This is a genomic window from Streptomyces sp. GbtcB6 (assembly GCF_019091475.1).
Taxonomy (GTDB): Bacteria; Actinomycetota; Actinomycetes; order Streptomycetales; family Streptomycetaceae; genus Streptomyces; species Streptomyces hyaluromycini.
The window spans coordinates 1-57333 of the sequence record NZ_JAGXJL010000012.1 but is presented as its reverse complement, the minus strand read 5'-3'; the positions used below and the strand labels follow the sequence as shown (position 1 = coordinate 57333).

Below are 57333 nucleotides of genomic sequence, written 5' to 3'. Positions count from 1 at the left end.
GATCTGGTGCTCGACCTGAGTCCCGTCTCCTTCATCGACTGCTCGGGGCTCAGCCTCCTGTGCCGGGTCCGCAACCGGGTCCGGTCACGCATCGGCAGACTGCGCCTGGTCGCGCCGGACAGCGGGTTCCTGCGCCTGCTTCGCCGCACGGGCCTGAGCGGCGCCTTCGAGCTGTATCCCGGCCTCCCCGAGGCGCTCACCGGCAAGGACTTACCGGATCCCGCATCCGCCGCGGTCGCCTGACTCTCCCCATGAGGGCCGAACGGCCCATGCGATTGGCTGAGTTGGCTCCCGAGCAGCCCCACTGTGGTTCCTGATCGGCCCATGCCCCGGCGCTCGGCCCGCTGACACCTTCGGGAGTGTCACCACGACCAGGAGGAGGTGCGGACCGATGCGCAGGACCAGGCGTGTGAAGAAGCTGCTGTGGCGGTGGCGGAGCAACCCGTTGCGACGCCGCGACGACATCGTCGAGGCCTGGATTGTCCTGGCCGTATGGACCCTCGTCCTGGCGGGAGGCATCGTCGCCGGACTGGTGACCGCCAGGGCCGCGGACCATGTCTTCGCGCGGCAGCGGGCGGAACGGGAGTCCGTGCGGGCCGTGCTTCTCGTCGACATCCCGAAGAGTGTCTCCGGATTCGGCACGGGGAGCGAGCGCGCACCGGGCACGGTGAGCTGGACCGCACCCGACGGCTCCACGCGCACGGGTCGGACTCTCGTGGACACCGGCAGCAAGGCCGGTTCCAAGATTGTGGTCTGGCTGGACCAGCAGGGCCGTCTGACCACCGAGCCGCCGAGCGCCGGGGCGGCCGCCGTCGAGGCGGGGGTTCTGGGAACGGCGGCCGGCTGTGCGCTGGCCGGACTGGTCTTCGGGGCCGGAGCGGTCGCCCGGTGGCGGCTGGAGCAGCGGCGGCTCGACCTGTGGGATCGCGAGTGGAACACCGTCGGACCTCGCTGGGGTCACAAGACCGGCTGAGATCGGGCACCCCCTCGAACCCACACCCACCCGGAAGGCGAACGGCGATGGACCCCGTGATCCTTGCCCGCACCGGCACATCGGCACCCACCCGGGCCGCGACCGACTGGGCAGCCGACGAGGCCCAACTGCGAGGTGTGGTGCTGCGTGTGCCGCACGACCCGTTGCGGGTGCCCGGCACGCCGTCGGTGATCGTCTGCGGTGTGAGCCGGGAGGAAGACGCCCCGTCGGAGTCCGGCTCCCCATGGGCCATGCTCGTCGGCGCCGCCCACTGCCCTGTCGTACTCGTCCCCGACCGTCTCGCCACCTCCCGTCACCGGTCGGGAGTCACCCTCGGTGTCGACGCCCGCACCCCCTCCGACGCATCCCCCGGCTTCGCCTTCCAGAGCGCCCGCCTCCGAAGTGTGCGCCTGCGCGCCGTGCACGCCTGGGCGCTGCCCGCGCGCGCTGCCGACCGGCCCTTCGGCGTGCCCGAGAGTGATCGCGCGGCCTGGGAGGACCACGAGGCGGGACACGTTCACGCTGGTAGCAGGACCCGTGAGGTCTCCTTCGAGGTCCTGACACCCCGGAGCTGTGAGGAGAACACCATGACGAGCAGCCCGCACCAGGTAGGCGACGTGATGACGCGTGCCGTCGTCGCGGTGGGCCGCGAGGCCCTGTTCAAGGACATCGTCGAACGCATGGACGGGGGGCGGATCAGTGCCCTGCCTGTGCTGGAGGGTGACGGACGGGTGGTCGGTGTCGTCTCCGAGGCCGATCTGCTCCCGAAGGAGGAGTTCCGGGACAGCGATCCGGACCGGTTCGTCCAGCGGCAGCGCCTCGACGACCTGGCGAAGGCCGGCGCAGTGTGCGCGGCGGAACTCATGAGCGCTCCGGCCGTCACCGTCCACGCCGACGCCACGCTGCCGGAAGCCGCGCGGATCATGGCGCTGCGGCATGTGAAACGGCTGCCCGTCGTCAACGCCGTAGGCGTGCTGGAAGGGGTGGTCAGCCGGGGCGATCTGCTCAAGGTGTTTCTCCGCTCCGACAACGACCTCGCCGACGAGATCCGCCGCGAGGTCGTCGACCCCCTCTTCCCGGCCCCGGTCGAGCCGGTGCACATCATGGTCGTCGAGGGCATTGCGACCCTGACCGGAAAGGTCACCGACGGCACCCGCATTCCGCTCGCGGTGCGTCTGGTGCGAGGCGTCGAGGGCGTGGTGGGCGTGGACTGCCGCCTCACCGCGATGGACGGGTGACAGTGACCGCGGCGGGGAACACCCGCGCCGACTGACCCACGCGCCTCGGTGATGACGCCATCCCCGGCTCGCGGGCCCGGGCTGCCGGATCAACCGTGGGCCACGACGGCGACGGGCGCACCGATGTGATGCAGGGCGGCATGGGTGACATGACCGATGTGCGCGCCGAGGGAACCGGTGCGGATGCGTCGGCCGACGACCACCAGAGAAGCATCACGGGCGGCGTCGACGAGAACCTGCGCGGCGCTGCCGCAGCGGCTCGACTCGATGACGTCGGCGCTCGGGAACTTCTGCCGCCAGGGACGCAGCGCGTCGGCCAGAGCGGCACTGTGCTTGCGTTCGAGGTCGTTCTGGAGTTCCGCATCGCCTGGGAAGCGGTAGAGGGATGTGGTCGGCTCGGGCCAGGCGTGCACCACCCGCAGCGGTGTTTCCCTGCGGGCCGCGGCGTCGAAGGCGAACTCCAGCAGGGTGTCGTCCGGGTGATCGACGTCGAGGCCGAGCACGACGGGCCGGAACGGCGTGGCCGCAGACGGCACGCCCGCCGGGTCCATCCTGTGCTCGTCCGCGGCCTGCTCACCCTCACGTACCAGCACCACGGGCCGTTCCGCGCGGGCCACGACGGCCAGACTCACCGAGCCGACCATGAACCCGCCGATGCCGCCGAAGCCCCGCGAGCCCAGCACGAGCAGGTCGGCGAGGCCCGCCGCCTCGCACAGGACGTCGGCGACGGTGCCTGTCAGCTGTTCGGTGAACACCTCAAGACCGGGGTGCCGGAGACGAATGCCTTCCGCGGACTCGCGCGGCATCTGCTCGGTCCAGTGCTGGTGGGTCTCGGGACCCACCAGTGGAGCCTGCGCCACGGGCACGGGGGTGGGCTCCCCGACATGCACGATCTTCAGCGGCAGGCCACGCAGTTGCGCGTCGCGAGCCGCCCACTCGGCGGCGGCGCGGCTCTCGGGCGACCCGTCGAGACCGACGGTGACGTTTCGCAACATGATCTCCACCTCCGGGGGGCGTTCGTTTCCAGCGTGACGACGCGTTCCTGGGCCGGTAGGGGCCGTACGTCCCTCCACTGGACCGACCGGCCCACCCGCAGAGCCGAACGGCCGGGCCGCGGGCCGAGGGGCCCCCTGTCACGCCCTTGACCACAGACTCATGCTGGAAGCAGAAGGACTTCGCACTGCTGCCGCTCCCCGGCATGGTGAGCGCCGGCGCGGTGACCGCGGGAGACCTGATGTCCTCACCCGCGATCGCCGTCCGGGCGGGCGCCACCCTGGCCGAGGGAGTGGTGGGTGTGGAGTGCGACCTGACCCGGGACGCGGGCCCCCACCAGGGGTGACGCGTCGGCACGGGGGTGATCACGACCAAACCGCCGAACCGCCGGCGCGATGCCCGCGAGCGGTTCGTGAAGACATTCCTCAGGCGTTGAATCCCGGCTGGTGACCGAGCGCCGCACGGCGTCCGTCCATCAGGGATCACCGGGCCCGGCACAGGGACCAATGGCCCCTGGTACGTCGGCCGCACCACGGCCTGCAATGGAAACGGCGGTGACACTCCCCCGGCACCGCCGCAGGGAGGAGATGAGGGCGATGTCCGCTCCCACACCAGCGACACAGACCGATCGGGCCGCGACGAACGCGGGCGCTTCGAAGCACGCCCACGTCGGCGACACGATCGTCGTACGCGGCACCACGGCTGGAATGGTCGCACGGGACGGCGGGGTCACCGGACTCCACCAGCCGGACGGCAACCCGCCCTACGACGTGCGACGGACCGGCAGCGGACGGGTGACCGTCCACTTCTCCGGGCCGGAATCCTGCATCGGGCACCAGGCGTCTGACGTCCGCGGACCTCGCGCCCGACGCCCCGGAAACCGGTGGTCGTCATGACCCGGCCCGGTGATCCTCGGCCGATCGTGGTGGGTGTCGACCCCGATCCCACCCACCGGATGGCTCTGACCTGGGCAGCCGACGAGGCCGCCCGGCGTCGGCTGCCGCTGCGCCCGGTGCTGGCCGAGGGCGTGCCGACACGCGGCTACGGAAGGGGGCAGATCCCGCCTTCCTGGGAGGAGTGGAACGAGGCGCTGCACAAAGCGGGCCGACGGACGCTGGACGAGGTCGCGGAGTTCGTCGCGGCGCAACACCCAGGGCTCCAGGTGGACCCGCGGCTTGCGGAGGGCGATCCGGTGTGGGTACTGCGCGAGCAGAGCCGTGACGCCACGGCCGTCGTGCTGGGCTCACAGCACCTGAGCCGGACCCAGGAGGTGTTCGGCTCTGCCTCGGTCGCCGTGCCCCTCATGGCACACGCCCGCTGTCCCGTGGTCGTCGTGCCCGAACCGGAGCACATCACCCAGGACCCGGCGTACTACGTCGTCGGTGTCGACGGCAGCCCGCACTCCGCGGCCGCGGTGGACCTGGCGTTCGAGGAAGCCGCGCTGCGCGGTGCCGGCCTGCGGGTCGTCTGCGTCTGGGAGCCGGGCCCGCTGAGGATCTTCGACGAGTACGAACCGCAGCAGGAGGCCCGGCGGCTGCTCTCCGAGATCGTGGCCGGTCGCGGCGCCCGCTACCCGCAGGTGGACCTGCGCCACGAACTGGTCGCCGGACACCCCGTAGAGGTACTCACCGACGCCTCGGCCCACGCGCTGGGCCTGGTGGTGGGCACCCGGGGCCGCGGCGGATTCACCGGCATGCTGCTCGGGTCCGTCAGCCAGGGGGTGCTGCACCACGCGCGATGCCCCGTCATCGCCGTGCCGTCCGGGCCCGCGTGAGCCCCACGGCGGAAGCGAAGGGAAGTCACCATGACCGCAGTACCCGTCGACGTGCACACCGTGACGACGTTCGTGGCGGACGCCACCGCCGCGCCCTCTCAGCACAACGCCCAGCCGTGGAGGTTCCGTTACCTCCGCGACATCGGTGTCCTGCGCCTGTACGCCGACCCGGAGCACGCCCTGCCGCACACCGACCCGGAGCACCGGGGTCTGCACATGAGCTGCGGAGCCGCACTGCTCAACCTGCGGGTGGCCGCCGCCGCGGCGGCGCTGGCGCCGGTCGTCCGGCTGCTCCCGGATCCGGACTGTCCGGATCTGCTCGCCGAGGTGCATCTGTGCGGCAGCGGGCCGCCGGACACCACGCTGGCACTACTGCACCCGGCGGTCGGCTGCCGCCACTCAAGCCGTCACCCGTTCCGTGACGAGGAGATCCCGGCGGCGGTACGCGAGCACCTGTGCGAGGCGGCCCGCGCCGAAGGTGCGCAGCTGGAGTTTCCCGGTGCCTGGCACGTGGGGTCGATCCTGGAGCTGGTGCGGGAGGCCGAGGACTGGGAGGCGCTGGACACCGGGATACGCGGCGAGACCGTGCGGTGGACGCACACCGAACCGCCGGGTGCCGATGGACCGTCCGAGGGCATCCCCGCCGAGGCGTTCGGCCCGGCACCTCACGGTGGCAACGCCCCCGTGCGCGACTTCGCCGCCGGACGCCCGATGCCGGGCCGTCCCCGGGCGTCGTTCGAGAAGAACCCGAACATCGTGCTGCTCGGAACCGCCCACGACGGCCCCGCGGACTGGCTGCGTGCCGGGCAGGCCTTGGAGCGGGTCCTGCTGCGGGCCACCGTGGACGGGCTGGTCGCCTCCGTGACCTCCCAGCCGCTCGAATGGCCGGACCTCAGGTGGGCGGCCCGCGACCCTCTCTCCGCCATGGGCCATGTGCAGATGGTGCTCCGGCTCGGCTACGGCCCCGGAGGCCACCCGAGCCCACGCCGGCCGGTGGACGACGTGCTGGACATCGTGTGAGACCGGCAACCGCGTCCCGGCCGGAGCCCCCGCACCACGACCCACGACCCACGACAAGGAGCATCCCCATGAAGGTGTCCGAGGCGATGACCACGCCTCCCGTGCACGTCGACCCCGGCGTCTCCCTGAAGGAGGTGAGCCGGTGGATGGCCGAGCGGGCCGTGGGCTCCGTCCTCGTCATGAAGGACGAGGAGCTGCGCGGCATCGTGACCGACCGCGACCTCGCACTGCGTGGCCTCGGCGGCGGCCTGCCGCCCGACACACCGGTGGATGCGGTGATGTCGACCGAGGTCGTCACCGTCGACGCCGACGACGATCTCCAGGCGGCGTACCTCACCTTCCGCCGTACCGGCGTGCGTCGGCTGCCGGTCCGCGACCGGGGCCGGGTGGTCGGGGTGCTGACGACCGACGACCTGTTCCTGGACGTCTTCGGACGGCTGGCCGATCTGCTCGGAACCGTCGCATGGAGCGTGCTCCAGGAACCGCCCGGACCACCCTCCGCCTGCGGCGGTCCGAATGAAGCCTGAACCGGGCCGGTCGGGAACGACCGCGCTGCACGAGGACGGCCCGCCGAACGACGCCGAACTCCCGGGAACCGGACCGTCACCGGTCGGCGGGCCGGAACCGTCCGCCCTCTCCGTCCACCGAACGGGAGATCCACGCGGCCTTCCAGTGAGCGGGGCCCTGCCCGTCGCTGCTCTCAGAAGCACCGCCGGCCTGGCGGAGGACGCACGCGGCCTGGGGCCGTTCGCACCTCCGGCAGGGACCTTCGGCCCTGTGAACGGAGTCCCGCGCCGTTCGATGGTGAAGACGTAACAGCCCCTGAGCGACAACCCGGGGTGAGGAGAAAAGTGATGCACACGGCACAGTGGAAGGTGGATCTCCACCTCTTCGAGGAAGACGACGGAACGACCAAGGCTCACGTGGTGCTCAAGACCGGCACCACGTCACTCACCGCCCACGGATCCGCGCACTGCCATCCGGAGGACAGCAACGTGCCGGAGATCGGCGACGAGCTGGCGGCAGGCCGGGCCATGAACGACCTGGCCCAGCAGCTTCTGAGCATCGCCCAGCGGGACATCCAGGGCGTAGGGACGGACCGGCAGGGCAGCCCTCAGACGACTGGCCGACCCCTCTGATCTGATCTGAAGCAATCCGAACGCCACCGCCGACATCACCGACGGCACGCAGGTGTGCCGCGACGCGGCGGCGGTGCCCGCCCCGCGCTGTGCGGTGTCCCGCGTGGCAGGGTGGATACAGCACCACTCTGAGGAGAGGGCGGCGACCATGCGAGCTCACCTCGGCGACCAACTCGTCATCGAAAGCCCGGCCACGGGCGCCACCAGGCGCGACGGGGAGATCATCGGCCTCCACCACGAGGACGGCACACCCCCCTACGACGTGCGCTGGTCGGATTCGGGCGAGATCACGCTGGTCTTTCCCGGACCCGACGCGCACATCCAGCATCTCCGGCCCGGACCGCCCGGTTCCCCACACGAATCACCGGGGACAACGGGCGAGGGGGAGAACCGGTCCGCGCCTCCGCCATCGGGCGGGGCCGCCAGTCCCGGAGACTTCGGCGGGTGGGTAGCCGCGGAACGGCGACGGCGGGGCCTCAGCCGGGAAGTGACGGCCGCTCGGGCCCGTATGGCCCCCGAATACCTCGCCCGTCTGGAGCAGTGCCCCACGGCCCCGGCCCTGGGGACAGTGGTCAGGCTGGCAGACGCACTGGGCACCAGCGTCAGCGCGCTGTACGACGCCGGCGTCGACCTCCCGCCCGGCCAGGGACACGCCCTGCTCCACCCACGGCTGCGCGACCTCGCCCCAGAGGAATGCAGGGCCCTGCTCTCCACACACGGGGTCGGACGCGTCACGGTCTCGACGCCGGACGGTCACCCGGCAGTCGTCCCGGTCAACTACGACGTCATCGACGGCGCCATCGTCTTCCGGACCGCGCCGGAGTCCGTCACCGCGTCGGTGGTGGACGAGGAGGTCGCCTTCGAGGTCGACCGCGTGGACGAGGCGCTGAGCGTGGGCTGGAGCGTACTCGCCGTCGGGCGGGCGAGCATCGTGACGGAACCCGGGGCGGTACGCAGGCTCGTTCAGTACGCCCACGCCACACCATGGGCGGGCGGCGAGCGCGCGATGTGGGTGTCGATCCGGCCCAGAAGTCTCACTGGCCGCCGCATCGAACCGGCGGATCAGTAGCCGAGGACCGCGGAGTTCACGTCGTCGGCGTCATTGCGCCGCCCACACTCGCACTGCCGGAGCGGGCCGCGCCAGGATGACCTGGTGAGGCCCGCTCGTGATGGTCAGCCTTTCAACTCCCCGGCGATCCCGGACGCCCACGCCTCCACGGCCTCGAAGTCCCGGAAGTCCCCGCCGTTCCCGGAGCGCACGATCCTCCGGGCCAGCCAGCCGTCCGCGTCGTCGGCCAGGCAGCCACCGAAGGTGGCGTGGCCCCGTGCGTGCAGGTCCTGCATCGCGCGGCGCACCCCGCGCACGGGCGGGATGTCCCGCTCGGATGCGGAGGTGTCGAGCGGGCCGCTGCTGAAGAACCACACGGGCAGCCGGGCGAGGTCGGCGCGGTGCCGGCGGACGAATGTCCGGGCGTCCTTGTGCCAGCGGCCGGCGTACAGTCCGCCGCCGACCACGACCGCGTCGTACCGGTCCACGAAGGGCACGGACGCAGCCCGCATCGTCTCGACGGTCAGCCCCTTCTCGCGCAGGGCGTCGGCGATCGACTCGGCGATGTGCGCCGTCGATCCGTTCTTGGTGCCGTAGGTGACCAACACGGTGCCGGTCATTGGATGGCCCTCCTCTCAGAGTCCGCGCAGCCAGTCGTCGGCTGCGCCGTGCAGCGCCTGCTCCTCGCGGATGCGGGCGTCGTCCTGGCGGTAGGTCAGTTTGTCGACCACGTCGACCACGCCGTCTGTCCGGCGGGTCATGGAGACGGCGATCTCGGTCTCGGCCTTGCGTTCCATGTGGCCGGTGAGCGTGACGACCCCCTCCGCCACAGCCACCTCGACGCTGTGAGGCGGCATCCACAGGGCCCGTACGAGGACTTCCTCGATCACCTCGTCGCGGATCTCGTCGTCGGGGCGCAGGAACACCTGGAGCAGGTCGCGGCGCGTGACGATGCCGACCAACCGATCCTCCTCGTCGAGGACCGGGAGCCGCTCCACGTGGCGTCCGGCCATGGTCCGGGCCGCCTCGACGATGGTGTCCTCGGCGTGCACGGTGACCGGCGGGTCCGACATCAGCTCTCCGGCCGTACGGGCCTGTGCCTTGGCCGCCTGCTTCCTGGCGCCGCGCGTCAGTTGGCTGAGCGGTGTGCGGTGCTTTTCGCCATAGGGGCCGGGAGCGGCGGCCTGGCGCACCATCAGGTCGGTCTCGGAGACGACCCCGATGACCTTGTCGTCGTCATCGATCACCGGCAGGCCGCTGATCCGGTGGTCGGCGAGGAGTCGCGCGACCTCCTTGAAGGGCGTGCTGTAGGCGGCGTGGACGACGTCGGTGGTCATCACGGAGCCCACCTTGTTGTGCCTCATCTCGGTCTCTCCCTCAGCCCTCAGCGGAGCCGGCGCAGATAGGGGTCCTGGGGCCGGCGCGGCAGCAGTCGTACCCGTGCGTCGAGCACGGTGACGCCGCCCGGAGTGGCCAGGACGGGGTTGAAGTCGGCCTCGGCAAGCTGCGGCAGGTCCGCCGCCAGGCGGGACAGTCGCAGGAGCAGTTGCTCCAGGGCTTCGAGGTCGACGGGTCCGTTGCCGCGGGTGCCGAAGAGCAGGGGCGCGCAGCGCGGGGACGTGATCAGGTCGTGCACGTCGTGGTCGGTGAGCGGCGCGAGCCTGGCGGCGTGGTCGGCGAGTATCTCGGTGGCCGTACCGCCGAGTCCGAACAGCACCAGTGGGCCGAACACCTCGTCCTGGACGACACCGGCGAAGAGCTCGGTGCCGCGCCGGGCCAGCGACTGGACGACCACGCCGGTCATCAGGTTGCCGAAGCGCGTCTCCAGGTCCCGGAAGGCGGCGCGGACCTGCGGCTCGCCGCGCAGGTCGAGGTGGACCGCCCGCTCCTCGCTCTTGTGGACGAGGCCCGGCCAGTGGGCCTTCATGACCACCCGGCCGTCGGCGCCCTGCAGTCGTTCGGCGGCGCGGACGGCGTCGTCCTCGGTCTCGGCCCAGGCCCAGGGGATCTGCGGGATGCCGTAGCAGGCGAGCAGGTCGGCGCAGGTACGCGGGTCGAGCCAGCCGCCGTCCGGGTGTGCGGCCAGGTGGGCGTCGGCGATGTCGTGAGCCCGCTCGGTGTCGACGTCGTCGAGTGCCGGTACGGTACCGGCCGGCCGGGCCAGCCAGGCCGCACGGTCAGCCGCGTGAGCCAAGGCACGTGCCGCTGCCTGCGGTTCGGCGTAGGCCGGGATGGTGCCGCCCTCGTCGGCGGCGGGCAGCAGCTTCACGGGCAGGTCCTGCTCCAGGCGTACCGCGAGGACCGGCTTGGACCTGCGACCGGGCGCCCCGGTGAGGGCCTTCACCAGGTCGTCGCCGGTCGCGGTGGCGAGGGCCGTCGGGACCAGGGCCACCAGGACGGCATCGACGCCTGGATACTCCATGAGCGCATCGACGCAGTCCGTCAGCTGTTCCTCGGTCACGGCGGCGGTGGCGTCGACCGGGTTGCCGATGGCCGCTCCGTCGGGCAGCACGGCGAGCAGTTCGTCGATCATCGTCGGAGTGAACGGCGGCAGGGCGAGCCCCGCCTCGGCGCAGGCGTCGGCGGCCAGTACTCCGGCGCCGCCGGCGTTGGTGACGATGGCGACGCGGTTGCCTGCCGGCAGCGTCTGGGAGTGCAGCAGGGCGGCCGCTTCGAGGAGTTCGCCGACCGAGCTGGTGGCGGTGATGCCGGCCTGGGTGAACAGGGCCCGGCGGGTCATGGTGGGGGTGGCCGCGGCCGCGGTGTGCGAGGCGGCGGCCCGGCGACCGGCCGCGGACCGGCCGGCGTCCACGGTCAGCACCGGCATCCGGCGGGCGACCCGGCGGGCGGTACGGGAGAACGCGCGCGGGTTGCCGAAGGACTCCAGGTGCAGCAGGGCGAGGTCGGTACGGCCGTCGCTCTCCCACCACTGGAGCATGTCGTTGCCGCTGACGTCGTACTTGTCGCCGAGCGAGACGAAGGAGGACACGCCGATGCCGAGCCGGGACAGGCCGTCGAGCAGGGCGATGCCGATGCCTCCGGACTGGACGGCGACGCCGGCGCTGCCGGGGCTGGGGTGGCCGTCGGCGAAGGTGGCGTCGAGCCGAAGACCGGGCTCCGTGTGGGAGATGCCGAGGCAGTTGGGGCCGACCATGCGCATCCCGTAGGTGCGGCATGCGGTGCGAAGTGCCTGCGCCTGGTCCGGGTCGAGGCCCGAGGTGACGACCAGGAGGGCGCGGACGCCGGCCTTGCCGCATTCCTCGGCGGTCGCCGGGACCGCCGCCGCGGGCACCGCCACGACCACCAGGTCAGGGGTCCTGGGCAGGGCGCTGACGGACGGGTAGCACGGCACACCGAGGACCGAGGTCACGCTGGGGTTCACGGCGAAGAGACGGCGGGTGTAGCCGCCGGTGTGGATGTGGTGGAGGATCGCCCGGCCGACCGAGCCCGGTTTGCGTCCGGCGCCGACCACGGCGACCGCCTCCGGGCACAGCAGCGGCCGCAGGCTCGCCACGTCGGCGGCGCGGCCCCGGGATTCGACGGCCGAGAGGTAGGCGTCGTCCTCGTCGAGGTGGATGGTGCAGCGCGTCTCGGGGCCCTCGAAGCGGCGGGACGTACGCAGGCCGAGGTCGGCGAAGAGCCGCAGCACCTCGCGGTTCTCGCTCAGCGCGTCTGCTGTGAAGGTGGTGATGCCGTCGGCGCGGGCCGCGGAGACCAGGTGCTCGATGAGGAGGGTGCCGACGCCCCGGTGGTGCAGTCCGTCGGCGACGGCGATGGAGATCTCCGCGGCGTCCTTCTCCCCGCCGGTGTCGTACTCGGCGAGGCCGAGCACCCGGCCCCGTGTCTCGGCCAGCAGCGCCCGGTAACCGGGGCGGGGCGGGGCACACGCCCGGTCGGCGGCCATGCCGGCCGAGCGCCGGCTCACCGAGAAGAACCTCAGGCGGAGGTTCTCCGAGGACATCTCGTCGTAGAACCCCTTCAGCCGGTCGTGGTCGCCGGGGGTCGCGGGCCGGATGCACACGGTGGTGCCGTCCGCGAGCAGCGCGTGGGCGGGGGATCGTTCGAGCAGGTCGTCGGTCATCGCGGGTCTCCTCCATACCGGTTGACACTTCGAGCATCCAGCGCGGCGGGGCCCGGTCCCATGGGCTGTCCGGGGCGTACCGGGGGCCGGTCGGCCCAACGTTCTCCGCCGGTCGTCCCGGGTCCCGGGCATGCGGAAGGGGCCGGTGATCGGCGGCACCGGCCCCTTCCAGACCGTGGTCAGTCGTCGGCGACCAGGGCCGTGAGGTCCAGGAGCCGGTTGGTGTAGCCCCACTCGTTGTCGTACCAGCCGAAGACCTTGGCCAGGGTGCCGTTGGCCTGGGTCAGGGCCGGGTCGAAGACGCAGGAGGAGGGGTCGCCGATGACGTCACGGGAGACGATCGGGGCCTTCGACACCCGCAGGATGCCGTTGAGCCGCCCTCGGCCGCCGCCTCGAACGCGGCGTTGATGTCGTCCGGGCTCGCTTCACGTCCGAGCACCACCGCGAGGTCGGTGAGCGAACCGTCCTCCACCGGTACACGGACCGCGATGCCGTCCAGCGCCCCGGCCAGTTCCGGCACCACCAGGCCCACCGCGCGGGCGGCGCCGGTGCTGGTCGGGATGATGCTGAGGGCGGCGGAGCGGGCTCGGCGCAGGTCCTTGTGCGGGCTGTCGAGCAGGGACTGGTCGTTGGTGTAGCCGTGGATGGTGGTCATCACGCCGCGTTCGATACCGAAGGCCTCGTCGAGGACCTTCACCATCGGGGCGACGCAGTTGGTGGTGCAGGAGGCGGCGGAGATGATCCGATGCTGGTGCCGGTCGTAGTTCTGGTCGTTGACGCCCATGACGATGGTGGCGTCGACGCCCTTGCCGGGCGCGGACAGCAGGACCGTGTGGGCGCCGGCCTTCAGGTGCAGGGCGGCGGAGTCCCGCTCGCGGAAGCGGCCGGTGGACTCGATGACGATCCCGGCGCCGTAGTCCAGCCAGTTCAGGGCGCCCGGGTCGCGTTCGGCGGTGACGGCGATACGGCGCCCGTCGACGGTTATCGAGCTGTCGTCGTGGACGACGTCCCGCCCGATGTGCCCGAACGTCGAGTCGTACTCCAGGAGATGGGCGAGCGTCGCGGGCGAGGTGATGTCGTTGATCGCGACGACCTCGACGTCCTGGGTGCCCGCTTCGGCGCGGTCGAGTGCCGCGCGCAGGTAGGTACGGCCGATCCGGCCGAAGCCGTTGATGCCGACGCGTACGGTCATGATGACGAACTCCTTTCTGGGGTTGGGGTGTTCAGCCGTTCCAGGTCCAGTCGGCGACCTCGGGCAGGTCGGTGCCGTGGGCGCGGATCCAGGCCTGGTGGCGGGTACGCGCGTCGGCCATCTGCTGACGTACGGCGGCGCCGCGGACGGCGAGGCCCGGGACGCGGTCGATGACATCCATGACCAGGCGGTAGCGGTCCAGGTCGTTGCGGACGACCATGTCGAACGGGGTGGTCGTGGTCCCCGACTCCTTGTAGCCCCGCACGTGCAGGTTCTGGTGGCCGGTGCGGCGGTAGGCCAGGCGGTGAACCAGCCAGGGGTAGCCGTGGTAGGCGAAGATCACCGGCTTGTCGGTGGTGAACAGACCGTCGTACTCGGCGTCGCTCATCCCGTGCGGGTGTTCCTCCTTCGGGAGCAGCCTCGTCATGTCGACGACGTTGACCACCCGCACGGCCAGCTGCGGCAGGTGCCGGCGCAGCAGCTGGGCGGCGGCCAGGATCTCCTGGGTGGGCACGTCACCGGCGCAGGCGAGCACGACGTCGGGTTCGTGGGAGCCGTTCTCGGTGCCCGCCCACTCCCAGATCCCGGCGCCGCGCGCACAGTGCACGCGGGCCTGGTCCATGGAGAGCCAGTCGAAGCAGGGCTGCTTGCCCGCCACGATCACATTCACGTAGTCACGGCTGCGCAGGACGTGATCGGCCACCGACAGCAGGGTGTTGGCATCCGGCGGCAGATACACCCGGACGACCTCCGGGCTCTTGTTCAGCACATGGTCGACGAAGCCGGGATCCTGGTGCGAGAAGCCGTTGTGGTCCTGCCGCCACACATGCGAGGTCAGCAGGTAGTTGAGCGACGGGATGGGCGCCCGCCAGGCCAGCTCCCTGGACGTCTTCAGCCACTTGATGTGCTGGTTGACCATGGAGTCGACGATGTGCACGAACGCCTCGTAGCAGGAGAACAGCCCGTGCCGGCCGGTCAGGAGATAGCCCTCCAGCCAGCCCTGGCAGAGGTGTTCGGAGAGGATCTCCATCACCCGGCCGTGGTGTTCGAGGTGCTCGTCGACCGGGAGCCGCTCCGCCTGCCAGGCCTTGCCGCTCACCTCGAAGACGGCCTGGAGCCGGTTGGAGGCGGTCTCGTCGGGTCCGACCAGCCGGAAGTCCCGGCGCAGCCGCGTGTCCTTCATGATCCGGGCCAGGAAGTCGCCCAGGACCCGGGTGGGTTCGTGCAGGGTGGTGCCCGGTTTGTCGACGGGGACGGCGAACTCGTCGAGATCGGCCAGGGGCAGGTCGCGGACGAGCAGGCCACCATTGGCGTGCGGGCTCGCGCCCAGCCGCAGGTCACCGTCGGGGACGCAGGCGAGCACGTCGGCGACCGGCCTCCCGTCCGGGCCGAAGAGCTCCTCGGGCCGGTAGGACCGCAGCCACCCCTCAAGCTGCCTCAGGTGCTCGGGGTTTTCCCGGACCCCAGCGAGTGGCACCTGGTGGGCCCGCCAGGTGCCCTCGACGGGCACGCCGTCCACCTCGGCCGGACCGGTCCACCCCTTGGGCGTGCGCAGCACGATCATCGGCCAGTGCACGCGCTCGGTGACACCCTCCTCGCGCGCCGAGCGCTGCATGACGGCGATCCGGTCCAGAGCGTCGTCCATCGCCGCCGCCATGGCCCGGTGGACCTCGCGCGGATCGTCGCCCGTGACATGGATCGGATCGTGGCCATATCCGCGCAGCAGCGAGTCGAGTTCAGCCTCGGGCAGACGGGAGAGCACGGTCGGGTTGGCGATCTTGTAGCCGTTGAGGTGGAGAATCGGCAGGACCGCGCCATCGTGCATCGGGTCCAGGAACTTGTTGGAGTGCCAGGACGCGGCCAGCGGCCCGGTCTCCGCCTCACCGTCCCCGATCACACAGGCCACCAGCAGATCCGGGTTGTCGAAGGCCGCGCCGTAGGCGTGCGCGAGGGAGTAGCCCAGCTCGCCGCCCTCATGGATCGAGCCCGGGGTCTCCGGGGCCACATGACTCGGCACACCACCGGGGAAGGAGAACTGCTTGAAAAGCCGGCCCATCCCCTCCCCATCTCGCGACACGTCGGGATAGGTCTCGCTGTAGCTGCCCTCCAGCCAGGAGTTGGCCAGCACGGACGGACCCCCGTGACCCGGCCCCCACACGCACAACGCGTCCAGGCCACGCGCCCTGATCACCCGGTTCAGGTGGGTGTACACCAGGTTCAGACCCGGCGAGGTACCCCAGTGGCCCAGCAGCCGGGGCTTGATGTGCTCAGGACGCAGCGGCTCGGTCAGCAGCGGGTTGGACATCAGGTAGATCTGACCCGCCGCGAGGTAGTTGGCGGCACGCCAGTGCGCGTCCAGGGTGCGCAGTTCCGCATCGGAGAGCACGGTGGCGTCCTGGTGTTCGACCTTGGACATGAGATGGCTCCGTGAGTCGGTCGTCGGGCGGTGGGCAGGCCAGGTTGGTGAAGCCGCGGGAGTGGGTGCCGGCAACGGGGCAACATCTGGTCGTGGTCTTCGAGGGGCGGGACGCCGCCGGCAAAGGCGGCACGATCAAACGGAGGACCTCAGCTAGCCGCGGAGCGGCCGGTCACCGCACTCACGTCCGTTCGGGTACGACGGCGACCGGGCACGCGGCGTGGTGCAGGACTCCGTGGGCCACCCGGCCGAGCTGGAGCCCGAGGTGCCCGGTGTTGCGCCGGGCCCCGACCACCAGCAGGTCGGCGGTGTGGGAGGCGGCCAGCAGCACTTGACGGGCGGGGCCTTCGACGGTCTGACGGTGCACGCGGACCTTCTCCGGTACCTCGCTCAGTGCCTCCTCCAGGGTGTCGGAGGCCTGCTGCTCGTGCAGCCGGGCGGGTTCCCCGGACAGGAGCGCGTGATCGGTGGTCTCACGCGCGGGGGCCCGCCAGGCCCGTACGGCGTCGACCTCGGCGCCCCGCAGTTCGGCCTCCCGCAGGGCGAAGGCCACGGCCTCCTTGCCGCCGACGCCGAGCACGATCCGGCCGTCGCTCCCGGTGCGGACCTGGTTGTCGTGGCTGCCGCGGAGCACGATCACCGGGCAGTGGGCCTGCGCGGCGACGGTCAGGCCGACCGAGCCGAGCAGCATCTCGACGAAACCGCTGCGTCCCCGGGAGCCCAGCACCAGCGCAGCAGCCTCGCGGCTCTCGTGCACCAGCGCGTACTCCGGCTCCTCCGGCAGGATGTCGGTGGTGACCTTCAGGCCGGGCTGCCTGCGGTGGGCCCGCTGAGCGGCGATGTCGACCACGTCCTCGGCCATCAGCTCGTCGGACGGCTTGGTGAGGTCGTCGGCGAGGGATTCGCCCTCGTACCGCTCCCACAGCGAGGCGTACACCAGCCGGAGCGGCGCCCCGCGCAGGGCGGCCTCGTCGGCCGCCCAGTCGACGGCCCGCAGGCTGGACTCGGAGCCGTCGACCCCGACCACGACGGGCAGGTCCACGGTGTTCACCGCCCCGCGCCCATGTCGAAGACGATCCGGGCCTTGACCTGGCCGCGCAGTACGTCCTCGATCGACTCGTTGACGGTGCCCAGCGGACGGGTCTCGTAGACGACCTTGGTCCGGCCGGCCGCGTGCAGCTGGAACACCTCGGCGAGGTCCTGCCGGGTGCCGACGATCGAGCCGATCACGCTCGTGCCGTTCAGCACGGTGTCGAAGATCGGGACGCGGACCGTGCCGTGTGCGGGCAGTGCCACCATCACCAGTTTGCCGCCGCGCCGCAGGCCGGAGTTGACGGCCTCGAAGGCGGCGTCGTTCACGGCGAGCGCGATCGCGGCGTGCGCGCCGCCGTGCTGCTTGAGCACGGCGCCGACGTCGTCCTTGCGAGCGTCGATGACGAGGTCGGCGCCGAGTTCGGCGGCGAGTTCGAGCTTGTCGTCGGTGACGTCGATCGCGGCCACCTGGGCGCCGGCGATCTTCGCGTACTGGAGGGCCAGATGGCCGAGTCCGCCGACGCCGGAGATCGCCACGAGCTGGGTGGGCCGTACGCCGGCGACCTTGAGCGCCTTGTACGTGGTGACGCCGGCGCAGGTCAGCGGGGCGGCGTCGAAGGGGGTGACGCCCTGTGGGACCGGCTGGGCGAAGTCGGCCCAGGCCAGCATCTTCTCGGCGTACCCGCCGTCGCAGCCGTAGCCGGTGTTGACCTGCCGCTCGCACAGGGTCTCCCAGCCGGACAGGCAGTGCTCGCACCGCCCGCAGGCCTTGCCCAGCCAGGGCACGGCGACCCGCTGCCCCACGCTCAGGTGGGTGACGCCCTCACCGAGCTTCTCGACGAGTCCGACGCCCTCGTGTCCGGGCACGAACGGCGGGTTCGGCTTGACCGGCCAGTCGCCGTGCGCTGCATGGATGTCGGTGTGGCACAGCCCGGAGGCCTCGACACGGACGCGGACCTGGCCGGGGCCGGGCTCGGGGTCAGGGCGCTCCTCGATGACCAGGGGCTCACCGAAGGCTCGTACGACCGCTGCCTTCATGATCTGTTCTCTCCTCGGGGTGGGTCAGCCGTGGGCTACGACGGCGACGGGGGCGGTGGAGTGGTGCAGGACGGCGTGGGTGACATGGCCGATGTGGGCGCCCAGGGCACCGTGGCGGATCTGCCGGCCGACGACGACCAGCGAGGCCTCCCGGGACGCCTCGACGAGCTGCTCGGCGGCGCTGCCGTAGCGGGACTCCTCTGTGGTCTTCACGTCCGGGTACTTCTGCCGCCAGGGGCTCAGCACCTCGGCGAGGGCCTGGGACTGTTCCAGGGCCAGTGCCTCGTACAGGGGCGGGTTCACGGGCATCCCGTACGCGTAGTACGGGGGCGGGAACCAGGCGTGCACGACCCGCAGCGAGGTGGCGCGGCGCAGGGCGGCGTCGAAGGCGAACTCGATCAGCGTCTCGTCCGGGTGGTCGGTGTCGAGGCCGAGGACGACGGGGCGGAAGGCCGTGGCGGCGGACGGAATGCCCGCCGGGTCGGTCTCGTGCTCGTCGGCGGCCTGTTCCCCCGCCCGCACCAGCACCACGGGGCGCTCGGCGTGGGCCACGACGCTCAGGCCGACGGAGCCGACCAGGAAGCCGCCGACACCGCCGAGGGCCCGGGAGCCGAGGACGAGGAGGGAGGCCGTCTTCGACGCCTCGGCGAGAACCTCGCCGGGGTTGCCGGACAGCTGCTCGCCGACCACCTCGATACCGGGGTGACGCAGCCGCAGTCCCTCCGCGGATTCCCGCGGGATCCGCTCGGTCCAGTGCTGATGGGTCTCGGGTCCGAGCAGCGGAGCCTGCGCGATGGGGTCGGGGACAGGTTCCCAGACGTGGACGATCTTCAACGGGAGACCGCGCAACTCCGCCTCGCGGGCAGCCCATTCGGCGGCTGCCCGACTCTCGGCCGAGCCGTCGAGACCTGCGGTGACCGTACGGAGCATGGTCTTCACCTCCTGCGCCAAGGACCCCTGGGGGGATCCGGTTCCAGCGTCGTGTTCAGGGGGTCCGGCGGGCAGGGGCCACAAGTCCCGGACAGGGGCCGTTCGGCCCCGGGCCCGGGCGGCGGGACCGACCGCGGTCCCACCGCCCGGCGGGCGTTCAGCGCAGCCACCCGTTGGTGCGGACGAAGGGCAGCCGGGCCCACAGCCGCCCCAGGCCGAGGGTGTCGCCGGCGGCCGCGACGGCCAGGGCGATCAGGACCACGGCGTAGATGAGGTGGTAGTCGGCGAACGGGTTGGTGGACATGCTCACGGAGCCGTCCGAGAGGTGCTTGGCGGGCGGCCATTCGGCCATCCACATCAGCGCCATCATCGCGGTGCCCGCGACGGCGGCCAGGCGCAACGCGACGCCGGCGGTCAGGGCCAGGCCGACGCCGAGGAGGCCGAGCATGAACAGCCAGTCGGCCCAGGTGTCCCCGGCCCAGGAGTGGAAGGTGGACTCCAGCGGGCCGGCGGCGACGGAGCTGAGGAAGCCCTTGGTCGGCGAGCCGCCGTCGATCCAGCCCTTGCCGGAGGGGGTGGCGTAGCCGAGGCCGAAGGTCTTGTCGAGGAAGGCCCACAGGAAGAGGAACCCGGTGAGCAGCCGCAGGGAGGCGAGGACGTAGGCCGGTGCGGTGTGCGTGTCGGTCACCGTCGCCACCGCGGACTCGGAGCCGGAGGCGGTCCGGGGCCGGCGGAAGGACGGCAGGTGGAATCCGGAGCTACGGTGAGGGTGCTCGTGCACGGCCATGGTGGTGATCCCTTCGGGGAGAAGTGGGGCTGTGCGTTCGGTGTCTGACGCCACTCACTCTTGTCGCACGGGGCGTTGGCCACCCGATGCCGAAGGTCTGTGCCCGCAGGGCTGAACGGCCCTGTTTGCAGGGGCCTTTGGGGGGCGCGCCGCCGCAACGAAAAGCGCCACCAACACGCCTTTGCGCCGTTTATGGCACTTTGAAGCCGAGCATCATCGGGAGACCACGCGCAAGAAAGGTAATGAAATGTCATCATCTGCGGCGAATCCCGATGGCGACGACCCGCCCTCACCACCAACCCCGTCCCCGAACACCGATCGCAGATGGCTGCGCATTTACACCCCGTTAGGAGGGCTTCTCGCCGGCCTCGGCACGCTTTTGGCCGCGATAACAGGCGCCTTCGACGGAGGAGGCGATCACAAGGACTCCACCGACCCGCCGTCGACGTTCGTGTCATCGAGCACACCGGGGTCTGCGCAATGGGTGACCATCGGCTCACCGGGAAGCTCGGGTGGTGACCCGGCCCTGGTGGACCAGTGCCAGCCCTTCTCGGGGCGGGCGAAAGTCGCCCGTGGATACACCCTCTGGCTCACCGGGCGCAGGTCAGGACAGCATTCGATCTTCCTTCTCGGAAGGGTCGACCCGAACACCAGCGGCGGAAACTGGAGCACCACCGGGATGGTCGGCAGCGACGCCCAGAAAACCTCCGAGTTCGTGATCACCGCCGTGTTCATCCGGCAGGACATGTCCGACTACTTGGAGAACGCCACGGACTACGAGAACAACTACCTCGTACCGAGCGCCAAGGCGTTCCGTCTCCCGGACATCAAAATCACCGGTCTGGTGAACTCCGCTTTCCCGCCGGGTACCGACATGAAGGACAGCAATTCGATCATCGTCCAGCGGAACGGGAAGAAGAGCAACTGCTGAATCAGTACGCCGACAGCCCGTGCGCCCGGAACAGTTCGCGGACGCGTTCGGTCAGCTCGGGGGTGGGAACGGGATTGTTCCGCAACGGGAAGGGAACACCGAGGGCCTCGTACTTCGCCGCACCCAGTTTGTGGAAGGGAAGCACGTCCACCCGGTCGGCCGAGTCGAGTCCCGCGACGAAGCGTGCCAGCCCGTCGATGGGCTCCGGGGCGTCGGTCCAGCCGGGGACCAGGACATAGCGGATCCACATGGGGACGCCGAGGCGGTCGAGGCGGGTGGCGAAGTTCAGGGTCGGGGACAGTTCGCCACCGGTCAGGGCGCGGTAGGTGCGGACGTCGAAGGACTTGATGTCCAGCAGGACCAGGTCGGTGTGGGAGAGGAGTTCGTCGGTGGCGCGGGCGCCGAGGAAACCCGAGGTGTCGAGGGCGGTGTGCAGTCCGGCCTCCTTGCAGCGGCGCAGGATCTCGCCGGTGAAGGCGGGCTGGAGGAGCGGTTCGCCGCCCGTGATGGTCACTCCGCCGCCGGCCGTGGTGATGAAGGCGCGGTACTTCTCGATCTCCGCCATCACCTCGTCGACGGTCGTCTCCTTGCCGTCGCGCATGTGCCAGGTGTCCGGGTTGGCGCAGTACAGGCAGCGCAGCGGGCAGCCGGAGACGAAGAGGACGAACCGGGTCCCGGGACCGTCCACGCCGGTGGACAGGTCCCAGGAGTGGATCCGGCCGTGCTGCACGGTGCTCACAGCGATCCGTGGAAGGTGCGGCTGATCACGTCGAGCTGCTGCTCCCGGGTCAGGCGGACGAAGTTGACGGCGTATCCGGAGACCCGGATGGTCAGGTCCGGGTAGTTCTCCGGGTGTTCCATCGCGTCTTCCAAGGTGGCGCGGTCGAGGACGTTGACGTTCATGTGGAAGCCGCCGGCCGCCGTGTAGGCGTCGAGGATGCCGACCAGGTGGCCCGCGCGTTCGGCCGGGTTGTGGCCCAGGCCCTCGGGCGTGATGGTCGTGGTCAGGGAGATGCCGTCGCGGGCCTGCTCGTAGGGCAGCTTGGCCACCGAGAGGGCGGAGGCGGCGACGCCGTGGCGGTCGCGGCCGTTCATCGGGTTGGCGCCGGGGGCGAAGGGCTGTCCGGCGTGGCGGCCGTCGGGGGTGTTGCCGGTGTGCTTGCCGTAGACGACGTTCGAGGTGATGGTGAGGACGGACTGGGTGTGTTCGGCGTTGCGGTAGGTGGGGTACTGGCGCACCTTCGCCATGAAGGACTCCACCAGGCCGACGGCGATGCTGTCGGCGCGGTCGTCGTTGTTGCCGTACGCCGGGAAGTCGCCCTCGGTCCGGAAGTCGACGGCGAGTCCGGTGGCGTCCCGGAACACCTTCACCCGCGCGTGCTTGACGGCGGACAGGCTGTCGGCGGCGACCGAGAGGCCGGCGATGCCGCACGCCATGAAGCGGTGCACGGGGTAGTCGTGCAGGGCCATCTCGATGCGTTCGTAGGCGTACTTGTCGTGCATGTAGTGGATGACGTTGAGGGCGTTGACGTACGTCCGGGCCAGCCAGTCCAGGACGTGGTCGTAGGCCGCGGAGAGTTCCTCGTAGTCGAGGTACTCCCCGGTCAGCGGGGGCGCGGCGGGGGCGATCTGTTCGCCGGTCATCTCGTCGCGGCCGCCGTTGATCGCGTACAGCAGGGCCTTGGCGAGGTTGACCCGGGCGCCGAAGAACTGCATCTGCCGGCCGACCTGCATCGCCGACACGCAGCAGGCGATCGCGGTGTCGTCGCCGGTGCGCGGGCGCAGCAGTTCGTCGGACTCGTACTGGACGGCACTGGTGTCGATCGAGACCTGGGCGCAGAACTCCTTGAAACCGGCAGGCAGTTGGGGCGACCACAGCACGGTCAGGTTGGGTTCGGGGGCGGGGCCGAGGTTGTACAGGGTCTGGAGGAACCGGAAGGAGGTGCGGGTGACCAGGGTGCGGCCGTCGGCGCCCATGCCGCCGATGGACTCCGTCACCCAGGTGGGGTCGCCGGAGAACAGGGCGTCGTACTCGGGGGTGCGCAGGAACCGGACGATCCGCAGCTTGATCACGAAGTCGTCGATCAGTTCCTGGGCGCGCGTCTCGTCGAGGATCCCGTCCGCCAGGTCCCGCTGGAGGTAGACGTCGAGGAAGGTGGAGGTGCGGCCCAGCGACATCGCGGCGCCGTTCTGCTCCTTCACGGCGGCGAGATAGCCGAGGTAGAGCCACTGCACGGCCTCGTGGGCGGTCGCGGCGGGCCGGGAGACGTCACAGCCGTACGTCGCCGCCATCTGCGTCAGCTCGCCCAACGCCCGTATCTGCTCGGCGAGTTCCTCCCGGTCACGGATCACCTCGGTGCCGGACCCGCAGGCGTCGAGCTTGGCCCGCTCGGCCTTCTTGGCCTCGATCAGCCGGTCCGTGCCGTAGAGCGCCACGCGCCGGTAGTCGCCGATGATCCGGCCGCGCCCGTAGGCGTCGGGCAGTCCGGTGATGACGCCGGCCTTGCGGGCGGCGCGCATCTCGGGGGTGTAGGCGTCGAAGACGCCGTCGTTGTGGGTCTTGCGGTAGGTGCCGAAGACGCGGGTCACGAACGGGTCGGCCTCGTAGCCGTACGCGCGCAGCCCGTTCTCCACCATCCGCAGGCCGCCGTTCGGCATGATCGCGCGCTTGAGCGGGGCGTCCGTCTGGAGGCCGACGATCAGTTCGCGGTCGCGGTCGATGTAGCCGGGGGCGTGCGAGGTGATCGTGGACGGGGTGGCGGTGTCGACGTCGAGAATGCCCCGGCGGCGCTCCTCCGGGAACAGCGCGCTGACCTTCGCCCAGACCGCGCGGGTCCGGTCGGTGGGTCCGCTCAGGAACTCCGGGCCGCCCTCGTACGGGGTGTAGTTGGCCTGGATGAAGTCGCGCACGTCGATCCTCCCCCAGCCTTCGGCCGGGGGGACCCCCACGCGCCAGTGGGTGCCTGCGAAGCTCCGCCAGGCGTCTGTCGTGCGGTTGCCGGCTGTCATCGTTGCGGTCATCGTCGGTCCTCTCCCGATCTCTCACTTGGGATGCTCGTCGCTCGCCGCGCTCGTGTGGAGTGCCGCCCGGTCCCCCGGACCGGGGCCGGACGGCCCTGCTCGGTCGGTCAGTCGCCGTCGAGGTCCGGGCGGACGAGCGTGCCCGAGCGGGCGTGGACGATCTCGTACGCCGCGTCCAGGGCACCGATGGCGGCCAGTCCCCCGGTCCGCTCCACGAAGCGGGCGGCCGCCTCCGCCTTGGGGCCCATGGAGCCCTCGGGGAAGCCGGCGCCGCGCAGCTCGTCCGGGGTGGCGTCGAGCACCGGGCGCTGGTCAGGGGTGCCGTAACCCGAGTACACGCAGGGCACGTCGGTGAGGATGAGCAGGAAGTCGGCCTTCAGTTCCTCGGCGAGCAGGGCGGCCGTGAGGTCCTTGTCGACGACCGCCTCGACGCCGGTGAGGGCCCCGGAGTCCCGGTCGGCGGTGACGGGGATGCCTCCGCCGCCGGCGCAGATCACCAGCGTGCCGCCGTTGAGGAGTTCGTGCAGGGTCTCGGTCTCGACGATGCCCTGCGGGATCGGGGAGGGCACGACGCGGCGCCAGCCCTTGCCGTCCCGCCCCAGGCGCCAGCCGCGGCGGCGCGCGAGGGCCTTGGCGACGTCCTGGCCGTAGACCTGGCCGACGAACTTGGTGGGCCGTGCGAAGGCCGGATCGTCCGCCCGGACCAGGGTGTGGGTGACCAGGGTGGCGATACGGCGGCCGGGCAGGGCGTTGTGCAGGGCGCGGGCCAGCAGGGCGCCGATCATGCCCTGGGTCTCGGCGCCCAGCATGTCGAGCGGGTAGGGGACGGTCAGCGCCGGGTCGGTGGCGCTCTCCATGGCGAGCAGGCCGATCTGCGGGCCGTTGCCGTGGGTGATGACCAGTTCGTGGTCGTGGGCGAGCGCGGCGAGGGCGGTGACGACCCGGTCGACGTTCTCCTGCTGGACGGCCGCGTCGGGGCGGTCGCCCCGGCGCAGCAGGGCGTTGCCCCCGAGGGCGACGACGATACGCATGGTTCAGTCCTCCAGGGTGGCGACGAGCACGGCCTTGATGGTGTGCAGCCGGTTCTCCGCCTGGTCGAAGACGATCGACGCCGGGGACGAGAAGACCTCGTCGGTGACCTCCAGGCCGTCCAGGCCGTGGGCGTCGTAGAGGTCCCGGCCCAGGTGGGTGCTGCGGTCGTGCAGGGCCGGCAGGCAGTGCATGAACTTGACGTCCGGGTTGCCGGTGGCGGCCAGCGTCTTGTCGTTGACCTGGTAGGGCAGGAGCAGTTCGATGCGCTCCCGCCAGGTGTCGGCGGGCTCGCCCATCGACACCCAGACGTCGGTGTGCAGGAAGTCGGCACCGTGTACGGCGGTCTCGACGTCCTCGGTGAGGGTGATGCGGGCGCCGCTGCGCTCGGCGAGCGCCCGGCACCGGGTGACCAGATCGCTGTGCGGCCACAGCTTGTGCGGGGCGGCGATGCGGACGTCCATGCCGAGCAGGGCGCCCATGGAGAGCAGTGAGTTGCCCATGTTGTTGCGGGCGTCGCCGAGGTAGCAGTAGGCGATGTCCTGCAGCGGCTTGGCGCTGTGCTCGTGCATGGTCAGGACGTCGCACAGGCTCTGGGTGGGGTGGGCGGTGTCGGTGAGCCCGTTGTAGACGGGGACGCCGGAGCGGGCGGCGAGTTCGCTGACGATCGACTGGGCGCTGCCCCGGTACTCGATGGCGTCGAACATGCGGCCGAGCACGCGGGCGGTGTCGGCGATGGACTCCTTGCCGCCGATGTGGGTGTCGCCGGGGCCGAGGTAGGTGGTGTGGGCGCCCTGGTCGGCGGCGGCGACCTCGAAGGCGCAGCGGGTGCGTGTGGAGGTCTTTTCGAAGATCAGCGCGAGGTTCCGGCCGGTGAGCCGGGGCCGCTCGGTGCGGGTGCGCTTCTCGGCCTTGAGGTGGGCGGCGAGGGTGAGGAGGTGGTGGATCTCGGCGGCGGTGAAGTCGAGTTCGCTCAGGTAGGAGCGGCCTCGCAGGTCGACGGTCATGGTGATGTCCTGTCAGTTGGCCGGGTCGCGCTGGATCGGGCAGCTCATGCAGCGCGGTCCGCCGCGCCCGCGGCCGAGTTCGGCACCGGCGATGGTGACGATCTCGATGCCCTGCTTGCGCAGGTAGGTGTTGGTGGTGACGTTGCGCTCGTAGCCGACGATCACGCCGGGCGCGACGGCGAGGAAGTTGCTGCCGTCGTCCCACTGTTCGCGTTCGGCGCCCCGGATGTCCTGCGGGGCGGAGAGCATGCGGACCTTGTCGAGGTCGAGGGCCTCGGCGAGCGCGGTCGCCAGGTCGGAGTCGGGGGTCACCTCGAAGCCGGTGTCGCGATCGGCGCTCGGGGTGAGGGTCCAGGAGCGCAGGGAGTCGGCGAGTCCGGGGTAGATGGCGAAGGCGTCGCGGTCGACCATGGTCAGGACGGTGTCCAGGTGCATGTAGGCCCGTGCGGACGGCAGTTGGACGGCGATCAGCCGGGTGGCCGTGCCGTCGGCGAACAGCCGGGCGGCCAGGTTCTCCACCGCCTGGGCGGTGGTGCGCTCCCCCATGCCGACCATCACGGCCCCGTTGCCGAGGACATGGACGTCACCGCCTTCCAGGGTGCCGGCCACGCCGTCCGGCACGAGGGTGCCGGCGAACAGCGGGTGGAAGCGGTAGACGGCCTCGGCGTGCAGGCTCTCGCGACGGCGGGCCGGCTTGGCCATCGGGTTGACCGACAACCGGTCGTAGACCCAGCAGGAGTTGTCGCGCGGGAAGAGGTGGTTGGGCAGCGGCGGAAGCGCGAAGTCGTCGGCGCCCAGGGCGTTCCAGACCAGGCTGTGCGGGGTGGCAAGGGGCAGGTCGCTCTTGAGGATCCCGCCGATGAGGTAGCCGGCCAGGGTCTCCCCGTCGAGTTCGGTGCACAGCGCGCGGACGGGGTCGACGAGTGCCGGGCCGACGGTGGCCGGGGTGACGACCCGGTCCAGCAGCCAGTCCCGGGCGCCGTCGGCGTCTAGGGCCTGGGCGAGCAGGTCGGCGAAGTAGTGGACGCGGGTGCCGTGGTCGCGCAGGACCTGGGCGAAGGCGTCGTGCTCCTCGCGGGCCCGCTTGGCCCACAGGATGTCGTCGAAGAGGAGCGCGTCGACGTTGCGCGGGGTGAGGCGGGAGAGTTCGAGGCCGGGGCGGTGCAGGATGACCTGGCGCAGGCGGCCGACCTCGGAGTCGACGTGGAAGGTGTTCATGGTGGCCTTTCCGGGGGCGCTGGGTCAGTCCTGGTGGTTGAGGGGGTGCGGCTTGCGGGCGCCGCCGACGCGGTTGGTGCGCAGTCCGCGGGGGCGTCGGGGACTGGGGAGCGTCGTCTCCGGGGCGCGCCGCGGGGCACCGGTGCCGGCGGCGGCCAGGCCCTGGTCGCGCTTGAGCCAGACGTAGACCGGCACACCGATCAGCACGACGAACAGCCCGTAGTAGACGGTCTGGTAGCCGCTGCCCTGGATGGACCAGTAGGAGAAGGCGAGCGCCAGCGCGGCGACGGTCGTGTCGCGGGCGAGCCGCTTCGGGCTGAGCGACTCCCTGCCGTGCACCAGCAGCCAGTACAGCTGGGCGGCGGCGGAGAAGAGGTACGGGATGACGGCGGTCAGCACGCTCAGCAGCACGATCTTCGTGAAGACGTCCTCGAAGCGGGTGTAGCTGAAGACAGTGATCAGCGAAGCCAGCACGGTGGAGGCGACGATCCCGAAGGCGGGCACGCCGTTCTTGCCGCGCAGCCGGGCGAAGGCGGTGGGGAACAGTCCGTCACGGGCGGCGGCGTACGGCATTTCGGCGCACAGCATGGTCCAGCCGTTGAGGGCGCCGATGCCGGAGACGATGGCGGCGACTGCGACCACGTCACCGGCCCAGGTGCCGCCGAAGATGTTGTTCGCGGCGTCGGTGAAGGGCGCGGTGGAGGAACCGAGACCGGCGTGCGAGACGGTCCCGAAGACCGCGAGGGTGCCCAGGATGTAGATGACGGCGCAGACCAGCGTGCCGTACACGGTGGCCCTCGGCACGTTGCGGCCCGGCTCCCGCACCCGGCCGGCGACGACCGACGCCGCCTCCAGGCCCAGGTAGCTGAACAGGGCGATGGCCCCCGCAGCGGAGATCGCGCCCAGCGCCGACTGGCCGCTGGCGTTGAAGGAGCCGAAGTTGTGCGGGTCGACGAAGAACAGCCCGACGGTGGCCATGAAGACCAGCGGGACGAACTTCAGCACCGTGGTGATGACCTGGAAGGCGCCGATGTTCCGTACGCCGGTGAGGTTGATCGCGGCCGGTATCCAGAGGCCGGTCAGTGCGAGGAGCACCGAGATCCAAGTCTTGTGGCCGGTGTTGACGAACACCTCGACATAGCCGACCCAGGCCACCACGATCGCCGCGTTGCCGGCCCACGCGGTGATCCAGTACGACCAGGCGTTCAGGAACCCCGCGAACTCGCCGAACGCCTCGCGGGCGTAGACGTAGGGCCCGCCGCTCGCGGTGGTCCGCCCGGCGAGCGAGCCGAAGGTCAGCGCCAGGGCGAGCGCTCCGAGCGTAACGACGCCGAAGGCGACCAGCGCGATCGGCCCGTACGGCGCCAGCGCCGAGGGCAGGGCGAAGACACCGGTGCCGATGATGCTGCCGATCACGAGGGCGGAGGCGGCGGGGAGACCGAGGGCCGCCGCCACCGGGACGGCTCGTCTCCCGCTCGTCGGGGTCGTGGGCATGGCTGTGCTCCTTGTGCGTGGCGCTGCGGAGGAATCGATGTGGGACTGATCGTTCTGCGCCACAGCGGGGTGCGGGGAGCGGCCGTACGGGCTCAGGGACGTACTGAAGGTCCCGGCCGGCCGGGACCGTTCGGCCCATGCCGCCTCCGGGGTGTCCGCCGCACGCTGGCAGTAGTAGTCAGTACGGCCCGCCCGGGAGGTACGCCATGAGCACCGCACCGACCCCCAGCATGCTGCGCGCCCTTCCCAGCGAACATCGGGAACGGCTGATGCGCCTCGCCCGGGAGGTCTCCTTCCCCCAGGGGACGCGGCTCTTCGAGGAGGGCGCTCGCGCCGACCGGTTCTGGATCATCCGCTCCGGCCGCGTCGAACTCGACATGCGCGTTCCCGGCCGCCGGGCGGCCGTCATCGAGAACCTCGGCCACGACGAACTGGTCGGCTGGTCCTGGCTGTTCGCACCGTATGTGTGGCATCTGGGCGCCGAGGCCACCACACCGGTCCGGGCCTACGAGTTCGACGCCGTCGCCGTCCGTTCCATGTGCCAGGACGACCCGGCACTGGGCAACGCCGTCAGCCAGTGGGTGGGCCAGATACTCGCCCACCGCCTGCGCGCCACCCGCACCCGGTTGCTGGACCTGTACGCCCCGTACGGGGCCGACGCCGGCCTCTGACGACGCGCCTCGGCCCCTTCGGCTCTCCTGGGAGTGACCATGCACGGCACACCACACATCGTGAGCGACGTCATGACACAGACCGTCGTCAGCGTCGGACGGCGGGCTTCCTTCAAGGAGCTCGTGCAGCTGATGCGGGACTGGCAGGTCAGCGCCCTGCCGGTCGTCGAGGGCGAGGGCCGCGTCGTCGGCGTCGTCTCCGAGGCGGACCTCCTGCACAAGGAGGAGTTCCGGGACGGCGACCCCGACCGGTACACACAGCTGCGCAGGCTCGCCGACCTGACGAAGGCCGGCGCGGTGACGACGGAACAGCTGATGACCTCACCTGCTCTCACCACCCGCCCGGACGCCACCCTCGCGCAGGCCGCCCGCACCATGGCACGGGCCAAGGTCAAGAGGCTCCCCGTGGTGGACGAGCTCGGCGTGCTCCAGGGCGTGGTCAGCCGTGCCGACCTGCTCAAGGTCTTCCTGCGCGGTGACGAGGAGATCGCCGAGGAGGTACGGCGCGAGGTCGTCTCCTACCTCTTCCCGCCACCCTCCTCCGCGCTGCGCGTCGACGTCCAGGAAGGAGTGGTGAAGCTCGTCGGCCGGATCCGGGACACCGCCCTCGTCCCCGTGGCGGCGCGGCTGGTCCGGGCCGTGGAAGGGGTGGTGGACGTGGGATTCGAGCTCACGTCCGACCACGCCGGAGAGGCAAGTGGGGCCGGTCGGCCCTAGTACAACCGGCCCCGGCAGGCGATGATCGTCCCGGGCAGCGCGCAGTCTGCTCTTCATCCGGGGAACCAGGGGACGACATGGCAGAGCCACGCACCTTCTCGGAGCAGGACCCGATCCGTGTGTTCCTGCTCGACGATCACGAGGTCGTCCGGCGTGGCCTGACCGACCTGCTCGACGCGGAGCCCGACATCTCGGTCGTCGGCGACGCCGGCACCGTCCAGCACGCCCTCGCCCGCGGCCCCGCCCTGCGCCCGCACGTCGCCGTCCTCGACGTCCGCCTGCCCGACGGCGACGGCATCACGGTCTGCCGGGAGCTGCGCGACCAGATGCCCGACCTGGCCTGCCTCATGCTCACCTCGTTCGACGACGAGGACGCCCTGCTCGACGCGATCATGGCCGGCGCGTCCGGCTACGTCCTCAAGCAGATCAAGGGCTCCGACCTGGTCTCCGCGGTCCGCACCGTCGCCTCCGGCCAGTCGATGCTGGACCCCGCGACCACGGCCCGCCTCATGCGCTCGCTGCGCGCCGACCCCGCCGAGACCCCGTCCATGCCGCCCGAACTGGCGAGCCTCTCCCCCCGCGAACGCGACATCCTCGCCCTCATCGGCGACGGCCTCACCAACCGCGAGATCGGCAAGAAGCTCTACCTCTCCGAGAAGACCGTCAAGAACCACATCTCCCGCCTCCTCGCCAAGCTGGGCGTCCAGCGCCGCGTCCAGGCCGCGGTCCTCGCCACCCACCTGGAACAGCCGGAGACCGGGGGCCGACCGGCGAGGTGAGCAGGGGCGGCGGGGTCGCCCTCTTCCGCACCGACTCCCCGTTCGCTCACGCTCCTCCGCCCGGCCCGCCACTGCTTCGTCCGACGGACCGTGATCGTCGTCGACCGACCCTGCGGCGACGATCACGGTCCGTTCACGGTCACGGACAGGGCCGACCCGATCCGCTGATCGCACCGGCAGCAGCCTCCGGTGGCGGCCCGCGTACGCATGCGGCGGCCGCCCACCGCGGCGGTGGGACGCGCGACCTGCCGCACGGGACGTCGCGTGCGGCCGGGTCCGACCTCATCGGCCGATCGCTGAACGCCGGGCGACAGCCGGCACCGGGGGAGGCCGAGCATCCCCTGCTGCTCCGCCTCGCCGCCGGGGATGCTCGAAGCGGCCGCCGCCGCACCCTCTGGTGGCGCCGCAACGCGGCCCGGTCGGGGAGGGAGTCATCATGTCCGCCCAGCTCTCGACGCGTGCACGCTGGAGAAACTGGTCTCCGCCGCCGTGGCCGCGCCGTCGATCCACAACACGCAGCCCTGGCGTTTTCGCCTCGGCATCCGGGCGCACTGACGGCCGGGCCGGCCGGCTGCGCGCGGGGAGGCTCTAGAACACGTCCTGCTGGTGGCCACCGCGCACGGCGTACAGGCCTCGCTGTTCCACCAGGCACTGGAACGGCCCGATCTGCGTGATCAGCTGATCCCACCCGCGGACGGACGGCCTCGCCACCCGCAGATGGCGATACGCGCCGGACACGGCCCCGACGGACCTCCGTCTCCGCGCCTGCTGGTACCGACACCGTGGCACAGCTCGCGAGGCGATTTCCCCGCCTGCCCACCAGGGCCGTCCGGGCCCGACCGGTGACCAACGGCCCACTGACGGCGCGGCTCGCGCAGGAAAGCGTAGGAGGTGCGGTTCAGGATCCGCAGACGCGAGCGACGAGGAGTGTTGTGATGGCGAAGGCATATCTGGTGGGCAGCGGGATCGCGGCGCTCGCCGCGGCGGCATTCCTGATCCGCGACGGCGGGTTCGACGGCGCGGACATCCATCTCTTCGAGGAGCAGATGGGCATCGGGGGCAGCCTGGACGCGGGCGGCAGCGCGGAGGCCGGCTACACCATGCGCGGCGGGCGGATGTTCGAGGCCGAGTTCCGTTGCACGTACGACCTGCTGTCCGGCATTCCCACGCTGGACGATCCCTCGGTGACCGTGACCCAGGAGATCCTGGCCGGCCACGAGGAGTTCGCCTGGGACGACATCGCCCGGCTGGTCGACGGGGACGGAAAGATCGTCGACTCCCGCTCGATGGGGTTCTCCGAGCGCGACCGACTGGAGCTGGTCCGGTGTCTGGCGACCCCCGAGGGGCACCTGGACGACAAGCGGATCACCGACTGCTTCGGCGAGCACTTCTTCACCACGAGCTTCTGGTTCATGTGGTGCACCACGTTCGCCTTCCAGCCCTGGCACAGCGCGATCGAGTTCCGCCGCTACCTCCGCCGCTTCATCCACCTGTTCCCGGAGTTCGGCTCCATGTCCGGCATCCACCGGACCCGGTACAACCAGTACGACTCGATCGTGCGCCCCCTGGCGTCCTGGCTGCGCGAGCGCGGCGTGACCGTCCACCCCGGATGCAGGGTCACCGACCTCGACTTCGCCCCCGGCACGAACAGCGGGACAGTGGAAGCCATCCGCGTGACCCGGGCCGGCCGCGAGGAGAGGATCGCCGTCGCCCCCGAGGATCTGGTCCTTGTCACCAACGGCTCCATGACCGATGCCTCCAGCCGGGGCACGCACACGTCTCCCCCGCCGCCGCCTCCCCAGCGCTCGGACGCCTGGCTGCTCTGGCACCGGCTGGCCCGCGGGCGCGAGAACTTCGGGAACCCGGACGCCTTCGACAAGCACGTGAAGGAGTCCCGCTGGGAGTCCTTCACGGTCACGGCCAAGGACCCCGTCCTCCTCGACGCGCTGGCCGAGTTCAGCGGTCGGGAGACCGGCAAGGGCGGGCTGGTGACCTTCACCGACTCCAACTGGCTGCTCAGCATCGTCGCCAACCGCCAACCCGTCTACCGCGACCAGCCGGACGGTGTCTCGGTCTGGTGGGGCTACGGCCTCTTCCCCGGCCGGGCCGGCAACCACACGCCCAAACCGATGACCATGTGCTCCGGCCGGGAGATCCTGGAAGAGGTCCTGCACCACCTGCACTTCGACGACCGGACCAGTGCCCGCGTCCTGGAGACGTCCACGGTCATTCCCTGCCTGATGCCCTACATCACCAGTCAGTTCCTGAACCGCCGTCGCGACGATCGCCCCGAGGTCGTGCCCGAGGGCTCGGTCAACCTCGCCTTCATCGGGCAGTTCGCCGAGGTGCCGGACGACGTCGTCTTCACGGTCGAGTACTCCGTGCGCACGGCGTGGGCGGCGGTGTCCGAACTTCTCCACCTCGACAAGCAACCGCCGGCCGTCTACAAGGGCCACCACGACCCCCACGTGCTGGCGGCCGCGCTGGAGACCATGCACCGCCGGTGACGCACGCGCCCTGGGAGGGCCGCTCGGACCCTCCCAGGGACGTTCGGGTACCTGCCCCGTCACCGGGCCCGCGGCATTGCATGGGCCCGTGACGAATTTACGAGACGTACCGGAGCAGGCCACAGCACCGAGGAATCGCGGTCCGGCCAACCGCTGGGTGGCACTGCTCGTGCTCTGTGTGTCACTGCTGATCGTCACTCTGGACAACACGATCCTGAACGTGGCACTGCCCACTCTGGTCCGCGAACTGGACGCGTCGACGACCCGGTTGCAATGGATCGTGGACGCCTACGCCCTGGTCTTCACCGGGCTGATGCTGGTGGCCGGCAGCAGCGCGGCCCGGTTCGGCCGCCGCCGCGTGTTCGTCACGGGTCTGGCGGTGTTCGGGGGAATGTCGGCGTGGGCCGCGTCCTCCGGCTCGACGGGGATGCTCATCGCGGCACGGGCCGGATGGGTGCGGGCGCGGCGATGATGATGCCGTCCACTCTGTCGATCATCACCGACATGTTCCGTGACCCGGGCGAGCGGCGCAGGGCGATCGGTGTGCGGGCGGCCACCAGCGGACTCGGGATCGCCATCGGCCCGGTGGCCGGCGGTCTCCTCCTGGAGCACTTCTGGTGGGGTTCGGTGTTCTGGGTCAACGTCCCGTTCGCCGTCGCCGGCCTGGTGTGCGCGACCCGGCTCGTGCCCGACTCTCGCAATCCGTCGGCGCCTCGGCCCGATCCGGTCGGGTCGGTCCTGTCCGTCATCGGGCGCGGACGTCTCCAGCACGTACGAGGACGTACTCACCGGCATACTGCTGCTCGGTCTCGGGGCCGGACTGGTCCTCCCGGCCGCACTCGACTCCCTTATGGGCACCCTGCCGCAGAGCGACACGGGGGTCGGCTCGGCCGCGAACGGTGTCTCCGTCCAACTGGGCGGCGCGCTGGGCGTGGCCGTGATCGGCAGCCTCCTGACGACGCGCTACCAGAACCGCATGGGTCCGGCTCTGGCACCGGGCGGCGACCATGTACCAGGGTCTACCGGCCCTCAGGAGGGCCGGACGGGACCTGTTGTCCGGCGGCCTCCCGTCGAGATCCTGGAAACGAATCCATCCCACGGGCGTCGGCCCGGACGTCGCTGAACTGGGGAAGTGACCATGATGATGTACTGGTACGGACGTGGAATGAGCGGCTGGGCCTGGTTCTGGATGGCCGCCGGCAATCTGCTGTTCTGGGCGGCGCTCATCACCATCGTGGTGCTGCTCTTCCGTGCTCTGCTGCGCCCTGGTGCGCACCTGGGCGGACACCCCGGCTGGAGTGCGCCGCCCGCCCCCGGCAGCCCGGGCGCCGAGCAGATCCTCGCCGAACGGTACGCGCGCGGCGAGATCGACGAAGAGGAGTACCAACGCCGTTTGGGCATCCTGCGCGGTGCGCCGTCGGTACCGGTCAAGAACTGACCGCGTCGTCCATCCTCGGGCCGGATTCCGACCCGTGCGACGAAGTCCGAGCGTGGTGAGCCCCCGCCTCCGGTTGGCGGGGGCTCACCACTGCTGGGCCGGTCAGCCGACGAACTCGTTGGCGGCGGAGTTGAGTTCGGTCAGTCCCTTCTTCTCGCCGGTGAAGAACATCGCGGCCTTCGGGCCGGTGTCTTCGCCTTGTCGACGTCGAGAATCGGGACGCCGGAGACGGCGTTGCCGGGACGCCGGGCCATGGGTTTGGTGACGTCGTTCACGCCGTGGGTCGTGTGCGGCTTGGCCAAGTCTCCGAGAGCGATGACGACCGGCATGTCGGCACTGCCGATGGGCAACACCATGGTCACAGCGAACAGCAGGGCCACGGCGGTCAGCCCGTACGAACAGTGCCTGACCGGTCTCGTCCTCGTCCCCTGGATCGCCTGCACGAGATGCGGCCGGATCCTGATGCGCGCCCACGCCCGGGAAAGGTGGGGAGATCTCTCCTACCTGGCGCGGCACTACGTCATCCTCGGCCGGCGCGGCCTTCGCCTCCCTCCAGCGTGCGTGTTCAGACGCGCCATGAGAAACAAGGGCAAGGTGAACGAGTAGAAGGATCACTACTCTGCACGAGTGTTCTCATACGACGAATTGACTTCGCCGGAGCGTCAGTTGTGGAACGCGTTCCCCGAAGGGCGGGCCGTGGACCTGCGCGCGGATGCGCCTGACGACCATGTCGCCGAGGGCGGCCGGTGGGGGCCGGAGCGGACGATTCGGGCGCCCGTGATCGCGGCGCTGGTGCTGGGCGCGCACAGTGGGCAGCCCGGTGCCGTGCCGTGTCTGCGGCTCGCCGGGGCGCGGATCGTCGGACCGCTCGACCTCGCCGGTGCGCAGCTCGCTTATGCCCTCTGGCTGGAGGGTTGCTGGTTCGAGGAGGCGGTGAACCTGCTCGGGGCGACGACCCAGACGCTTGTGTTCAATGGCTGCCGAGTGCCTGGCATCGAGGCCGGGGCGACCCGTATCGAGGGGAACTTGGACCTGGGGCGCTCGATCATCGAGAGCGGTGCCCCCTCTCACTTCCACCATCGCATCACCGCCCTGTCCCTCACCAACGCCCGGGTGACCGGCGGCGTGATCCTCAACAAGGCCGAGCTCAACGCGCCCGGCGGGTGGGCCCTGGCCGCCGGCGGCCTGGTCATGGAAGGGGGGTTCTTCTGCCGGCCCGGGTTCGTCGCACGGGGTGAAGTACGGTTGCCGGGTGCGCAGTTGCCCGGAGGGCTGTACATGAACGGCGCACGGCTGGAGGAGCCCAGCCCGCGTGGCCTGGCGCTCAATCTGGAGAACTCCGTGGCCTCGACGGTCATCCTCTCCGAGGGGTTCGTCGCGAACGGGACCGTTGGGCTGCGGGGCGCCCGGATCTCGGCCGGTCTGAGCTTCGCGGGGGCCGTCCTGAACGGGCCGCCCGACGGTAACGGCCCCTCCCTGTCGGCCTCGTTGATGCAGGCCGTCGACTTCGACCTCACCCTCGCCCGACCGCCGTCCGGCGCCGTGGACCTGAGGGGTGCGCAGGTGTCGTACCTGCACGACAGCGAGCGCAGTTGGCCGGACGTGGTGGAGTTGGACGGCTTCGTCTACGGCTCCATCAAGGGGGACGAGGCGGGCGGGCGTCGAGAAGCAGTGGGGCAGCGGAACTCCGTGGCTCGCCGCGTGGCGTGGATACGACGCAGCCCTGACTACAACCCCCAGCCCTACGAGCAGTTGGCGAGCTGGTACCGGAAGGCCGGCCACGACGACGACGCCCGCCGCGTACTCCTCGCCAAACAGCGCCATCGGCGTCAAACCCTGCCCCCGGCCGCGCGCGCGTGGGGGCACCTGCTCGACGTGACCGTCGGCTACGGCTACCGCCCCTGGCTGGCCGGCGTCTGGCTCCTCGCGCTGACCTTGCTGGGCACCCTGTCCTTCCGTGGTCACTCTCCCAAGCCGGTCCAACGAGGCGAAGGCGCCCCGTTCCAACCCCTCGTCTACACGCTCGATCTTCTGATCCCCATCGGTGGTCTGGGGCAGCGCACGGCTTGGTACTGGTCGAACGAGAGCCTGCAGTGGCTGGCCTACCTGCTCATCGCCTTCGGCTGGGTGCTGACGACCGCCGTCATCGCGGGTGTCACTCGCGCACTGCAGAAAACCTAGCGGGCGACAGCGGAGTTCAGGCACCGCCAGCAGATGAGCACGCAGCCAGGGCCAGGAAGGTTTCGTGGTGTCATCGCGAATCTCCCAGCAGATCCGCAGGCGGCGGGACCAGCGCGGTTGGGCGCACGCGCGTTCCACGAATCAGCGTTGATTGCCCTGTCCGGAGCCGCGCTCGGCCTTGCGACGGGCGAACAGCGGCTCCATGTCCGGACTCCCGGACCAGGCGGCGGTACTGGTCATGGTCGTAGCCGTGGTCGCCCGACACCGCGTCTGGTCGGCATCGGGGTCCGCAGCGTTCGCCCCTCACGGGCGGCACGGCCCGAAGCAGTGGGATCAGCCGGGTGACGTCGTCGCGGTTGCTGCCGGTCGGAGTTGCGGCGCGGGATGTCGGTGGCGTCGGTGATCAGGCGCTGCAAGGACAGCCCCCTGCTGACAGACGGCAGCGACGGATCCGCCTGGGCCGACCGGCCCACCGGAGGGGCCCGACAGCACCTGCCCCCTCCGACACCGGCGGGCGGACGCTGGAGAGAACATCCAGCCGAAGCCCGACAGAGGAGACCGAGATCATGGTCCGTTACGTGTACGACTTCGCAGAAGGCGGCCGTGACCTGGCAGGCCTGCTCGGCGGCAAGGGGGCGAACCTGGCCGAGATGACCCGGCTCGGGCTGCCGGTACCGCCGGGTTTCACTGTGACGACCGAGGCCTGCCGTGCCTTCTTCAGCGCCGGCAGCGAGCCGGACGGACTGGCCGAGGAAATCTCCGGGCATCTGACAGGTCTGGAGAAGGCAGCCGGTCGAAGGCTCGGGCAGCCCGACGATCCACTGCTGCTTTCCGTCCGCTCCGGCGCGCGCTTCTCCATGCCGGGCATGATGGAGACGATCCTGGACATCGGTCTCGGCGACGACTCCGTGCTCGGCCTCGCGAAGGTGTCCGGGAACGAGCGCTTCGCCTGGGACTCCTATCGCCGCCTCGTACAGATGTTCGGCAGTACGGTCATGGGCGTCGACAGCGGACTGTTCGAGAGCGCCCTGTCCGACCTCAAGCGCGTCCGGGGCGCGGCCGACGATCTGGGCCTGGACGCCACGGACCTGGCCGAGCTCGTCGAGACGTACAAGACCCTGATCCGCCGGGAAACCGGCGAGGACTTCCCACAGTCCCCGGACGAGCAGCTGCGCCGGGCCGTCCTCGCCGTCTTCGAGTCCTGGAACGGCGAGCGGGCCCGGATCTACCGGCGCCGCGAACACATCGCCGACGGCCTCGGCACCGCGGTGAACGTGCAGACCATGGTCTTCGGCAACCTCGGCTCCGACTCGGGCAGCGGTGTCGCCTTCACGCGCGACCCCGCCACCGGGCGCCCCGGCCTGTACGGCGACTACCTGCCGAACGCTCAGGGCGAGGACGTCGTGGCCGGCATCCGCAACACCGTGTCGCTGGCCGACCTCGAAGAGCTCGACCCTGTCTCGTACGCTCAGCTGCGCGGTCACATGGAGACCCTGGAGACGCACTACCGGGATCTGTGCGACATCGAGTTCACCATCGAGCACGGCCGGCTCTGGATGCTGCAGACCCGGGTCGGCAAGCGGACCGCCGAAGCCGCGTTCGCCATCGCCGCCGAGCTGGTGGACGAGGGTCTGATCAGTCCCGCCGAGGCGCTGGGCCGGGTCGCCGGGGACGGACTCGCCCGGCTGATGTTCCCCCGGTTCGACACCTCCGCCGTCGGCGAGGCGCTCGCGCACGGCCTTCCCGCCTCACCGGGCGCGGCCGTGGGCGCCGTCGTGTTCGACTCTGCCGAGGCCGTCCGCCGGGCCGCCGCGGGCGAGCAGGTCGTGCTCGTCCGCCAGGAGACCACCCCCGACGACCTCCCGGGCATGATCGCCGCGCAGGCGGTGCTGACCAGTCGTGGCGGGAAGACCAGTCACGCCGCCGTGGTCGCCCGCGGCATGGGCACGGTGTGCGTCTGCGGCGCGGAGGAGATCGCCGTGGACGCCAAGGGCCGTCGCTTCACCGTGGGTGAGACCGTCGTGGATGAGGGCACAGTCATCTCCGTCGACGGCTCCGAGGGCACCGTGTTTCTGGGCGCTGCTCCGCTGGTCGACTCCGCGGTGATGCGGTACTTCGAGTCCGGCGAGCGGTCGGCCGGGCTGGTCGAGTCCGTGGCCGACGCCATGGAGCAGGCCGACCGCACCGCCCGGCTGGAGGTGCGTGCGAACGCCGACACCCCGGAGGACGCCGCCCGCGCCCGGCGGTTCGGCGCACGCGGTATCGGGCTGTGCCGTACCGAGCACATGTTCCTCGGCGAGCGGCGCAAGCTGGTCGAGGCGATGATCCTGGCCCGCGACGAGACCGAGCGCAAGGATGCGCTGGGCGCACTGCTGCCGCTCCAGCGCCAGGACTTCATCGGCATCCTGGAGGCGATGGACGGTCTGCCGGTCACCATCCGGCTCATCGACCCGCCCTTGCACGAGTTCCTGCCCGACCGCACCGGCCTCGCCGTGCGGATCGCCGCCGCCGAGGCCCGGGGCGAGCACCCGGACCCGCACGACACCGAACTGCTCGACGCGGTCAATCGCATGCACGAGGAGAACCCGATGCTCGGGCTGCGGGGCGTGCGCCTGGGCCTGGTGGTGCCCGGTCTGGTCGCCATGCAGGTACGGGCGATCGCCGAGGCGGTCGTGGCGCGCACGAGGGCCGGGGGCTCCCCCGAGGCGGAGATCATGGTGCCGCTGGTGGGCGCCGTCGAGGAACTGCGCATCGAGCGGGCGGAAGTGGAACGGGTCCTGGCCGAGGTGTCCGAGGAGACCGGCGTGCCCGTGCACTGCCCGGTCGGCACCATGATCGAGCTGCCCAGGGCCGCCCTCACCGCGGGCCGGATCGCCGAGGAGGCGGAGTTCTTCTCCTTCGGCACGAACGACCTGACCCAGACCACCTGGGGCTTCTCCCGCGACGATGTCGAGGCGGCCTTCTTCTCCGCCTACCTCGACAAGGGCATCTTCGCCACCTCGCCGTTCGAGACCCTCGACCGTGACGGCGTGGGCCGGCTGGTCCGCATCGCCGTCGACGAGGGCCGCGCCGCACGCCCCGGCCTGAAGATCGGCGTGTGCGGAGAACACGGCGGCGATCCCGAGTCCGTCCACTTCTTCCACGGGGCCGGACTGGACTACGTCTCCTGCTCGCCGTTCCGCGTCCCGGTCGCCCGCCTGGAGGCCGGCCGGGCCGCACTGTCCGGGACGGGATCGAGCGACAGCAGGTGAGCGCCGTGCCCGGGCTCGCGTCCCCGAGCCCGGGCACTGCCGGAAAGGAGGTGGCCGCCATGGCCCGCATCGTTGGAGAGGTGATGACCTCAGACGTCGTCGAGGCGCACCCGGAGACGTCGTTCAAGGACGTCGTACGGCTGCTGGACCGGCACCGGATCAGCGGCCTGCCCGTCGTGGACCACGACGACAAGGTCGTGGGCGTGGTCTCGCAGACGGATCTGGTCCGTCGTCAGGCGGCCCGGTCCCCGGACGACCGGGCGCGGCGGTCGTGGCGATACCCGTCGAGCCGCCTCAGGCGTCCTCGCTCCGGTGCCGTCGCCCGCGCCGTCACGGCTCGGGATCTGATGTCGACGCCCGCGATCACCGTGCATCCGGAACAGCGGATAGCGGATGCCGCGCGGGTCATGGAGCGTCACGGCGTCGAGCGCCTGCCGGTCGTGGACGAGGAGGACCGGCTGATCGGCATCGCCACCCGGCGTGACCTGCTGCGGGTCTTCCTGCGCACGGACGAGGAGATCGGCCGGGAGGTCCGCGAGGAGGTGCTGGACCTCGCGCTCGGGCTCCCGGCCGGCAGCGTGACCGTCTCGGTCAGGGACGGCATGGTCACCCTGGCAGGGGCCGTACCGCACCACGGCGACATTCCGGCCGTGATCCGGCTGACATACCGGGTGGACGGAGTGGTCGGCGTCGTCAACGGCCTGGCCCTCCGCGCCGACGGCACCCGCCGGGTCGAGGGCGCCCCCTCCTCCGGCGCGCCTCATGACTAGTCCCGCCGCATGGGACACCTGGTCCCGGCACACCGGGGCCGATCAGTCCCTCACGGGGACCAACGGGACCTGGGTGCGCCGCCGCTGACGAGAGACGCTGCTGATGGGAGCGGTGCCCATCCCCCGAGGTGCCGCTCCCGCCCGCGCCGCCATCCGTGCGGTTGCCGCCCTCTCCCCAACGGAGGCCTGCCGACATGACCCGCCACGACGACCGCAGCGCGACCACCGAACCCGTCGACGCGCCGTCCGACATCGCCGTCGCGGTGGACCGCCTGGTGACCAACGGGCTCAAGGCGCTCGCCGACTACGAGGGGCTCGACCAGGAACAGGTCGACCACATCGTGAAGAAGGCCTCGGTCGCCGCCCTCGACCAGCACACCGGGCTGGCACGACTCGCCGTGGAGGAGACCGGACGCGGAGTCTTCGAGGACAAGGCCGCGAAGAACATGTTCGCCTGCGAGTACGTCACGCACAGCATGGGCCCGATGAAGACGGTCGGTGTCATCGCCCGCGACGACATCGACGACATGATCGAGGTGGCCGAGCCGGTCGGGGTGGTGTGCGCGGTCACCCCCGTCACCAACCCGACCTCCACCACCGTCTTCAAGGCCCTGATGGCGCTCAAGACCCGCAACCCGGTCGTGTTCGCCTTCCACCCCTCCGCCCAGCGTTGCAGCGCGGAGGCGGCCCGCGTCGTGCGGGACGCGGCCGTCGCGGCGGGCGCGCCGGAGCACTGCGTGCAGTGGATCGAGACCCCGTCCGTCGAGGCGACCGGCGCTCTGATGCGCCACCCGGGCGTCTCTCTGATTCTCGCCACCGGCGGCAACGCCATGGTCAAGGCCGCGTACTCGGCCGGCAAGCCCGCGCTCGGCGTGGGGGCCGGCAACGTGCCCGCCTACGTCCACCACAGCGCCGACGTACGCCGGGCCGTCAACGACCTGGTGCTGTCCAAGTCGTTCGACAACGGCATGATCTGCGCCTCCGAACAGGCCGTCATCCTGGACGAGCAGATCTACGACGCGGTCCTCGCCGAATTCCGCGCGCTGCACGCCCACTTGGCGACCGCCGAGGAGAAGGCGAAGCTGGAGGCCTTCCTGTTCCCGGCCGGCAAGGCCGCAGGCACGGGCCCGGGCTGCGAGCCCAAGGTCAACTCCGCGGCCGTCGGGCAGAGCCCGGCGTGGATAGCCGAACAGGCCGGTTTCTCCGTGCCCGAGGACACCTCGCTCATCCTCGTCGAGGCCGGTCAGGTAGGTCCGCAGGAGCCGCTCACCCGCGAGAAGCTCTGCCCGGTCCTCGCCGTCCTGCGGGCAGGTTCCGAGGAGCAGGGCTTCGACCTGGCCGCCGACATGGTCGCCTTCCACGGGCAGGGTCACAGCGCCGTCATCCACACCGGCGCCCTCGAACTCGCCGAGGCGTACGGCCGTCGTATGAAGACGGTGCGGATCATCGTCAACGCCCCTTCCTCACAGGGCGCGATCGGCGGCATCTACAACAGCCTGCTCCCCTCGCTGACGCTCGGCTGCGGTTCCTGGGGCAGCACCTCGGTCTCCAACAACGTCTCCGCCGCCCAACTGCTCAACGTCAAGCGGGTGTCCGTGCGCCGCAACAACCTCCAGTGGTTCAAGGTCCCGCCGAAGATCTACTTCGAGCCGCAGTCCATCCGCTACCTGACCTCCATGCCGGACGTCCACCGCGTCACCGTCGTCACCGACGCGACGATGACCCGCCTCGGACTCGTCGACCGGGTCGAGCGCGTGCTGCGGCGGCGCCGGGAGCCGGTCACCATCCAGGTCATCGACAACGTCGAACCCGAGCCCAGCATCGACTCCGTCCGGCGCGGCGCCCGCCTCATGGGCGACTTCCGCCCGGACACCATCATCGCCCTGGGCGGAGGCTCCCCGATGGACGCGGCCAAGGTGATGTGGCTGCTGTACGAACAGCAGGCCGAGGGCAAGGACGTCGACTTCGCCGACATGCGGCACAAGTTCTCCGACATCCGCAAGCGAGCCTTCCGCTTCCCCGTGCTCGGCAGGCTCGCCCGCCTGGTGTGCATCCCCACCACGTCGGGCACGGGCGCCGAGGTCACCCCCTTCGCGGTGATCTCCGACCCGGCCACCGGCAAGAAGTACCCGCTGGCCGACTACGCGCTCACCCCCAGCGTGGCCATCGTCGACCCGCTGCTCACCGCCGAACTCCCGCACGCCCTGGCGGCCGACAGCGGCTTCGACGCCCTCACCCACGCCATCGAGGCGTATGTGTCCGTCTACGCCAACGACTTCACCGACGGCCTCGCCCTGCACGCGATCCGGCTGATCTTCGAGAACATCGAGGCGGCGGTGAACGACCGGGCGGCCCGGCCCGAGACGCAGGAGAAGATGCACAACGCCGGCACCATCGCCGGTATGGCGTTCGGCAACGCCTTCCTCGGCATCGTCCACGCCATGTCCCACACGCTCGGCGCCACCTTCCACATCGCGCACGGTCGCACCAACGCGGTCCTGCTGCCGCACGTCATCCGCTACAACGGCACCGTTCCCACCAAGCTCACCGGCTGGCCGAAGTACGAGCACTACCGTGCCCCCGAGCGCTTCCAGGACATCGCCCGCGCCCTCGGCCTGCCGGCCTCCACCGCGGCGGAGGGCGTCGAATCACTGGCCGCCGCGGTGGAGCGGCTCCGTGACGCCGTAGGCATCCAGCCGTCGTTCCAGGCCCTCGGCGTCGACGAGCGGTCCTTCCTCGACGCACTGCCCCAGCAGGCCCTGAACGCCTTCGAGGACCAGTGCGCACCCGCCAACCCGCGCATGCCCATGCTCGACGACATGCGGCAGCTCATGCGCGCGGCCTACTACGGGCGCGACGCATAGCCCGCCCGGCGGTGCCTGACCGCCGCGCAGAAGGCCGCCGTCCCACGGCGATGCGGCCGCTTCCTCCTCCATCGCCCGCCCCGTCAGGGAGATCCCATGCTGTCCGCCGAATCCGCCGCCCTCGTACGCGCCACCCTGCCCGCCGTGGCCGGAGCGCTCGACGAGATCACCACCCGTTTCTACGCCACGATGTTCCACGACCGGCCGGAGCTGCTCGACGGGATGTTCAACCGCGGCAACCAGGCCAGCGGGGACCAGCGCCGCGCGCTGGCCGGTGCGATCGCCGCCTTCGCCGGCGCGCTGCTGGAGAATCCCGGAACCCGGCCGGACCAGTTGCTGTCCCGGATCGCGCACAAGCACGCCGCCGTCGGCGTCACCGACGACCAGTACACGATCGTGCACAAGTACCTGTTCAGCGCGATCGCCGAGGTCCTCGGAGAGGCGGTCACCCCGGCGGTGGCGGCCGCCTGGGACGAGGTCTACTGGCTCATGGCCGGCGCCCTGATCAGCCGGGAGGCGCTCCTCTACCAGGACGCTGGGGTCCAGCCCGGCGGGATCTGGCGGCCCTGGACGGTCGTCGAACGCCGCACCGAGACCCCCGACGTCGTCTCCTTCCTCCTCCGCCCGGCGGACGGCGAACGCATTCCGCGGGCCCGCGCGGGCCAGTACGTGAGCGTCCGCGTGTGCATGGCGGACGGGGTGCACCAGCTGCGCCAGTACAGCCTCTCCTCGGACCCGGGCGACGGGCTGCGGCGGATCACCGTGAAGCGGGTCACCGGTGACACCGCCGGACCGGACGGCGAGGTCTCCAACCTGCTGCACGACACCGTCCGGGAGGGCGACGAGCTGCTGCTGTCCGCACCGTTCGGCGACGTCTTCCTCGACGACCCGGTGGACACCACCACCCCCGTCGTGCTGGTCTCGGCGGGCATCGGCTGCACCCCCATGACCGGCATCCTCGCCCACCTGGCCGGCCTCCGCTCGATCCGCCGGGTCCTGGTCCTGCACGCCGACCGCTCCCCCGCCGACCACGCCCTGCGCACCGAGACGCACGACCTCGTCGATCAACTACGGAACGCCCGGGCCGTCTTCTGGTACGAGCGTCCCGGAGCGGAGGAACCCGCCGCCCGCACCGGCCCGATGGACCTGAGCGACACCGAACTCCCCGACAACGCCACGGTGTTCCTGTGCGGCCCGCTCCCCTTCATGCGGGACGTACGGGGACAGCTGCTGAGCGCCGGCGTGCCCGCACGACGCATCCGCTACGAGGTGTTCGGCCCCGACCTGTGGCTGCCGGGCTCCCCGGTCTGAATCACCCCACCGTTCCCCCTTCCCGAGTTCGTCAGCTCCTGAGTTCCTGATTTCCGAGGAGAAACCCGTATGACCACCAACAACTCCCAGACGACGCCCGCGGTAGAGCTGCGCTCCGACGGCGCCGTGGACGAGGAGACCCTGGCATACGCCCGCACGAAGATCGACGCCGTGCTGAGCAGGGCGGGACTGCCCGCCGTCACCGGCGAGGTGCGCATCCTGCGTGCGGCCGCCCACCACGCCGGCCACCCGTGGTCGGCCACGGCGGATCTGCACATCGGCGGCCGTCAGATGGTCGTCACGGTGGCCGAGCAGGCCACGGGCGCGGAGGCCGTCGACCGGCTCCGGGACCGGCTGCGCCGCCAGACGGACAGGGCCGCCCAGGCCTGGCACGACGGACGTCGTACGACCACCCCGCCATGGCGCGGCGGCCCCACACAGTCCCGCGGTACGGACACCGACAGCACCGACGAGAGCTCTCGCCCGGCATGACATCACCGCCCGGACGGCCCCCGCCTGTGGTGATCACCGGCGGGGGCCGTCCGGGCCCACGAATCCGCCGTATGCGCCGGCGCCCACCCCGGACACCACGCACCGCCGGTAGCAGTGGCCCGGGAGAGATCGAACGACCGGAGCGGCACCGTTCCCTCGCGGTGCCGCTCCGGTCGCATGGTGAAACGACGTCAGTCGTGGGAATGGGCCGTCACCTCTCCGGTACGACGATCAGGGGGCAGTGCGACCGGTGCAACAGACTGTGGGCGACCGGACCCAGGCGTGGTCCGAACACACCCGTACGACGGTGGGCGCCGACGACCACTATTGCTGCTTCTTGCGACGCCGTCAGCAGTGCGGGAGCGGGAGCGGTACGGACCGCGTGGGACTCAACGACGACCTCGGGATGCTGGTCCCGCAGGTGGGTGAGGGCGTAGTGGGCCACGGCCTCCTCGGCCCGGCTCTCCCTGGCCATCCGCTCCTGGCCGGGGCTGCGCGCAGGGGTGAGGGAGGGCAGTTCGGGGGTGATGTGCCGATGGCTCCAGGAATGCAGGACACGGAGGCTCACGCCGCGCCGCTCGGCCTCCTGGAAGGCGTACTCCGCCGCCCGCAGGTCCGAGTCGTCGGCAAGGCCCAGCAGCACGGGCAGGCGCTCGTCGCAGGGGTGGTCCCCGCGGACGACCAGGAGTGGTCCCTGTACGACGGCGGCCAGCCTCAAACTCACCGAGCCCAACGCCGAACCCGCCACGGTGCCCAAGCCGCGTGTTCCCACCACGGTGAGGACCGCGCCCTCGCTCTCGCGCGCCAGGGCATGCACCACGCCTCCCTCGACCGCGACGGTCTCGACAAGCAGCCCCGGATACCGCTCTCGTGTGCGCGAGGTGGCGTAAGCCAGGACCGGTGTTGCCTCGTCACGGTCGGGAACCGCATACAGCACGCGTAGCGCGCTGCCATGGCGTACGGCCTCGGCCGCAGCCCAGTCCAGAGCTCGCACGGAGGTCAGGGAGCCGTCGACTCCGACGACGATGTGATGCAGGGTCATGGTCGTACCTCTCCTTCCCTCGGCCGGCAGTTCGGTGGCAGCGCCACTCGACACCGCGCGGCGGATTCTTCGGTCGATGCTCCTCGTGCGCCGTCGCCCTGGTCAGATGCCGGTCGAACCCCGGCATCCGCCGAACGGCCCTTGTGGCAAGGGCCGTTCGGTCGGCACGGACCCGGCGCGGGCAGACCCCAGGAGCGGAGTTGGTGCCGGGTGGCCCTGTGGCAATACGTGGTCGGCTCATGCACCACCACGGCCCTGGCCGTCACCTTCAGGAATGTCACCACGACGACATGAAGGAGGTGCGGACCGATACCCGGTGCCGAGTACGCGAGGAAGTGGTTGTAGCGGTGGCGGGGCAACCCGCTGCGGCGCCACGACGACATCGTGGAGTCCTGGATCGTGCCGGCCGGATGGGCGGTCTTCGCCGTGGGAGGTGCCGTCGCCGGGCTGGTCACGGCCCACGCCGCGGACGAGGTGTTCGCACAGCAGCGAGCCGAACGGCAGTCCGTCCGAGCCGTCCTCCTCAACGACGTACCGCGCGCCACCCCCGCGATCGGAACGACGACCGATCGCCGGGCGACGGCGGTGCGCTGGACCACACCCGACGGCTCGACGCAGACTGGCCGGACCTTGGTCGGGCTTCCTGGGCGCCACGGCGGCGGCCGCTCTCGGCGGCCTGGTGTTCGCAGGAGGCGTGGTCGCCCGGCAGCTGCCGACCGGCGACGCGTCGACGAGTGGGGCAGGGAATGGGCGCTGGTGGGACCTCATTGGGGCCACAAGACGAGCTGAGTACACGACTGATCCCGGGCTCCCGGACTCGGCGCGGTTTCCTGCGGACGCGTGGGTCGGGTTCCGGCCGAACTGAGTGAGGCCATAGGCGCCGTTCACTTTGCGTTACCACTTCGGTTCCGCATCCACACGCACAGTAATTTCACGATGGAAGTGACGCGCGGGAACGAGTGGAGAACGATAGAAGCGAGGTACGAGACCGACGTGGCGAGGACCGGTTGCCTCGGACGCTCCGTGACCTCCTGGCGTTCGTCCGGGGCCATGGTGGCCGAGCCGGCAGATCGGGCGGTGACCGACATGCGCGATGCCATCCCATTCAGCGGGAGCCCGGGCGCACCGCCCGATCCGGTGGACTCGGCCACGGCGGTCGTCGACGACCGGGGAGTCGTGACGGGATGGAGTCCCGGTGCCGAGCGCATGCTCGGCTACTCCTTTCAGGAGGTCGTCGGCAGCCCCGTCAGCCGTCTGATCGTCTCGGAAGCGGGGAGCGAGGACGGCCTTCCGGCCCTCGGCACGCACCTCGCAGAGGCCGTGCTCCGGCACCGGGACGGCCGGGCCGTGGAGGCACAGGTGCGGGTATATCCGTCGGTCAACCACAGAGGCCACGCCCAGCGGGTCCTCATCGTGACGCCACCGGAACGGTCACGGCCGGACCTGGTGACGGCGTACGAGGCGTTCGCGCAGTGTCATCTGCCCGTGATGGTGTACGACGCCGAGCTGCGGGCCGTGCGGGCCAGCGCCGGTGCCGCGCGTGAGCTCGCGCTGAGCGAGGAATGGATGCATGGCCGGCGCGTCACCGAGATCCTGCCGCCCCACCTCTGCAACCGGGTCGAGGACGGCATGGGACGGGTGCTCGCGTCGGGCGAGGCCGAGCGCTTCCATGTGCGGGGCAGAGCCCGGCCGGACACATCGGAGAAGGTCTGGTCCGTCACCGTGTCCCCGCTCGTCACACCGGCGGGCCGCGTACGGCACGTGGAGGTCTCCGCGCTCGACGTCAGCGAACAGTACCTGGCCAGGGAACGGCTCGCGCTGCTGAACGACGTCAGCGCACAGGTGGGGAGCACCCTGGACGTGATGCGCACGGCCCAGGAGATGGCCGACTTCGCGGTGGGCCGGTTCGCCGACTTCGTCACCATCGACCTGCTCGACTCCCTGTTCCGCGGAGTCGAGCCGAAGCCTTCCACGACGGGCGCGGTCCCGCTGCGGCGTGCGGCGCAGCAGTCGGTCCTGCCCGGTATGCCCGAAGCGTTGATCGAGCCGGGAGACGTGGACGACTACCCCGCGTCCGCGCCCCCCGTCCGCTGCCTGGCCACCGGCAGATCCTCGCTGCACAGCACCCAGGACGAGGCGACCAGAGGCTGGGTACAAGCCGATCCCGGGCGGGCGGCAGTGGTCCGCAGGTTCGGCATCCACTCCCTCATGGTCATTCCGCTGCGCGCCCGCGGCATCACCCTCGGCGTGGCGGTCCTCGTCCGGCACCGACGCGAGGACCCGTTCACCCGCGACGACCTGCTGCTGGCCGAGGAGATCGCCGCGCGCGCCGCCGTGGCCGTGGACAACGCCCGCCGGTACACCCTCGAACGCGGCACCGCGCTCGCCCTCCAGCGCAGCCTCCTGCCCCGGCGGCTCTCGGCCCAGGAGGCGGTCGAGGTGGCCCATCGCTACCTTCCGGCCCGTACCCGGGCCGGGCTGGGCGGCGACTGGTTCGACGTGATCCCGCTCTCCGGCGCCAGGGTCGCGCTGGTGGCGGGCGACGTGGTGGGCCACGGACTGCGGGCGTCGGCCACCATGGGGCGGCTGCGGACCGCGGTGCGCACCCTGGCCGACGTCGAACTTCCCGCCGACGAACTGCTCACCCACCTCGACGACCTGGTCACCCTCCTGGCCGCCGAGGAGGAGAGCACCGCGGACCACGAGTCCGATCTCGCCATCGCCGCCGATGTCATCGCCACCTGCCTGTACGTGGTCTACGACCCGGTCTCCCGCCGGTGCACGGCCGCGAGCGCGGGCCACCCGCCACCCGCCGTCGCCAAGCCGGACGGCCCGGCGGAGTTCGTCAATGTGCCGCCCGGCCCGCCGCTGGGTGTGGGTGGGCTGCCCTTCGAGACGGTCGAGTGGGAACTGCCCCCGGGCAGCCTCCTCGCGCTGTACACCGACGGCCTGCTCCAGGGCGCCGAGCACGACCTGGGCAAGGGGCAGGCTCGGCTGCTCCAATGCCTTGACCAGCCCGTCTCCCAGCCTCTGGAAACTCTCTGCGACGAGGTGATCCGGAGTCTGCTGCCTGCGCAGCCCGAGGACGACGTCGCCCTGCTCGTCGCGCGCACCCGGGCGCTCGACGCCGACCGGGTCGCCACCTGGGACCTGCCCTCCGACCCGGCCGTCGTCGCCGACGCCCGGGCCCAGGTGCTGGCCCGGCTGGACGCCTGGCAGCTGCCCGACGCGGCGTTCACGGCCGAACTGGTGGTCAGCGAACTCGTCACGAACGCCATCCGCTACGGGCAGCCTCCCATCCAGCTCCGGCTGATCCGGGGGACCACACTGCTCTGCGAGGTCTCCGACGCCAGCGGCACCGCCCCGCACCTGCGCCGGGCCCGCACCTACGACGAGGGCGGCCGCGGCCTGCTGCTCATCGCCCAGCTCGCCCACCGCTGGGGCACCCGCCACCAGCCCACCGGCAAGACCATCTGGGCGGAGATCGAACTGACGGAGCCAGACCCCTGACCTCATCGGCCACCCGGACGGAGGATGACCGACCCGAACCGAGCCGGCTATGGACAGCCACCGGCCGGGCAGGGGTTCGCGTTTCGCCTGCGGCGAGTCATGCGGTCGGGGAGGCTGCCGGGCGGCGGGTCGACGGCCCGGCCGAAGAATTCGACCCTGCCGCCGGGGTGCATCAGCGCCGGCGGGGACGACCCGCCCTGCTGGTCCGGACATCGAGGTGCCCGGTCAGGCGTAATTTCGTCCGGCACAGAACTGCCCGTCTCTGCCTTCGACGGCGGGACCATGCCGTCTACCCCTCCCTTGGCATGCACGTGCCGTACGCGTGTGGATTTGCCTGTGAGCACCTGGGTACCCCCGCGCGGGCGGACACCGCCTGAGCGTGGGCCGAGCAGTCCCTGAGTAGCTCTGGCGAAAGGGCCGGTCGGCCCTACATCCACGCCCGCAGTACGAGGAGGATGACCAGATGCCCCGGGACGACGACTTTCGCGTACTCGACCGCCAGGAGTGCCTGCGCCTGCTCGCGAAGGTGCCGGTCGGCCGCGTGGTCTACACCCGGCAGGCGCTGCCCGCAGTCCTCCCGGTCAACTTCTCGCTGGACGCGGATTCCTCGGTGCTGCTGTGCACCGCCTCGACTTCGGAACTGGTCCGTGCCATCGAAGGCGTCGTGGTCGCCTTCGAGGCGGATGACTTCGATGCCGAGAACCGGTCCGGCTGGAGTGTGGTCGTCACCGGACGGGCGACCGTGGTGAGCGGCTCCGCGGAACACGCGCGGCTGTCACAGGCCGGCCCCCGATCATGGATGCCGACACGGGAGCCGGTGTTCGTCCGGATCGACTCCGAGATGATCACCGGGCGCGAACTGGGGCGTCCGGAGCGTCCTGAGGCCGCACCGGAACAGCCGCCGGACGGCTGACTCCGGCCATGCGGCCCGAGGCCTGAGTCGTCAGCCGGACATCACCACCTTCGCGCCCCGCGCTCAACCCTCGGAAGGATGTCGTCGGTCAGGCTCTTGCGAATGCGGTCGGGTGGCGAACCTCAGCGCACCGGCGGCCCGCGATGTGCTGCCGCCGTCCGGACCGTAGCCGAACCGGATCAGCAGCTGTTTGATGCACGCCGTACAGGGGCTGCTCGGCCTCGACAGGCAGCTTCCCGGCATCCACATCCACCACACGCATTGGCCGACCCGAGGACACCCTTCAGCGTCCTCAGGACCACCATGGGCTGAGGGCGGTACCTGGCCCGGCCCGCGCAGCAGAACGCGGGCCGGGCCTGCCGTATGTCCTTGTGTGTACTGTCCGTTGGCGACCGCATGACGACAGGAGTGGATGGCCGTGCTGGTGAAGACCTTTCGCGGGGCGTTCGTGTGCACGGCGCTCGGCCTGGCCCTGGGAGTGCTCTACGGCGGCTGGACCGCCCTCGGCGTCGTGGCGATCCTCGCCGTCCTGGAGATATCGCTGTCGTTCGACAACGCTGTCGTGAACGCCGGGGTGCTGAAGAAGATGAACGCGTTCTGGCAGAGGATCTTCCTCACGGTAGGCGTGCTCATCGCGGTGTTCGGGATGCGGCTGGCCTTCCCTGTCGTCATCGTCGCGATCACCGCACGGCTGAATCCGTACGACGCGGTGCATCTGGCCCTGACCGACAAGCACCGCTACCAGCAGCTGGTGACCGACGCCCACCCGGCGATCGCGGCCTTCGGCGGCATGTTCCTGCTGATGATCTTCCTCGACTTCATCTTCGAGGACCGGGACATCCAGTGGCTGCGCCGGATCGAACAGCCGCTGGCCCGCCTCGGCAAGGTCGACATGCTGTCGGTCTGCATCGCCCTGGTCGTTCTGCTGGTCACGTCCTTCACTTTCGCCACCCACGCCCACCAGGAGGGCGGCGTGCACGCCGACAAGGGGCAGACGGTCCTGGTCGCGGGCATCGCCGGTCTGATCACATACATGATCGTCGGTGGTCTTTCCAGCTTCTTCGAGGACCGGCTGGATGATGAGGAGGAGCGGGAAGAAGAGGCGGAGGAAGCGGCCACCCGCACCGGCCGGCCGCGATCGGCGGTCGTCCTGGCCGGCCGTGCTGCGTTCTTCATGTTCCTGTACCTGGAAGTGTTGGACGCGTCCTTCTCCTTCGACGGCGTGATCGGCGCGTTCGCCATCACCAACGACATCGTGCTCATGGCCCTGGGCCTCGGCATCGGCGTGGTATACGTCCGTTCGCTCACGGTGTACCTGGTCCGCCAGGGCACCCTGGACGACTACGTCTACCTGGAGCACGGCGCCCACTACGCGATCGGCGCGCTGGCCGTGATCCTGATGGTCACCATTCAGTACGAGATCAACGAGGTCATCACCGGCCTCGTCGGCGTCGTCCTGATCGGCTGGTCGTTCTGGTCCTCCGTCCGCCGCAATCAGGCCCTCGCGGCGGCCGAACCGGATACGGAAACAGCGGCCAGGGTCCCGGTCCCGTAGCCCAGGATCCGACGAAGCCATGGTGCGAGGCTCACCAACGGCCGAGCAGCTTCAGCCACGCCCGCCCACACCCATCCAGATCACGATGTCGGCGCCGACGGCGATCAGATCCGCGGCAATCAACTGGACCAGTGAACCCATACCGCGCGGCAGAAGTCGAGGCATGGACCCGTCCGTTCAGGCAGCGAGGGCGATGTCGAGAATCTGCGCAGCGGAGCTGATCGAACCGGGCATGAGGTCCCGGGCAGAGATTGGGATGTCGTTGCTCAAGCAATTTGATGCGAAGAAGTGCCGGTTTCCGTAAGGCGTCATCCCATCCGGGATGTCCACCGTGCCAGATGCACTGATGCGCCTCCACTGAGCCTTCGCCATCTTCGAACGTGCTGGTCGGAGGCGCTGGCATGGCGGCTCTTGGAGGTGCTCGTGCTGGTCATGGACGGGTGTCTGCGGTCTTGATCGTCTGACGGGCGGCTCTGGCCTCACGGGTGTCGGGCCGCCAGTCCAAGCCCCCGAATGGCGGTCCGACCAGCGTGGATGAGGCAACCAGCGGTGTGTGACCCGGCACCCCCACACTCGCCTGACACTCCGCCTCCCTCACATGGGGTCCGGCAACTGGGCTCCTTGGAGGAGGAGTTCGTGGCGTACCGCCGTGCCGGTCACCTCCCGTCGGTGGGCGGAGAGCGCCGCCGCCACTCCCGCCGCGTGCCCGGTGGCGAATGCCGTGCCCATGACGCGCAGCGAGGCTGATGCCTGCTGGTCCGCGTCAAGGAGCCGTCCGGCGGCGAAGAGGTTGTCGGTGTTCTGGCTCTGCAGCAGGCCGAGCGGGATGTCGTAAGAGCCCGTGCCTCCGATGAAAGCCCACTGTGCGGGTCGGCCCGCGCCCGGGTGGTATTCCGGCGGCCATGTTCCGACCGCGACGGTGTCGGGGCTGGTCGTCCCGGACAGCACGTGGTGTCCGGATAGGGGATGTCGGGAGACGATGTGGCGGGACTGGCGGGTTCCCAGGTCGGCCGTGGAGACGAGATAGGCGTCGGCGCATCCCGGCAGTGATCTGATGACCTCGAGGTAGGCGTGGGCCTGCCGGCGTGCGTGGGCCGTGGCTCGGCTGAGATCGGCGGTGTCCAGTGCGTTGTAGTCCTCGTCCGCCAGGTAGGCGACGAGATCGTTGGACGGCGGGATGCGCGTGACGAATCCGCTTCGCGACGTGAGCGGGCCGATGCCGCGGCTGACCGCGTCGGTCACCGCCGCCTCGACGGCGTTGACCGAGACGTCGGCTGATGCGGGTACACCACCGAACCTGAGGCCGAGGGTGCCCGTCTGGACCCGGCCGTCGTTGCCATACCGGATGAGGGCCCCGGCCGCCGCGGCCAGGCTCGCCTCCCCGCTCGCGTCGACGAACACGCGCGCGGTGTACCGCGCTGTACCGCCGGGCTCGGCCACGGCCAGCGAGGCGATCCGGTCACCGTCGCGCTCGGCGTCGAAGACGGTGCTGTAGAGGAGCACCTCCACGCCGGCCCGTGCGCACACGGTGTCCAGCGACCACTTGACGGCCTCCGGGTCGACGGTCACGAACGTCACCGAGCCTTCCACCGGACCGTGCACGGGCGCACTGACCGGTGCACTGACACCGTTCACCGCCCGCAACTCGGTCAGCACCCGCTCGGCCACGCCGTATACGACCTGGCGCTGATCGGAGTTGTACAGCCCGCAGTACGTCAGCACGTTGCGCAGCGTCGCCGCGCCGCCCAGGCTCGACCCCCGCTCGATCAGGAGAGTACGGGCCCCGGCGTCCGCGGCGCCGACCGCGGCGGCGACACCCGCGGAACCTCCACCGACGACGATCACGTCGTAGTCCCGGGTCATCGGCGGCCACCCGGCTCACCCGAGGAACGCCGTCGGCTCACGTCAGGATCCGGTTCTCGAGCTCGGAGGTCCATTGCACGTACTCGACCTCGGCCCCGTCCCGGTGCCGGGCGAAGAAATAGGAGCCGGTCGGCCCCTTGGCGGGCCCGAAGGTGATCTCGGCCCCGTGCGCGGTCAGCAGCCGCCGCGTCTCCTCCAGATCGCTCACGACGACCGTGGCGCTGGCGCTGGGCAGCTTGGCCGCGGCTTCAGGAGTACCCGCGATGACCAGGAAGTCGCCGAGCGCCGCGACCTCCACATCACCGAATGCGAAGCGAAGATCGCACTCGGCGCCGACAAGTTCGACCAGCGGGCGGAGAGCGCTGTCCATCTCGTCGCTCCACACGCGTGCGTACGTTTTGAGAATAGCCATGTCGTAGGCTCCCCGGTTCGTCGGAAACTTCCTTGGTAACCGTAGGAGAGTTAGGATTGACCTGCAAGAACGCACTTTTCAGTGAGAAAGGAACCCAAAGGTGACCATGGAGGCGTCCCTCACCGGGGGGAGGACCGCGGAGGCGAAGGCGGAGGCGGGGCCGGTTGGCGCCCTCGCCCGAGAGGTGTTCACCGACATCGCCAACAAATGGGCGCTGCTGATCATCGAAGCCCTGGAGGCGGGGACCCTGCGGTTCGGCCAACTGCGCGCACGGGTAGATGGCATCAGCCACAAGATGCTCAGCCAGACGCTGCGCACGTTGGAGCGCGACGGCATCGTCGAGCGCACTCCGTATGCCACAGTTCCGCCCCGCGTGGAATACAGCCTCACCCCGGCCGGGCGGGAATTGCAGACCGTCGTCCACGGCTTCTGCCACTGGACGCGCTACCACCTCGATCACGTCGCGGCCGCGCGACGGCGCTTCGACACCCCGGATCATGCCGCCGACGCGACTCTCTCCAACGGGGCGTGACTGGCGTGTGTGGTCGCCCGGCCGATTGCGAACCGGGGTGCCGCGTCTATGCGTTGATCAGGCTTCATCGATCCCGATCCTGACGGCGTCATGTGGACTACGGCCCGCTTTGGTCGGGTCCTGGAGATCCTGGCGCCCGATGACGCGCAGCAGTTCCAACTGGCCGACGGCATCGCTGCCGGGGCGGGGGGGGTGAAGACGAGCAGCCGCTGGTCCTGGCGGGCGGTGGCGAGTACCTCGCAGTCGATATCGACGAGGCGTTCACCCCCGACGAGGTGATCAAAGCGTTCGACGTCAACGCGGTTGGAGCGCTACGGGTCAACCGCGCCGTGCTTCCAACGGCCGCCGGGGGCAACCCGGTTACGCCCGCACCCCACCACTCCGGGCGCCGGCGTCCCTGGTCACAGGCAGGTGGTGAACCGGCCGTCGGGTAGTTTCCGCAGCCAGCCGCGATCGACGAGTCTGACCAGTCTCCCGCGCAGCGGTTCCAGCTTGGCCCGCACACTGACGTCGATTCCCGGCGCGTCACCGACCTGCCGGGCCATGACCGGTCCGGCGGCCTGCCGCACGGCGGCGAGAATGCGCTGGTAGTCCGGCGGGAGTGTGCTCTCCTCCACGCCTGACGTGCGGTGCGGGATCAGCATCACCGCTCGTCCGCCCACCTGCCCGGGCGCCGGCGTGACCGATGCCCGTTCGTTGGCGAGCTGTTCGCTCACCCGTTCAAGGACGCGTTCGGCGACGGCGAGTTCGTTCCGCTCGGCCCGTACCTCCGCCGACTGCTTGGCCGGCTGCTCTTCGAGTTCATCCAGTTCCGCGCGCCGCGCGGTGATCCCCTCCAGCAGCTCAGGATCCATGCACCGGATCGTAGAAGGCCGTCCAGCCGCAGCGAGCAAGAACCGGGGAGCTGACGAGGTTCAGGCCGTGTTCTACGGGTCTGGCGTTTGGTGAAGGGCGTCCCGTCGCACTGTGCCTCGCACTGGTCAACTCGGTCGGCCTGTCCGAGAGAGCGGGCAGGGCGGCGGACAGTTCGGCGTATGTGGTCTGACCGCGGCGTAGGAACTCGCGGACTACCAGCGGCGTCCACCGACCACCCAGCGCGGCGAGGGTGATGTCAACAGGGCACCGCCGTTCGTGGCCAGGCGGAACGAGGGCGCTGTCCGGGCAGTCCGCCAGTGGGCCGTCCTGATCACCCGTCGGTGCGTGTCCAACGGTTTGGTGCGTCACGAAAACCGTGAGCCGTCGGTCGGCCGATGGGCGGGGCGGATCAGTTGCGCGTGCCGGCCGGTGGGCCGACGACGGTGGTGAGCTGGAGTTTGGTCTCGTCCTCACTGCCCGGCGCGGCGGTCATGATGACAATCTTGAGCTCCGTGTCGCCGTCGGTCAGGACATCGCAGTCCACCGTGACCGGGCCCACCGACGGGTGATCGACCCTCTTGTGGACCTCGCGGTTCGCGGTCACCTCTCCCGTCGCCCACAGCTCGGCGAACCTCTCGTTGCCTGCGTTCAGGTCGCGGACCAGCGCGGCCAGGCGGCTGTCCCGGGGGAAGCGGCCGGTGGCGCGGCGCAGATCGGAGACGACGGCGGCGTCGGCGGTGTCGGGGTCCGTCTCGGTGACCGGCCACAGCGCGAGGGGGGTGTGATCGACGTCCACCGGGAACCTGTCGCGGGCGAAGTTTCGCATCCGCGGCGGCGAGGCCAAGGGGTCTCCCAGCAGGGCGGCCCACCCGTGGTTCCACCACACCAGTTGCCAGTCCGCCGCGAACACCGCCACCGGTACGTCTCCGAGGCGGACGAGTACCCGTTGCATACCGGGCGGGAGATGGTCGCGGATCGTGCCGTCCGCCGGCGGCACGATCTGGGCCAGCCGGTAGAGGTGGTCCCGCTCGGCGGTGGACAGTTGGAGAGCGCGCGCCAGGGACGCCACCACCGACGCCGAGGGTGTCGTGGCCCGCCCCTGCTCCAGGCGCACGACGTAGTCGACCGACACTCCGGCCAGGTCGGCCAGTTCCTCGCGCCGCAGCCCGACAGCCCGGCGCTTGCGGACGACCGGCAGCCCAGCGGCCGACGGGGGCAGCCGGTTCCGCCATGTGCGGATCATCGCGCCCAGTCCAGCTCCGGGGGGTGTCGTCGTCATGCTCTCCATCCTCCCGCGTCCCCGATCACA

At 70.8% G+C, this 57333-nt stretch carries 48 protein-coding genes and 4 pseudogenes (1 of these 52 only partly in view); 30 read left to right on the top strand and 22 right to left on the bottom strand.

The genetic code is table 11. The annotated features are described in order from the left end of the window. From KVT45_RS21380 to KVT45_RS21370, 3 genes are all read left to right on the top strand, one after another. Positions 1–243 carry the 3' portion of an STAS domain-containing protein gene (locus tag KVT45_RS21380; RefSeq protein WP_217549783.1) on the top strand. 126 nt of this gene lie to the left of the window's left edge, so only the last 243 of its 369 coding nucleotides appear in the window; its start codon lies off the left edge, out of view; its stop codon occupies positions 241–243. Between the two features lie 148 nt (positions 244–391). Beyond that, positions 392–973, top strand: a complete 582-nt coding sequence (locus tag KVT45_RS21375) for a hypothetical protein (RefSeq protein WP_217549781.1) — start codon at positions 392–394, stop codon at positions 971–973. 587 nt (positions 974–1560) lie between these two features. Next, a complete protein-coding gene (locus KVT45_RS21370; RefSeq protein WP_217550147.1) occupies positions 1561–2211 on the top strand; it encodes a CBS domain-containing protein in 651 nt (216 codons plus the stop codon). Positions 2212–2300: 89 nt separating this feature from the next. On the opposite strand, the gene KVT45_RS21365 is transcribed toward KVT45_RS21370, so the two are convergent. Next, a complete protein-coding gene (locus KVT45_RS21365) occupies positions 2301–3206 on the bottom strand; it encodes a universal stress protein (protein ID WP_217549780.1) in 906 nt (301 codons plus the stop codon). Positions 3207–3352: 146 nt separating this feature from the next. Between KVT45_RS21365 and KVT45_RS21360 the strand changes: the two genes are divergently transcribed. The 7 genes from KVT45_RS21360 (at position 3353) to KVT45_RS21330 (ending at position 8206) form a co-directional block, all read left to right on the top strand. Next, entirely contained in the window at positions 3353–3550 is a 198-nt protein-coding gene (locus KVT45_RS21360) for a hypothetical protein (protein ID WP_217550208.1), read from the top strand. Positions 3551–3800: 250 nt separating this feature from the next. Then, entirely contained in the window at positions 3801–4100 is a 300-nt protein-coding gene (locus KVT45_RS21355; RefSeq protein WP_217549778.1) for a DUF1918 domain-containing protein, read from the top strand. Beyond that, positions 4097–4978: a universal stress protein gene (locus KVT45_RS21350; RefSeq protein WP_217549776.1), complete on the top strand. Its 882-nt coding sequence runs from the start codon at positions 4097–4099 to the stop codon at positions 4976–4978. Before KVT45_RS21355 ends, KVT45_RS21350 begins: the two co-directional genes overlap by 4 nt. Positions 4979–5008: 30 nt before the next feature. Continuing rightward, positions 5009–5998, top strand: coding sequence for a nitroreductase (locus KVT45_RS21345; protein WP_217549774.1), 990 nt, complete (start codon positions 5009–5011; stop codon positions 5996–5998). 68 nt (positions 5999–6066) lie between these two features. Then, the gene (locus KVT45_RS21340; protein WP_217549772.1) at positions 6067–6525 is read left to right on the top strand and encodes a cyclic nucleotide-binding/CBS domain-containing protein; all 459 of its coding nucleotides are present in this window, start codon (positions 6067–6069) and stop codon (positions 6523–6525) included. Between the two features lie 324 nt (positions 6526–6849). Next, positions 6850–7137, top strand: a complete 288-nt coding sequence (locus KVT45_RS21335) for a DUF1876 domain-containing protein (RefSeq protein WP_217549770.1) — start codon at positions 6850–6852, stop codon at positions 7135–7137. Between the two features lie 148 nt (positions 7138–7285). After that, positions 7286–8206: a DUF1918 domain-containing protein gene (locus tag KVT45_RS21330; RefSeq protein ID WP_217549768.1), complete on the top strand. Its 921-nt coding sequence runs from the start codon at positions 7286–7288 to the stop codon at positions 8204–8206. 104 nt (positions 8207–8310) lie between these two features. Here KVT45_RS21330 and KVT45_RS21325 read toward each other — a convergent pair whose 3' ends face one another. The 5 genes and pseudogenes from KVT45_RS21325 to KVT45_RS21305 all read right to left on the bottom strand — a co-directional run bounded on the left by KVT45_RS21325 (position 8311) and on the right by KVT45_RS21305 (position 15874). Then, positions 8311–8805: a flavodoxin domain-containing protein gene (locus KVT45_RS21325; RefSeq protein WP_217549766.1), complete on the bottom strand. Its 495-nt coding sequence runs from the start codon at positions 8803–8805 to the stop codon at positions 8311–8313. 15 nt (positions 8806–8820) lie between these two features. Then, positions 8821–9549 carry a CBS domain-containing protein gene (locus tag KVT45_RS21320; protein ID WP_217549764.1) on the bottom strand — a complete coding sequence of 243 codons (729 nt, stop codon included), beginning with the start codon at positions 9547–9549 and terminating at the stop codon, positions 8821–8823. Positions 9550–9569: 20 nt separating this feature from the next. Further along, positions 9570–12266 (bottom strand): bifunctional GNAT family N-acetyltransferase/acetate--CoA ligase family protein, encoded by a 2697-nt coding sequence (locus tag KVT45_RS21315; protein ID WP_217549762.1) that lies wholly within the window; start codon positions 12264–12266, stop codon positions 9570–9572. 179 nt (positions 12267–12445) lie between these two features. Then, positions 12446–13458: pseudogene (gene gap / locus KVT45_RS21310) on the bottom strand (type I glyceraldehyde-3-phosphate dehydrogenase). A 31-nt stretch (positions 13459–13489) separates the two neighbouring features. Beyond that, positions 13490–15874 carry a phosphoketolase gene (locus KVT45_RS21305; RefSeq protein ID WP_217549760.1) on the bottom strand — a complete coding sequence of 795 codons (2385 nt, stop codon included), beginning with the start codon at positions 15872–15874 and terminating at the stop codon, positions 13490–13492. 44 nt (positions 15875–15918) lie between these two features. Between KVT45_RS21305 and KVT45_RS21300 the strand changes: the two are divergent. Continuing rightward, a pseudogene (locus tag KVT45_RS21300) lies at positions 15919–16017 on the top strand (polyphosphate kinase 2); the annotation flags it as partial. A 38-nt stretch (positions 16018–16055) separates the two neighbouring features. Here KVT45_RS21300 and KVT45_RS21295 read toward each other — a convergent pair. The 4 genes from KVT45_RS21295 to KVT45_RS21280 form a co-directional block, all read right to left on the bottom strand. After that, the gene (locus KVT45_RS21295) at positions 16056–16916 is read right to left on the bottom strand and encodes a universal stress protein (RefSeq protein WP_217550145.1); all 861 of its coding nucleotides are present in this window, start codon (positions 16914–16916) and stop codon (positions 16056–16058) included. A gap of 5 nt (positions 16917–16921) precedes the next feature. Continuing rightward, complete coding sequence (adhP, locus tag KVT45_RS21290; protein WP_217549758.1) at positions 16922–17944, bottom strand: alcohol dehydrogenase AdhP; 1023 nt, start codon at positions 17942–17944, stop codon at positions 16922–16924. Positions 17945–17968: 24 nt separating this feature from the next. Beyond that, positions 17969–18874: a universal stress protein gene (locus KVT45_RS21285; RefSeq protein WP_217549756.1), complete on the bottom strand. Its 906-nt coding sequence runs from the start codon at positions 18872–18874 to the stop codon at positions 17969–17971. Positions 18875–19031: 157 nt separating this feature from the next. Continuing rightward, a complete protein-coding gene (locus tag KVT45_RS21280; RefSeq protein ID WP_217549754.1) occupies positions 19032–19661 on the bottom strand; it encodes a DoxX family membrane protein in 630 nt (209 codons plus the stop codon). Between the two features lie 247 nt (positions 19662–19908). Between KVT45_RS21280 and KVT45_RS21275 the strand changes: the two genes are divergently transcribed. Further along, positions 19909–20592, top strand: a complete 684-nt coding sequence (locus KVT45_RS21275; protein ID WP_217549752.1) for a hypothetical protein — start codon at positions 19909–19911, stop codon at positions 20590–20592. Position 20593: 1 nt separating this feature from the next. On the opposite strand, the gene pflA is transcribed toward KVT45_RS21275, so the two are convergent. From pflA to KVT45_RS21245, 6 genes are all read right to left on the bottom strand, one after another. Beyond that, complete coding sequence (pflA, locus tag KVT45_RS21270; protein WP_308310833.1) at positions 20594–21331, bottom strand: pyruvate formate-lyase-activating protein; 738 nt, start codon at positions 21329–21331, stop codon at positions 20594–20596. Beyond that, the gene (gene pflB / locus KVT45_RS21265) at positions 21328–23613 is read right to left on the bottom strand and encodes a formate C-acetyltransferase (protein WP_217549750.1); all 2286 of its coding nucleotides are present in this window, start codon (positions 23611–23613) and stop codon (positions 21328–21330) included. Before pflB ends, pflA begins: the two co-directional genes overlap by 4 nt. 107 nt (positions 23614–23720) lie before the next feature. After that, positions 23721–24644, bottom strand: a complete 924-nt coding sequence (locus KVT45_RS21260; protein ID WP_217549748.1) for a carbamate kinase — start codon at positions 24642–24644, stop codon at positions 23721–23723. 3 nt (positions 24645–24647) lie between these two features. Continuing rightward, positions 24648–25649 carry an ornithine carbamoyltransferase gene (gene argF / locus KVT45_RS21255; RefSeq protein WP_217549746.1) on the bottom strand — a complete coding sequence of 334 codons (1002 nt, stop codon included), beginning with the start codon at positions 25647–25649 and terminating at the stop codon, positions 24648–24650. Positions 25650–25661: 12 nt separating this feature from the next. Next, positions 25662–26867, bottom strand: coding sequence for an arginine deiminase (locus tag KVT45_RS21250; protein ID WP_217549744.1), 1206 nt, complete (start codon positions 26865–26867; stop codon positions 25662–25664). A 24-nt stretch (positions 26868–26891) separates the two neighbouring features. Continuing rightward, complete coding sequence (locus tag KVT45_RS21245) at positions 26892–28361, bottom strand: APC family permease (RefSeq protein ID WP_254647136.1); 1470 nt, start codon at positions 28359–28361, stop codon at positions 26892–26894. Between the two features lie 206 nt (positions 28362–28567). Here KVT45_RS21245 and KVT45_RS21240 point away from each other — a divergent pair, with 206 nt between their 5' ends. From KVT45_RS21240 to KVT45_RS21230, 3 genes are all read left to right on the top strand, one after another. Then, the gene (locus KVT45_RS21240) at positions 28568–29032 is read left to right on the top strand and encodes a cyclic nucleotide-binding domain-containing protein (protein WP_217549741.1); all 465 of its coding nucleotides are present in this window, start codon (positions 28568–28570) and stop codon (positions 29030–29032) included. Positions 29033–29071: 39 nt separating this feature from the next. Next, complete coding sequence (locus tag KVT45_RS21235) at positions 29072–29749, top strand: CBS domain-containing protein (RefSeq protein WP_217549739.1); 678 nt, start codon at positions 29072–29074, stop codon at positions 29747–29749. Positions 29750–29826: 77 nt separating this feature from the next. Beyond that, positions 29827–30528 (top strand): response regulator transcription factor, encoded by a 702-nt coding sequence (locus KVT45_RS21230; RefSeq protein WP_217549737.1) that lies wholly within the window; start codon positions 29827–29829, stop codon positions 30526–30528. A 588-nt stretch (positions 30529–31116) separates the two neighbouring features. Here the strand turns inward: KVT45_RS21230 and KVT45_RS58115 are convergent. After that, entirely contained in the window at positions 31117–31266 is a 150-nt protein-coding gene (locus KVT45_RS58115) for a hypothetical protein (RefSeq protein WP_217549735.1), read from the bottom strand. A 182-nt stretch (positions 31267–31448) separates the two neighbouring features. Here KVT45_RS58115 and KVT45_RS21220 point away from each other — a divergent pair. The 11 genes and pseudogenes from KVT45_RS21220 to KVT45_RS21165 form a co-directional block, all read left to right on the top strand. Beyond that, positions 31449–33035: pseudogene (locus KVT45_RS21220) on the top strand (oleate hydratase); the annotation flags it as partial. Positions 33036–33123: 88 nt separating this feature from the next. After that, complete coding sequence (locus tag KVT45_RS21215; RefSeq protein ID WP_217549731.1) at positions 33124–33507, top strand: MFS transporter; 384 nt, start codon at positions 33124–33126, stop codon at positions 33505–33507. Continuing rightward, positions 33486–33692: pseudogene (locus KVT45_RS58455) on the top strand (MFS transporter); the annotation flags it as partial. The gene KVT45_RS21215 and the pseudogene KVT45_RS58455, both read left to right, overlap by 22 nt. 481 nt (positions 33693–34173) lie before the next feature. Beyond that, positions 34174–34473: an SHOCT domain-containing protein gene (locus tag KVT45_RS21205; RefSeq protein ID WP_308310842.1), complete on the top strand. Its 300-nt coding sequence runs from the start codon at positions 34174–34176 to the stop codon at positions 34471–34473. A gap of 327 nt (positions 34474–34800) precedes the next feature. Next, on the top strand, positions 34801–35079 hold the full coding sequence (locus KVT45_RS21195; RefSeq protein WP_217550206.1) for a hypothetical protein: 279 nt from the start codon (positions 34801–34803) through the stop codon (positions 35077–35079). Positions 35080–35100: 21 nt separating this feature from the next. After that, a complete protein-coding gene (locus KVT45_RS21190; protein WP_217549728.1) occupies positions 35101–36654 on the top strand; it encodes an oxidoreductase in 1554 nt (517 codons plus the stop codon). 566 nt (positions 36655–37220) lie between these two features. Then, on the top strand, positions 37221–39905 hold the full coding sequence (ppdK, locus tag KVT45_RS21185; RefSeq protein WP_217549725.1) for a pyruvate, phosphate dikinase: 2685 nt from the start codon (positions 37221–37223) through the stop codon (positions 39903–39905). Between the two features lie 59 nt (positions 39906–39964). Beyond that, positions 39965–40675: a CBS domain-containing protein gene (locus KVT45_RS21180; RefSeq protein ID WP_217549724.1), complete on the top strand. Its 711-nt coding sequence runs from the start codon at positions 39965–39967 to the stop codon at positions 40673–40675. 194 nt (positions 40676–40869) lie between these two features. Then, complete coding sequence (gene adhE / locus KVT45_RS21175; RefSeq protein WP_254647133.1) at positions 40870–43539, top strand: bifunctional acetaldehyde-CoA/alcohol dehydrogenase; 2670 nt, start codon at positions 40870–40872, stop codon at positions 43537–43539. Between the two features lie 96 nt (positions 43540–43635). Continuing rightward, positions 43636–44850, top strand: coding sequence for a globin domain-containing protein (locus KVT45_RS21170; protein ID WP_217549723.1), 1215 nt, complete (start codon positions 43636–43638; stop codon positions 44848–44850). Between the two features lie 69 nt (positions 44851–44919). Continuing rightward, entirely contained in the window at positions 44920–45342 is a 423-nt protein-coding gene (locus KVT45_RS21165; RefSeq protein ID WP_217549720.1) for a hypothetical protein, read from the top strand. 211 nt (positions 45343–45553) lie between these two features. Here the strand turns inward: KVT45_RS21165 and KVT45_RS21160 are convergent, their stop codons facing one another. Next, complete coding sequence (locus KVT45_RS21160) at positions 45554–46384, bottom strand: universal stress protein (RefSeq protein ID WP_217549718.1); 831 nt, start codon at positions 46382–46384, stop codon at positions 45554–45556. Between the two features lie 1086 nt (positions 46385–47470). On the opposite strand from KVT45_RS21160, the gene KVT45_RS21155 reads away from it, so the two are divergent. The 3 genes from KVT45_RS21155 (at position 47471) to KVT45_RS21145 (ending at position 52362) form a co-directional block, all read left to right on the top strand. Beyond that, the gene (locus KVT45_RS21155; protein WP_217549711.1) at positions 47471–49894 is read left to right on the top strand and encodes a SpoIIE family protein phosphatase; all 2424 of its coding nucleotides are present in this window, start codon (positions 47471–47473) and stop codon (positions 49892–49894) included. A gap of 463 nt (positions 49895–50357) precedes the next feature. Continuing rightward, positions 50358–50807, top strand: coding sequence for a pyridoxamine 5'-phosphate oxidase family protein (locus tag KVT45_RS21150; RefSeq protein ID WP_217549710.1), 450 nt, complete (start codon positions 50358–50360; stop codon positions 50805–50807). 418 nt (positions 50808–51225) lie between these two features. Beyond that, positions 51226–52362 (top strand): DUF475 domain-containing protein, encoded by a 1137-nt coding sequence (locus KVT45_RS21145; protein WP_217550135.1) that lies wholly within the window; start codon positions 51226–51228, stop codon positions 52360–52362. A gap of 594 nt (positions 52363–52956) precedes the next feature. Here KVT45_RS21145 and KVT45_RS21140 read toward each other — a convergent pair. Both KVT45_RS21140 and KVT45_RS21135 read right to left on the bottom strand, forming a co-directional pair. Beyond that, positions 52957–54225, bottom strand: coding sequence for an FAD-dependent oxidoreductase (locus KVT45_RS21140; RefSeq protein ID WP_217549705.1), 1269 nt, complete (start codon positions 54223–54225; stop codon positions 52957–52959). 37 nt (positions 54226–54262) lie between these two features. Beyond that, complete coding sequence (locus KVT45_RS21135) at positions 54263–54637, bottom strand: VOC family protein (RefSeq protein WP_217549704.1); 375 nt, start codon at positions 54635–54637, stop codon at positions 54263–54265. Positions 54638–54743: 106 nt separating this feature from the next. Between KVT45_RS21135 and KVT45_RS21130 the strand changes: the two genes are divergently transcribed. Beyond that, entirely contained in the window at positions 54744–55169 is a 426-nt protein-coding gene (locus KVT45_RS21130; RefSeq protein ID WP_217550133.1) for a helix-turn-helix domain-containing protein, read from the top strand. A gap of 401 nt (positions 55170–55570) precedes the next feature. Here the strand turns inward: KVT45_RS21130 and KVT45_RS21125 are convergent, their stop codons facing one another. After that, positions 55571–56023 carry a hypothetical protein gene (locus KVT45_RS21125; RefSeq protein ID WP_217549703.1) on the bottom strand — a complete coding sequence of 151 codons (453 nt, stop codon included), beginning with the start codon at positions 56021–56023 and terminating at the stop codon, positions 55571–55573. A 410-nt stretch (positions 56024–56433) separates the two neighbouring features. Next, complete coding sequence (locus KVT45_RS21120; RefSeq protein WP_217549701.1) at positions 56434–57303, bottom strand: helix-turn-helix transcriptional regulator; 870 nt, start codon at positions 57301–57303, stop codon at positions 56434–56436. Between the last annotated feature and the right edge of the window lie 30 nt (positions 57304–57333).

Excerpts from the sequence above, each read along its gene's own strand:
- KVT45_RS21375 (WP_217549781.1), top strand. The coding sequence starts at position 392 with ATGCGCAGGACCAGGCGTGTGAAGAAGCTGCTGTGGCGGTGGCGGAGC.
- KVT45_RS21370 (WP_217550147.1), top strand. The coding sequence starts at position 1,561 with ATGACGAGCAGCCCGCACCAGGTAGGCGACGTGATGACGCGTGCCGTC.
- KVT45_RS21365 (WP_217549780.1), bottom strand. The coding sequence starts at position 3,206 with ATGTTGCGAAACGTCACCGTCGGTCTCGACGGGTCGCCCGAGAGCCGC.
- KVT45_RS21355 (WP_217549778.1), top strand. The coding sequence starts at position 3,801 with ATGTCCGCTCCCACACCAGCGACACAGACCGATCGGGCCGCGACGAAC.
- KVT45_RS21350 (WP_217549776.1), top strand. The coding sequence starts at position 4,097 with ATGACCCGGCCCGGTGATCCTCGGCCGATCGTGGTGGGTGTCGACCCC.
- KVT45_RS21345 (WP_217549774.1), top strand. The coding sequence starts at position 5,009 with ATGACCGCAGTACCCGTCGACGTGCACACCGTGACGACGTTCGTGGCG.
- KVT45_RS21340 (WP_217549772.1), top strand. The coding sequence starts at position 6,067 with ATGAAGGTGTCCGAGGCGATGACCACGCCTCCCGTGCACGTCGACCCC.
- KVT45_RS21330 (WP_217549768.1), top strand. The coding sequence starts at position 7,286 with ATGCGAGCTCACCTCGGCGACCAACTCGTCATCGAAAGCCCGGCCACG.
- KVT45_RS21325 (WP_217549766.1), bottom strand. The coding sequence starts at position 8,805 with ATGACCGGCACCGTGTTGGTCACCTACGGCACCAAGAACGGATCGACG.
- KVT45_RS21320 (WP_217549764.1), bottom strand. The coding sequence starts at position 9,549 with ATGAGGCACAACAAGGTGGGCTCCGTGATGACCACCGACGTCGTCCAC.
- KVT45_RS21315 (WP_217549762.1), bottom strand. The coding sequence starts at position 12,266 with ATGACCGACGACCTGCTCGAACGATCCCCCGCCCACGCGCTGCTCGCG.
- KVT45_RS21305 (WP_217549760.1), bottom strand. The coding sequence starts at position 15,874 with ATGTCCAAGGTCGAACACCAGGACGCCACCGTGCTCTCCGATGCGGAA.
- adhP (WP_217549758.1), bottom strand. The coding sequence starts at position 17,944 with ATGAAGGCAGCGGTCGTACGAGCCTTCGGTGAGCCCCTGGTCATCGAG.
- KVT45_RS21285 (WP_217549756.1), bottom strand. The coding sequence starts at position 18,874 with ATGCTCCGTACGGTCACCGCAGGTCTCGACGGCTCGGCCGAGAGTCGG.
- KVT45_RS21280 (WP_217549754.1), bottom strand. The coding sequence starts at position 19,661 with ATGGCCGTGCACGAGCACCCTCACCGTAGCTCCGGATTCCACCTGCCG.
- KVT45_RS21275 (WP_217549752.1), top strand. The coding sequence starts at position 19,909 with ATGTCATCATCTGCGGCGAATCCCGATGGCGACGACCCGCCCTCACCA.
- pflB (WP_217549750.1), bottom strand. The coding sequence starts at position 23,613 with ATGACCGCAACGATGACAGCCGGCAACCGCACGACAGACGCCTGGCGG.
- KVT45_RS21260 (WP_217549748.1), bottom strand. The coding sequence starts at position 24,644 with ATGCGTATCGTCGTCGCCCTCGGGGGCAACGCCCTGCTGCGCCGGGGC.
- argF (WP_217549746.1), bottom strand. The coding sequence starts at position 25,649 with ATGACCGTCGACCTGCGAGGCCGCTCCTACCTGAGCGAACTCGACTTC.
- KVT45_RS21250 (WP_217549744.1), bottom strand. The coding sequence starts at position 26,867 with ATGAACACCTTCCACGTCGACTCCGAGGTCGGCCGCCTGCGCCAGGTC.
- KVT45_RS21245 (WP_254647136.1), bottom strand. The coding sequence starts at position 28,361 with ATGCCCACGACCCCGACGAGCGGGAGACGAGCCGTCCCGGTGGCGGCG.
- KVT45_RS21240 (WP_217549741.1), top strand. The coding sequence starts at position 28,568 with ATGAGCACCGCACCGACCCCCAGCATGCTGCGCGCCCTTCCCAGCGAA.
- KVT45_RS21235 (WP_217549739.1), top strand. The coding sequence starts at position 29,072 with ATGCACGGCACACCACACATCGTGAGCGACGTCATGACACAGACCGTC.
- KVT45_RS21230 (WP_217549737.1), top strand. The coding sequence starts at position 29,827 with ATGGCAGAGCCACGCACCTTCTCGGAGCAGGACCCGATCCGTGTGTTC.
- KVT45_RS21205 (WP_308310842.1), top strand. The coding sequence starts at position 34,174 with ATGATGATGTACTGGTACGGACGTGGAATGAGCGGCTGGGCCTGGTTC.
- KVT45_RS21195 (WP_217550206.1), top strand. The coding sequence starts at position 34,801 with ATGTCGGCACTGCCGATGGGCAACACCATGGTCACAGCGAACAGCAGG.
- ppdK (WP_217549725.1), top strand. The coding sequence starts at position 37,221 with ATGGTCCGTTACGTGTACGACTTCGCAGAAGGCGGCCGTGACCTGGCA.
- KVT45_RS21180 (WP_217549724.1), top strand. The coding sequence starts at position 39,965 with ATGGCCCGCATCGTTGGAGAGGTGATGACCTCAGACGTCGTCGAGGCG.
- adhE (WP_254647133.1), top strand. The coding sequence starts at position 40,870 with ATGACCCGCCACGACGACCGCAGCGCGACCACCGAACCCGTCGACGCG.
- KVT45_RS21170 (WP_217549723.1), top strand. The coding sequence starts at position 43,636 with ATGCTGTCCGCCGAATCCGCCGCCCTCGTACGCGCCACCCTGCCCGCC.
- KVT45_RS21165 (WP_217549720.1), top strand. The coding sequence starts at position 44,920 with ATGACCACCAACAACTCCCAGACGACGCCCGCGGTAGAGCTGCGCTCC.
- KVT45_RS21160 (WP_217549718.1), bottom strand. The coding sequence starts at position 46,384 with ATGACCCTGCATCACATCGTCGTCGGAGTCGACGGCTCCCTGACCTCC.
- KVT45_RS21155 (WP_217549711.1), top strand. The coding sequence starts at position 47,471 with ATGCGCGATGCCATCCCATTCAGCGGGAGCCCGGGCGCACCGCCCGAT.
- KVT45_RS21150 (WP_217549710.1), top strand. The coding sequence starts at position 50,358 with ATGCCCCGGGACGACGACTTTCGCGTACTCGACCGCCAGGAGTGCCTG.
- KVT45_RS21140 (WP_217549705.1), bottom strand. The coding sequence starts at position 54,225 with ATGACCCGGGACTACGACGTGATCGTCGTCGGTGGAGGTTCCGCGGGT.
- KVT45_RS21135 (WP_217549704.1), bottom strand. The coding sequence starts at position 54,637 with ATGGCTATTCTCAAAACGTACGCACGCGTGTGGAGCGACGAGATGGAC.
- KVT45_RS21130 (WP_217550133.1), top strand. The coding sequence starts at position 54,744 with ATGGAGGCGTCCCTCACCGGGGGGAGGACCGCGGAGGCGAAGGCGGAG.
- KVT45_RS21125 (WP_217549703.1), bottom strand. The coding sequence starts at position 56,023 with ATGGATCCTGAGCTGCTGGAGGGGATCACCGCGCGGCGCGCGGAACTG.
- KVT45_RS21120 (WP_217549701.1), bottom strand. The coding sequence starts at position 57,303 with ATGACGACGACACCCCCCGGAGCTGGACTGGGCGCGATGATCCGCACA.